The organism is Sciscionella marina DSM 45152 (assembly GCF_000379465.1).
GTDB classification, from domain to species: Bacteria; Actinomycetota; Actinomycetes; order Mycobacteriales; family Pseudonocardiaceae; genus Sciscionella; species Sciscionella marina.
In genome coordinates, this window is the sequence record NZ_KB905392.1 from 283,744 (window position 1) to 338,171 (window position 54,428).

Genomic DNA, 54,428 nt, shown 5'->3' on the forward strand with positions numbered 1-54,428 from the left:
GCGGGTACCGGCTCGGGAACCGCATCCCCCTGGAGTTCAACAAACTGATCCAGTACGCCGTCGAACTCGCCGGGGTCGAGGGACGCGCGCCGAAACTGTGCCACATCGGCACTGCGATGGGCGATCAGGACGCCTTCCACGCCCGGTTCGACGCCGCGGGCAGGCACGCGGGATTCGGCACGAGCCACCTGAACCTGTTCCCGATGCCCCCGGTCACCGATATTCGCGGCTTCCTGCTCGATCAGGACGTGATCTGGGTCAACGGCGGCTCGGTCGCGAACCTGCTCGCGGTGTGGCGGGTGCACGGACTCGGCGAGATCCTGCACGAGGTGTGGCAGTCCGGGATCGTGCTCGCCGGGGTCTCGGCCGGATCGATCTGCTGGCACACGGGCGGTGCCACGGATTCCTTCGGGCCCGAGCTCCGGGTGGTCACCGATGGGCTCGGTTTCCTGCCCTACGGCAACGGGGTGCACTACGACACCGAGGAATTGCGCCGTCCCACCGTGCAGCGCGCGGTGGGATCCGGGCAGCTGCCGCTGACCTACTGCACCGACGACGGGGCCGGGCTGCTCTACCGGGGCACCGAACTGGCCGAGGCGGTCTCCGAGCGAGCCGGCGGCGGTGCGTACGTGGTGCGCACGGACGGTTCGGGCGCCGTCACCGAGGACGCCCTCACGGTGCGACGGTTATAGGTCCTTCGCGAAACAGCGTGCGCTCTCGTCCTCGACCCATTTGCCGTAGCGCGGTATCGGACGGAATCCGGCTTTCGCGTAGAACCGCATCGACTCCGGCTGAGGTTCCCCGGTACGCAGCCGCAGCGTCCCGATCCCCCGCCGGATCGCGAAACCCTCCGCCACGGCGAGCAGTTCCGCGGCGAGCCCGGTCCCCCGCCGCCCGGGCACGACGTACATGACATCGAGCTCACCGACCGAATCCGTCGGCGGGGCCAAGGCGATGCTGCCGAGCGGACCGTCCTGCCCGAGGGCGAGCCAGAAGCCGTCGAACCTGGTGGACGGCATCGGATTCGGCGCGCGGAACCCGTACCGGAGCTGGATTTCCTCCCACAGCGCATCCATCATCGACACGGCCTCCGGGGTTTCCTGCCCGACCGCGCGGATATCCATCAGCCCAGGCTTCCGAAGAAGGCGAGCATCTCCTCGGTCAGCAGGGCGGGCTGCTCGAGCGCCGCGAAATGCCCACCGTGGCCGAATTCCGACCAGCGCGTGATGGTCGGCAGCTGTCGCTGGGCGACCGAACGGATCGGCAGCACGATGTCGTGCGCGAACACGGCGACCCCGAGCGGGACGGACAGCTCCCTTGGCGGCCGCATCCCGCCGTCGGTCTCGTAGTACAGCCGCGCCGAGGAGCCTGCGCTACCGGTCAGCCAGTACAGTGTGATGTTGGTGAGCATGCGATCGCGGTCGACCGCTTCCTCTGGGCGTGCCACGCAATCGGTCCAGTCGTGGAATTTCTCCGCGATCCACGCCAGTTGCCCGACCGGGGAATCGTGCAATCCGTATCCGAGCGTACGTGGCCTGGTGCGCTGGATATCGCGGTAACCGGAGAGTTCGCGGAAGTAGCGCTTGTTCTTCGCCAGTCGTTCCTTTTCCTCGGCGGTGGGCTCCTCCGGTGCCACGGTGCCGAGCATGTTCACGTGCACCCCGAGCACGTGTTCCGGATCGATACGGCCGAGTTCGAGCGAGATGCCGGCTCCCCAGTCCCCGCCCTGTGCCCCGTAGCACGAGTACCCCAGACGGGCCATGAGCTCGGCGAAGGCCTTGGCGACCCGGCTCAGATCCCAGCCGCTCCCGGAAAGCGGGGTGGAGAACCCGTAACCCGGCATCGAGGGAATGACCAGATGAAATTTCCGCGACAGCGGCTCGATCACATCGAGGAATTCCACCACCGAGCCGGGCCAGCCGTGGGTCAGGATCAGCGCGATGGCATCCGGATCGGCCGAGCGCACGTGCAGGAAATGGATCCGCTGCCCCTCGATCTCGCATGTGAACTGCGGATGAGAGTTCAGCGACGCCTCGTGCTGGCGCCAGTCGTACTCGGTGCGCCAGTACTCGGCCAGCTCACGCAGATAGCCGCTGGGGATTCCGGCGGACCAGTCGTCGCCGGGCAGGTCGTCCTCCGGCCAGCGGGTGTTCGCCAGCCGGGCGCGCAGATCCTGGAGCTGCCCGTCGGGGATCTCGACGCGGAACGGTTCGATCGATTCCGGAGTGCTCATCCAGGCATCCCTCTCGTGATCCGGTGATCGCGGGAAACACCGATACTACAAGGGATCGCTTGCCCGGCGGCGGTTCTTCACGGAGCGCAGAACCGCACGGCCGCACGAGCAGCTCGGGTCCGTTTCCGGCAGGCGGGAATAACGAGCGGGACCCACGCCTTGAGATAGATGCAAACGCATGGATATACGACCGATATGAACGGGAGCCAGCATGCAGTTCGGAATCTTCTCGGTCAGCGACATCACACGTGACCCGGTCTCGGGCGAGACACCGAGCGAGGCGGAGCGCATCGACGCGATCATCAAGATCGCGCAGAAGACCGACGAGGTCGGGATGGACGTGTTCGCGATCGGTGAGCACCACAACCCGCCCTTCTTCTCCTCCTCACCCAGCACGCTGCTGGCCGCGATCGCCGCGACGACCCGGCGGCTGCTCGTGACGACGGCCACAACACTGATCACCACCAACGATCCCGTCCGCATCGCGGAGGAATACGCGATGCTGCAGCACGTTTCGCAGGGGCGGATGGACCTGATGATCGGCCGCGGGAACACCGCGCCGGTGTATCCGTGGTTCGGTGCCGACATCCGGCAGGGACTGCCGCTGGCGCTGGAGAATTACAACCTGCTGCACCGGCTGTGGCGCGAGGACGTGGTCGATTGGGAAGGCCAGTTCCGGACCGCGCTGCAGGGGTTCACCTCCACCCCGCGCCCGCTCGACGACGTTCCGCCGTTCGTCTGGCACGGCTCGATCAGGACCCCGGAGATCGCCGAGCAGGCCGCGTTCTACGGCAACGGATTCTTCGCCAACCACATCTTCTGGCCGACCGCGCACTCACTGCGGCTGATCGAGTTCTACCGGCAGCGATTCGAGCACTACGGCCACGGCACCAGGAAACAGGCCATCGTCGGCCTCGGTGGCCAGGCCTACATCGCCAAGCGCTCGCAGGACGCGATCAGGGAGTTCCGGCCGTACTTCGACGAGGCACCGGTCTACGGACACGGCCCCTCGCTGGAGGACTTCAGCCAGATGACCCCGCTCACCGTGGGCAGCCCCCAGGAGGTGATCGACAAGACGCTGACCTTCCACGATACCTTCGGTGACTATCAGCGTCAGCTGTTCCTGATGGACCACGCCGGACTGCCGCTCAAGACCGTGCTGAACCAGCTCGACCTGCTCGGCGAGGAAGTGGTTCCGGTACTGCGCAAGGAACTGGAATCCCGCAGGGACCCGGAATCGGCACCGGCACCGACCCACGAGGGACTGGTCCGGTCCAAGTACGGTGACCAGCCGGCCCGGCAGCCTCGGCCGAACGCCAACCGGGGCGACAACGTCACGGGCGGTTCGCCGTACCAGGACAGCGAAAACGCCACGGCCTCCTACCCCGACCTGGTCTGAGCCGCGAGGAGAGGGAGACGACTATGGGCAGGTCCACGAGCCGGTTGGCGAACGACGCCTGGGAGGCACTGCTCACCGCACATGCGGTGCTGATCAAGCAGATGGCGGCCACCGAGGTCTGGAACGAGCTGTCGATGCGGGAGTACGACGTGCTGTACACCCTGTCCAAGTGTCCGGAACCGGTCCGGGCCCGGGAGCTCACCCGGCACGTGCTGCTCAGCCAGCCTGCCCTGTCCCGGATGGTCGACCGGCTGATCGGCCGCGGATTCATCGCACGCGATCCGGACCCGGCCGACGGGCGCGGAGTCCTGCTCAGCCTCACCGAGCCGGGCCGGGCCATCCAACGCCGCGTCGGTGGCCGGCACGCGGTCGACATCGCCTGTCTGGTCCGCGACCGGCTCGACCCCGCCGAACTGCGCACCCTCGAAGAGCTCTGCCACAAACTGGCCACCGACGACAACGAGGAGACCTCATGACCAACCCCATCGACGGCACCGAAACGCCCGCGACCGGTTTCCGGCTGGTCGTGGTCAGCGGGGGCACCAGCGATCCCTCGTCCACCCGGCTGCTGGCCGACCGGATCGCCGAGCGCACCGCCAGGCTCGCAGGCGAGCGCGCGGAGCAGGTGCACGTCAGCACCATCGACCTGCGCGACCTGGCCGCCGAGATCTCCAGCGCCCTGGTTTCCCAACTGCTCGGCCCCAAGCTCACCCGTGCGGTGGCGACACTGCGCGAGGCGGACGGGATCATCGCCAGCGCGCCGGTCTACAAGGCAGCGCCGAGCGGTCTGTTCAGCTCGTTCTTCCACGTCCTCGACAACGACCTGCTCATCGGCAAACCGGTGATCCTCGCCGCGACCGCGGGCACCGCACGACATGCGCTGGTGGTGGACAACGAGATGCGTGCACTGTTCGCCTACCTGCGAACCCTGACGGCTCCCACCGCGGTGTTCGCGGCGAGCGAGGATTGGAACTCCGGGGAACTCGGCGCCCGGATCGGCCGAGCCGCGTTCGAGATGCTGGTGCTGCTCGAAAGCGGCTTCTCCCACAAGATCGAGAACGAATCCTGGCAGCGGTACCAGCACGAGTACGGCAGCGCCGGCGGTACCGAACTCGGCATCGACCTCGGCACCGACCTGATGCGGCTCGCCACCGGAGGCTCGGCCCGCCCCACCGGCTCGTCCTGACCAGCGGGTCGCAGCGCCCCCAACCGGTTCGGTGCCACGTTTCAGCAGCCGATCAGGCGCGCGGCGAGGTAGCCCTCCAGCTGGTCGAGGCTCACCCGCTCCTGATCCATGCTGTCCCGCTCGCGCACGGTGACCGCCTGGTCGTTGAGCGAGTCGAAGTCCACGGTGACGCAGAACGGGGTGCCGATCTCGTCCTGACGGCGGTACCGGCGCCCGATCGCACCCGAATCGTCGAAGTCGATGTTCCAGTGCGCGCGCAGCCGGGCGGCCACATCCCGTGCGACGGGGGAAAGATCGGAGTTGCGGGACAGCGGGAGCACCGCGGCCTTGATCGGGGCGAGGCGCCGGTCCAGTTTGAGCACGATCCGCTTGTCCACCCCGCCCTTGGCGTTGCGCGCCTCGTCCTCGGTGTAGGCGTCCAGCAGGAAGGCCATCATCGGGCGCCCGACACCGGCCGCGGGTTCGATCACGAACGGACGGTAGCGGCTGTCGCTGGCCTGGTCGTAGTAGGACAGGTCGACACCGGAGTGGTTCGCATGCGTGGTCAGGTCGAAATCGGTGCGGTTCGCGATGCCCTCGAGCTCGCCCCACTCCTGACCGGCGGAGAACCCGAACCGGTACTCGATGTCCACGGTGCGCTTGGCGTAGTGCGAGAGCTTCTCCGCCGGGTGCTCGTACTGGCGCAGATTGTCCTTGGCGATACCGAGGTCGGTGTACCAGCGGGTGCGCTCCTCGAGCCAGTACTGGTGCCACTCGTCGTCGGTGCCCGGCTCGACGAAGAACTCCATCTCCATCTGCTCGAACTCCCGGGTGCGGAAGATGAAGTTGCCCGGGGTGACCTCGTTGCGGAAGGACTTGCCGATCTGGCCGATGCCGAACGGCGGCTTCTTGCGCGCGGTGGTGAGCACGTTCAGGAAGTTCACGAAGATGCCCTGCGCGGTCTCCGGGCGCAGGTAGGCCAGGCCCTCCTCGGACTCGACCGGGCCGAGGAAGGTCTTGAGCATCATGTTGAACTCGCGCGGCGCGGTGAACTGACCGCGGTTACCGCAGTTCGGGCAGGGCACATCGCCGAGGTTGTGCTCATCCGCCGCCTTGCCGGTGCGCTCGGTGTACTCCTCGGCGAGGTGATCGGCGCGGAACCGGCGGTGGCAGGCGGTGCACTCCACGAGCGGATCGTTGAACGCGCCGACGTGCCCGGAGGCGACCCAGACGTCCTTGGGCAGGATCACCGAGGAGTCGAGCCCGACCACGTCGTCCCGGCCGGTGACCATCGAACGCCACCACTGGCGCTTGATGTTGTCCTTGAGCTCCACTCCGAGCGGTCCGTAGTCCCATGCCGAACGCGTGCCACCGTAGATCTCCCCGCTGGGGTAGACGAAGCCACGGCGCTTGCACAAGCTGACAACGGTCTCGATACGGTCGGCCGGCAATGGAACTCCAGGGAAATCGCGCTCGGTTGATTGGTGAACAGCGTAGCGAGCCGAGTGCGCGCACCACTGCTGGGTATGCACGTAAAATGAAAACCATGACCACCGAGGCGACCGGGCAGGCGAGCGCACACGCTCCGAGGACGAACGACGCGGCGACACCCGGGCCGGGTCTCCCGTCCCCCGTCGAGGAGGTGCACGACGACCGGGGCGTTCCCCCGACCCCGACGCACTCCACCGAGGTACTCACCGCCGCAGGTGATCTGCTGCGCTCGCTCGCGGCCCCGGTGCGCATCGCGATCGTGCTCCAGCTGCGGGATTCGGCCCGCTGCGTGCACGAGCTCGTCGAGGCGCTCGGCGTGGCGCAGCCGCTGATCAGCCAGCACCTGCGAGTGCTCAAGGCCACCGGGGTCGTGTACGGGGAACGGCACGGCCGCGAGGTGATGTACCGCCTGGTGGACGACCACCTCGCGCACATCGTGGTGGACGCGGTGAGCCACGCCCAGGAGCATCTATGAGCGAGCTCGCGAGCGAACCGTCGATACGGCGAGCTCGCGAGCGAAGGAGGGAGGGGCGATGAGTAGCCCCAAGGTCGGCCAGCGTTCGACGAAGCAGCGCGCCGCGATCACCGCGCTGCTCGAACAGGTCGAGGAGTTCCGCTCGGCCCAGGAGCTGCACGAGAAGCTGCGCACCACCGGCGCGGGCATCGGGCTGACCACCGTCTACCGCACGCTGCAGTCGCTCGCCGACGCCGGGGAGATCGACGTGCTGCACACCGCGAGCGGGGAGGCGACCTACCGGCGCTGCTCGGCCCATCACCATCACCACCTGGTGTGCCGCTCCTGCGGGCGCACCGTGGAGATCGAGGGCCCGGTCGTGGAGTCCTGGGCGCAGCGGGTCGCTGCCGAGCACGGCTTCTCCGACATCGCGCACACCGTCGAGATCTTCGGCACCTGCTCGGACTGCCCGAGAGGTTGACATGCGTACCGGCGCGGTGCTGCTCACGGCGATCCTGCTCGCCGGGTGCGACACCGCGAGCGAACCGTCGCCGGTACCGGGAACGGACTCCGCGCTGCGGGTCACCGAACTCGCCGGTGGCCTCGAACACGGCTGGGACATCGGCTTTCTGCCCAGCGGGGCACAGCTGATCACCGAGCGCCCCGGGAAGCTGGTCACGGTGACCGATGGTCAGGTGCGCCCGGTGCGCGCGGAGCTCGGCGATGTGTATGCCGTGGGTGAGGGCGGACTGCTCGGACTGGCACTCGACCCGGGCTTCGGCCGCAATCGCACCTTCTACACCTGCCAGGCGCACGCCGAAGGCGGTTCCCCGGTCGATGTGCGGCTGGTGCGCTGGCGGCTGTCGCCCGACGAACGGTCCGCGCAACGGCTCGGCGACCTGCTCACCGGGCTTCCGCTCAACCCGGGCGGGCGGCACTCCGGCTGCCGGCCCACCTTCGCGCCGGACGGCATGCTGCTGGTCGGCACCGGGGACGCGGCACGCGCGGACGCCGCCCAGGATCGCCGCGGGCTGGGCGGCAAGGTACTGCGCATCGACCCGCGCACCGGGAAGGCGCCCGCGGACAATCCGTTCCCCGGCAGCCCGGTGCTCTCCTACGGTCACCGTAATGTGCAGGGTGTCGCGGTGCGCCCGGGCACCGGCCAGGTCTACCTCGCCGAGCACGGTCCGTCCTTCGACGACGAGATCAACCGGAATGTTCCGGGCGGCAACTTCGGCTGGGATCCCGCCAAGGACGGCACCGAAGGCGGTTACGACGAGAGTGTCCCGATGACCGACACCGCGCGGTTCCCGGACGCGGTGCGCCCGCTGTGGACATCCGGGCGGATCACCGAGGCGATCTCCGGCGCGACCTTCCTGTCCGGCCCCTCGTGGGGCGAGCTGAACGGCGCGCTGGCCGTGGTGGCGCTCAAGGGCCAGAAACTGCTGCTGTACCAGCTGTCCGGGGAGGGCGCGGTCGTCCGGGTGCGGCTGCCCGGGGTGCTGAACGAGTCGTACGGGAGACTGCGCGCCGCCCGCACCGGTCCCGACGGCGCGCTCTATGTCACCACCTCGAACGGCGCGGACGACAAGCTGCTGCGCCTATCCCCCGTCTGATTCCTCCACCAGGTCGCTGCGCAACTGGGACGCGGTGGACACCACCAGCATCAGCACCGTGCCGAGCGCGGGGGCCGCCAGTCCCTCGGCGGGGAAGGTGTACCGCAGGGTGATGTCGCTGCCCTTCTCGGTGCGCACCAGGCCGAGGGTGCCGAACATACCGTCCCCGGCGCGTTCGGCGAGCAACTCCGCCCGCTGCGGGTCATCGGGAAGGTCCCAGCCGACGACGCAGGTCAGCGAGAGCACCGCCAGCCCTTCGGCGAGCTGCATGGCCTGCAGGGCGCACGGCACCCCGGCGTGCTGGAAACTCAGCGCCCCGTCGTCGTCGGTGTGCACCTCGTGGTAGAGCTCGAGGGCTTCGCGGGCCGTCGCGAGCAAGGTCGCGGTGGTAGCCGCTTCGGTCATCGCTCCTCCGTTCCGTCCGTACGGTCGGCCACCGTCTCACCGGTTCCGGTGACGGCATCGGTGGCACCGCCGAACCTGCGGTCACGCCGTGCGTACGTCTCGCAAGCCTCCCACAGCCGCCTGCGGTCGTAATCGGGCCACAGCACGTCCTGGTAGACCATCTCCGCGTACGCCGACTGCCAGACGAGGAAATTCGAGGTCCGCCGCTCGCCTGAGGGCCGGACCAGCAGGTCCACATCGGGCATGTCCCGCTGGTACAGGTATTTGGCAACGGTGCGCTCGTCCACCCGGTTCGGGTTGAGCTCCCCCGCGGCGGCGCGCTTGGCGATCTCCCGTGCCGCGTCCCCGATCTCGGCGCGCCCGCCGTAGTTCACGCACATCGTCAGGTTCAGCACGGTGTTCGACTCGGTGCGCTCCTGCGCGGCCTGCAGGGTGCGCACCACGCTGCCCCACAGTTTCGGCTTGCGGCCCGCCCAGCGGATGCGTACCCCCATCTCGTCCAGTTCGTCCACCCGGCGCGCGATCACATCCCGGTTGAAGCCCATCAGGAAGCGCACCTCCTCCGGGCTGCGCCGCCAGTTCTCGGTGGAGAAGGCATACAGCGACAGCCAGCGGACACCGAGCTCCATGCAGCCCTTGGCGACGTCGAGCACGACCGCCTCGCCGCGCTTGTGCCCCTCGATGCGGGTCATTCCGCGCTGGTTGGCCCAGCGACCGTTGCCGTCCATGACGATGCCGATGTGGTCCGGGACGAACTCGGCGGGGATCGCGGGCGGGCGCGCACCCGAGGGATGCGGATCCGGTGGGCGCGCCGGTGCGCCGGTGCTCGTCGTCGGTGCCTTCGCCATGGTCCTCCCTATGGTCGCTGCTACTCGCTCGTCGCCCGGGCGCGCGGTGCCCGGCGTTCGACGAGCGGCAACGAGCGTAGTTGGCGCTCCAGATGCCACTGCAACAGCGCGGCGACAAGGCCGGAGGATTCCCGGCGCGCGGCCTCGCTCGCCGCGTTCGCCACATCCCAGTCCCCGTGCAGCAGCGCGCCGAGCAGCGCAAGGGTGCCCGCGTCCGGGGTGACCGCCCCCGCGGGGCGGCAGCGCGAGCACACCGAACCGCCCGCGTTCACCGAGAACGCCGCGTGCGGGCCCTCGGCACCGCACCGGGCGCACTCCCGCACCGCCGTGGCCCAGCCCGCGAAGGCCATGGCGCGCAGCAGGAAAGCGTCCAGCACCAGGCCCGGTTCCCGGTCGGAGAAAGCCAGCGCCCGCAGCGCACCCACGAGCAGCAGGTACAGCCGCATCGCCGGGGCGTCCTCCTCGACGACCAGCTTCTCCGCGGTCTCGATGATCGCGCAGGCCGAGGTGTAGCGGCCGTAGTCGCCGACGATGGGCGCGGCGAACGCGTCCACGGTCTGCACCTGGGTGACGATGTCCAGAGTGCGCCCGGTGTGACACTGCAGGTCCACGTGGCAGAACGGTTCAAGCCGCGCGCCGAACCGCGAACTGGTCCGCCGCACTCCCTTCGCCACCGCCCTGATCTTGCCGTTCCGCCTGGTCAGCAGGGTGATGATGCGGTCGGCCTCGCCGAGCTTGTGCACCCGGAGAACCACACCGGTATCGCGGTACAAGCTCACGGTGTCTCCACACCGGCGCTCGTCCCCCGCCGCCTGTTCGCCCGCTCAGTCACCCGTCAATCATCGCACCACCCACCGACGGTCCGGGTCACCACTGCCGCGGATGGCCACCCTGTTGCGGATATCCCTGCTGCTGGTGCGGGTGACCGGGCTGCGGGTATCCCTGCTGGCCGTAGCCGGGCTGGCCATAGCCCTGTTGGCCGTGACGCTGTTGCGGGTGGCCCTGTTGCGGATAGCCCTGCGGAACCGCCTGCTGCACCGGCTGGCCGTACACGACGAGCGTGTTCATCCACTTGTCACCGAAGGTGCGCACCTGCGGGTCGCTGTTGGCCATGATGAAACCGATCGCGAAGATGCCGTCGATGACATGGCAGAACTCACGCGCGATCGTGGTGCCGAGTCCCGGGGGCCTGCCGGTTCCGGCGTCCACGAGGATGAGTCCCTTCGACTTCTTGCCGATGCTGGCCCCGGTCGAGCCCTGCAGGAACCACCGATTCCAGTACAGCAGCCCGATCGAGGCGATGAAGAAGATGATCCCGATGACGAGCAGGGCGGCCGAGCTGAAGAGCCCGGTGATCAGGAAAACGAATCCGAGCACCAGCGCCGCGTAGCTGATCAGCGCGTCGATGAGGTAGGCACCGGCCCGGTCGCCCCAGGTCGCGATGGTGCCGGGCGCTCCCTGCTGCCCGCCATAGACCGCCTGCTGCTGGTAACCCTGCTGATAGCCGTGCTGCGGATAGCCCTGCTGGCCGTACCCCTGCTGTGGATACCCGGGCTGCTGGTACTGCTGCGGTTGCCCGCCGTATCCCGGTGGCATCTGCTGTCCGTACTGCTGCGGCCCCTGGCCGTACGGATTGGTCATCGGTGTACTCCCCTTCGATCGCCGCGCCCCCGACATCACGGCGCGAGTTCACGCGGCAGGGTACCCCGGCCGATCCGGACATGACGTACGCGACCGCCCGAATCGGTGACACCGCCTAGAAACCGAGTTTGCGCAGCTGTTTCGGATCGCGCTGCCATTCCTTGGTCACCCGCACGTGTAAGTCGAGGTAGACCTTGGAGCCGAGCAGCGTCTCGATCTGACGGCGCGCCTTCTGGCCGACCTCGCGCATCCGCGAACCGCCCTTGCCGAGCACGATCGCCTTCTGCGACTGGCGTTCCACGTGCACCGAGGCGTAGATGTCGAGCATGTCGTCGCGTCCCTCGCGGGGCAGCATCTCCTCGACGGTCACCGCGATCGAGTGCGGCAGCTCGTCGCGCACCCCGTCCAGCGCGGCCTCGCGCACCAGTTCGGCGATCAGGGTCTGCTCGGGCTCGTCGGTGAGTTCCCCGTCCGGGTACAGCTGCGGCCCCTCGGGCAGCTGTCCGACCAGCAGATCGGCGAGCACCCCGGTCTGGAATCCGTCCACCGCGCTGACCGGGACGAGTTCGGCGAACTCCATGAGTTCCTGCATCCGCAGCAGCTGCTCGGCGACCACCGGCTTGTCCACCAGGTCGGTCTTGGTCACCACACCGAGCACGGGGGTCCGCTTGGCCACCCCGCGCAGCTGCTCGGCGATGAACCGGTCGCCGGGGCCGAGCTTGGCGTCGGCCGCGACACAGAAACCGATCACATCCACTTCGGACCAGGTTTCCAGCACCACCTCGTTGAGCCGCTTACCGAGCAGCGTGCGCGGGCGGTGCAGCCCCGGGGTGTCCACGATGATCAGCTGCGCGTCCGGCCGGTGCACGATGCCCCGGATCGCGTGCCGTGTCGTCTGCGGTTTGTCGGATGTGATGGCGACCTTGCTGCCGACGAGCTCATTGGTGAGCGTGGACTTCCCCGCGTTGGGGCGTCCGACGAAGCAGGCGAAACCGGAACGGTGCATGCCGGGCATTATCTCCCGCCGGTAGCCACCGCCGTTTCCGGGAGCGCCGCGAGCACCGTGCGGTGGGTGATCCAGCCGACGAGTTCGTGCGCTTTCTCGTCCAGCACGGGAATCCCGCTCGCGTCCACTTCCACGAGGGCGTCCAGTGCCGCATCGAGTGAGGCGTCCGCGGTGACCGTCGGCGGATGCTGGGCGAGATCCGCGAGGCAGGAACGCTGAGCTTCCTGATCGAGGGCCTCGGCGACCGCGCGGGCGGTCACGCAGCCGTGGTACTGCTCGTCTTCGCCGATCACCGGTGCGGCACCGTTCGCGGACAACAGCAGCTCGCGCGCGGCTTCCTCGAGCGGGGTCTGGGCGGGCAGCGGTTCGGGAAGCGGTTCCATCACCGTGCCGACGGCCCGGCCGCCGAACCGGCGCGGATGGTCCAGCCGGACGCCGCGGCGGGTGAGCTTGAAGGTGTAGATCGTGTCCCCGGACAGTCTCCTGGAGACCACCGTGGCGAGCACGATCGCGAGCATGAGCGGCAGGATGATCGAGTACTCGCCGGTGAGCTCGAACAGCACGATGATCCCGGTGATCGCCGCGCGGGTGGCCCCGGCGAAGGCGGCGCCCATGCCGATCAGCCCGTACAGTCCCGGACTTCCCGCCCCGGGGACGAGCTGATCGGCGAGGATACCGAATGCCGTCCCGGACATCGCCCCGATGAACAGCGAGGGCGCGAACACCCCGCCCGAGCCGCCGATGCCGATGGTCAGCCCGGTGGCCAGGATCTTGCCCGTGGCCAGGGCGAGCAGCAGCCACAGGCCGAACCGCCCGTCCATGGCGTGCTGCATCACCGGATAGCCGACCCCGTACATCTGCGGCAGCACCAGGAGCAGCCCGCCGAGCAGCAGTCCGCCGATCGCGGGGCGCAGCCACTCGGGACCGCGCCAGAGCCAGTCGCACGCGTCCTCGATCAGGTACAGCAGCCGGGAGAACGCCACCCCGACCATCCCGACCACCAGACCGAGCAGGGCGAAGAGCAGGTACTGATAGGCGTGGTGGATGTGCAGCTTCGGCAGGTCCAGGAACGGATGGTCGCCGAGCATCGCCCGGCCGATGACGCTCGCCGTAACGCTGGAGAGCACCACCGCGCCGAAGGCCCGCGCCGCGAAGTCCCGCAGGATCAGCTCCATCGCGAAGAACGGCCCGGCCAGCGGAGCGTTGAAGGTCGCGGCGATCCCGCCCGCGGCACCGCAGGCGACGAGCACCCGCAGCCGGGCCTCGGGGATCCGGGTGAGTCTGCCGATCGTGGATCCCCATGCGGAGCCGATCTGCACGATCGGGCCTTCCCTGCCCACCGAACCGCCACCACCGATGCACAGCGCGGAGGCGAGCGCCTTGACCACGGTGACCTGCGGGGCGATCCGCCCACCACGCTCGGCGACCGCGTACATCACCTCGGGCACCCCGTGCCCGCGCGCCTCGGGGGCGAACTTGTTCACCAGCGGCCCGTAGATCAGCCCGGCCACGACCGGGGCGAACAGCACGAAATACGGGCCGAGCCAAGGCACCAGCCCGTTGGCGGCGTGCCCGGCATCGGAATAGTCGGCGTGCCCGGAGAGCACTCTGGTCACGGCGCTGATCAGCCAGCGGAACCCCACCGCACCGATCCCCGCGCCCGCACCGATCAGCACGGCCAGCACGACGAGCCCTCCGGTGCGTTCGGCGATCCATGCACGCAGCGGTACCCGCCCGGGAACCGCGAGCGACCAACGACGTCCGGCGGCTTCACTCACTATTGCATTATGAAACCATTGCACATGACATGTGTACGTGAGCTTCCCGACATGGGGTAAAACGGTGCCGTGACCAACCCCGTTGATGACGACACGGACATCGATGCCGTCACCGATGCGATGCTGACCGCCTCGCGGCTGCTGATCGCCATCTCGGCGCGCAGTATCGCCTCCGTCGCGGACTCGCTGACGCTTCCGCAGTTCCGGCTGTTGGTCGTGCTGGCGAATGGCGGGGCGACGAAACTGGTCACGCTCGCCGAGCAGCTGGGGGTGAATCCCTCGACGGCGACCCGCACGGTGGACCGGCTGATCTCCTCGGGAATGGTCACCCGCGAGGCGAATCCGGCCTCGCGAAGGGAGACCCTGTTGCGCCTTTCCCCAGAGGGCGAGCGGGTCGTGCGGCGGGTGACCTCGCAGCGGCGCACCGAGATCGCCGAGATCGTGGCCCGGATGCCCGCGGCCGAGCGCGCCGGATTCGTCGAGGCGCTGTGGTCGTTCGCCCGCGCGGGTGGCGAACCGCCCGCGGGCAACCGGGTGGGGCTATAGCCGTTCGCGCACCGAACCGCTCTCGTCCGCGCGAAACACCGGGGCGTCGCCGGTGAGATCGTGCACGGCGGACAGCGAGGGCTCGTCCACGGCCTCCGCGGCGGTGACGATCACCGCGGCTTCGAGCCCGTCCACCCCACTCGCCACGGCGGCGGCCACCGCGGCCTGTGCCGCGGTCAGCCGCAGCGAGGGCAGGGCGACCGTGCTCGCCGCGTAGGTCCGCCCCTCGGTGTCGCGTACCGCGGCGCCTTCCGCCGCACCGGTGCGCGCCCGCGCGGACCGCGCGAGGGTGAGGAGCTTGGCGTCCTCGGCCCCGAGTTCCCCGTGTGCGTCCTGTCCGGTCATTCCCGTGTCTCCTGTTCCTCGTTCTCGGCCGCGCGCTCGGTGCGGTGCGCGAGCACGGATGTGATCCGCATCCGCCCCCTGCGGTCCTTGCCGCCCTCGGCGCGCAGCCGAAGGCCGTCGATCTCGGCCTCGGTCCCCGGCAGCGGTACCCGTCCGATGCGTTGCGCGAGCAGTCCGCCGACGGTCTCCACATCCGGTTCGTCGAATTCCAGGCCGAACAGTTCGCCGAAGTCCTCGACGGGCAACCGCGAGGAAACCCGGAGCACCCCGTCCTCGAGGTGTTCGACGGGTATGTTCTCGGCCGCATCGGATTCGTCGGTGATCTCCCCGACGATCTCCTCGAGCACATCCTCGATGGTCAGCAGTCCGGCGGTGCCACCGTATTCGTCCACGACCACGGCCAGGTGCGTGTTGTCCCGCTGCATCTGCCGTAGCAGCCCGTCGAGGCGTTTGGTGTCCGGGATGAACGCGGCGGGCTGCATGAGGTCGGTGAGTTTCGCCTCGCCGGGTTGCTGGATCCCGGCGCGGGCGAGGTCTTTGAGGTTGAGCACGCCGACGATGTCGTCCACGCTCTCGGAGATCACCGGGATTCTGGTGAATCCGGTGCGCAGGGACAGGGCCAGGGCCTGGCGCACCGATTTGGTGTGCTCGATCCAGACGATCTCGGTGCGCGGGACCATGACCTCGCGCGCGATCGTGTCGCCGAGCTCGAAGACCGAGTGGATCATCTCGCGGGCGCCCGCGTCGACCAGTCCGCGTTCCCCGGCGAGGTCGACGAGTTCGCGCAGCTCCACCTCCGAGGAGAAGGGGCCGTCCCGGAATCCGCGGCCCGGGGTGATCGCGTTACCGATCAGGATCAGCAGCCGGGAGAGCCTGCCGAACAGCACTCCGAGCGCGCGCACCACGACCGCCGAGGTGAGCCCGACACGGTAGGAGTGCTGGCGGCCGATGGTGCGCGGGCCGACCCCGACCAGCACGTAGGAGACGATCACCATCGCGGCCGCGGCGACCAGGGCGGCGAACCAGATCGGATCGATGAGCTGCCAGCACACCATGGTCACCAGCACGGTCGCGGTGAGTTCGCAGACCAGTCGCAGCAGCAGGAGCAGGTTGATGTGTCTCGGCCGCTCCCGCACCACGGCGAGCAGTGCCTTGGCCCCCGGCCGTCCCTCGCGACGCAGATCCTCGACGCGGGCCAGGGAGGTGGCCCCGAGCGCGGCGTCCGCGCAGGCGAATCCGCCGGCTGCGATGACGAGCAGTACCGCGACGATCAGCAGGGTGGGGATCACGGCAGGCTACTCGTCGAGCCCCACCGTGCCGAGCAGCCTGCTGTCCGCGGCCCGCGCCGCCTCCTGCGCACGTGCCTCGCGGCGGGCGGTCGCCAGTTCGGCGAGGATGCGCTTCTGCAGGGTGAACATCTCGCGTTCCTCGGCGGGTTCCGCATGGTCGTAGCCGAGCAGGTGCAGCACCCCGTGCACGGTGAGCAAATGCAGCTCGTCCATGAGCGCATGTCCCGCCTTGCGTGCCTGGTCGCGGGCGAATTCGGGGCAGAGCACGATGTCGCCGAGCATGCTCGGCCCGGATTCGGTGGCGTCCGGGCGGCGCATGGTGTCCAGTTCGTCCATCGGGAAGGACATCACGTCGGTGGGTCCGGGCAGGTCCATCCACTGTTCGTGCATATCGGACATCACCGAGAGGTCCACGAGCAGCACGGACAGCTCGGCGAGCGGGGACACCTCGAGTTGCCCGAGCGCGAACCGGGCTGCTTCCACGATCGACTGCTCGTCGACCCCGACGCCGGATTCGTTGGCGATCTCGACGCTCACACTCGCCTCCCCTGTCGCTGTGGGGCGGGCGGCTGGGTGGCCTGCCAGCGGTCGTAGGCGTCCACGATGTCCCCGACCAGCTTGTGCCGCACCACGTCCTCGCTGGTCAGCTGCGGGAAGGCGACGTCCTCCACACCGTTGAGGATGTCCCGCACCACCTGCAATCCGCTGCGCTGCCCGCCCGGCAGATCGATCTGGGTGATGTCACCGGTGACCACGATCTGGGAGCCGAAGCCGAGCCGGGTGAGGAACATCTTCATCTGCTCGGGCGTGGTGTTCTGGGCCTCGTCGAGCAGGATGAACGCATCGTTGAGGGTGCGTCCGCGCATGTAGGCGAGCGGGGCGACCTCGATGGCGCCCGCCTGGGTGAGCCGGGGGATCGATTCCGGGTCGATCATGTCGTGCAGCGCGTCGTAGAGCGGGCGCAGATAGGGATCGATCTTCTCGTACAGGGTCCCTGGCAGGTAGCCGAGCCGCTCCCCCGCTTCCACGGCGGGGCGGGTGAGGATGATCCGGTTGACCTGTTTGGCCTGCAGCGCCTGCACGGCCTTGGCCATGGCCAGGTAGGTCTTGCCGGTGCCCGCGGGCCCGATGCCGAACACCACGGTGTTGGCGTCGATCGCGTCCACGTACCGCTTCTGGTTCAGCGTCTTGGGGCGGATCGTGCGGCCGCGCCGGGAGACGATGTTCATCGACAGCACGTCCGCGGGGGACTCGGAGTGCCCCGCGGAGAGCATGCCCACGGTGCGGCGCACCGCGTCCGGGCGGATCTGGTTGCCGGTGCCCGCGAGGCTGAGCAGTTCGCCGAACACGCGTTCGGCGAAGGCCACGTCCGCCGGTTCCCCGGACAGCGTGATCTCGTTGCCCCGCACGTGCACATCGGCACTGAGGGCATCCTCGACTACGCGCAGGTTCTCGTCGGCTTCGCCGAGTACGCGCAGTTGGGCCTCGTCCGGAATGGTCAGTCGCGAGCTCACCTCACCGACCGGGCTCGTTGGTTCGCTCGCTTGCTCGGCGGGCACCAGTCGCGCCGCCTCGTTGTTCGCTGTGCCTGCCACAGACGTTCTAGCCCACTTCCTGCGCCCTTCGTGCGCTCCGGCTGCATATCGCTACCGAAAGTCTAGAACCAAGCCCCCCTCAAGCGCACCACAGTTCCCCCCGGCCCACCGGAACCCTTCCACAACGCACTCGACCGCACACGAAACCACCCTCCGAAACCGCGCAGCCAAGCCGAACCAACCGCACCGTGGGGGCGTGGGGGCGTGGGGGCGTGGAGGCGTGGAGGCGTGGAGGCTCAGCCTCCACAGACGATTGACGACCGAGTACCGGCGAGCGCTCTCCGCGGGCAGGGGCCGGGAAACGAAGGAGGGCCGCGTCGCGGTGGAACCTGGGGGTCGTTCCACCGCGACGCGGCGCGCGCCGGACCGAGGGGGGAGGTGTCCGGCGAGTCGAAGGAGGCCGGTGAACACTCCGTGTCCACAAGGCCAGCCGTTCGTGTCCGTCACTGAAAGAATAGCCCCTCCGCGCGGCGTTCGCCAGCGTCGTTGGAAACTAAAATATCTCCGCGACCATGTTGTTGCTGATGCACATACCCCCGCTGAGCTGGACGAGTGTCTCAAGCGGGGATCCGCGATTTCGATGAATCCCGGGCCAGCGGTCAACTGCCGACCCCGGCGGAGCCTGACCAGCGCGGGGTGAGCGCGCCGAGCGCACCGAGGGCGACGGCGGCGGCCGTCGAGGCGCGCAGCACCTGCGGGCCGAGCCGGGTCTCGGCCGCGCCCGCGGCGCCCAACCGGTCCCGTTCGCCGTCGTCGATGCCGCCTTCCGGGCCGATGATCAGCAGCACCTCGCCTACGTCCGCGAGATCGAGCTCGGTCAGCGGACGGCTCGCCGATTCGTGCAGCACGACGGCCAGATCCGCCTCGGCGGCGAGGTTCGCGAGCCCGAGCGTGCTCACCGGTTCGGCGACCTCGGGAACCCAAGAGCGCCGCGCCTGCTTGGCCGCCGATGTCACGGTCGACCGCCATCTGGCCAGGGCCTTCGCCCCGCGCGGGCCCTCGTCCCAGCGCGCCACGCAGCGGTTCGCCCGCCAGGGAACGATCGCGTCGGCGCCCGCCTCGGTGGCCAGTTCCACGGCGAGCTCGCCCCGGTCCCCTTTCACCAGCGCCTGCACCACGGTGACCCGGGGCCAGGCGGGCGCGCTGCGGACGCGTTCGGTGATGCGCAGCTCGAGCCGGTCGCGTTCCACGTTCTCGATCACGCAACTGGCACTGGTGCCCGCGCCGTCGGTGAGCACGAGCGATTCGCCGGTCCGCAGTCGGCGCACGGTGGCCGCGTGGTGTCCCTCCGGCCCGTCGAGCACCGCGAATTCACCGTCCGGGAGCCGTTCGGTGAGGAAAACCGGCGCGGTGCTCACCGGTGCTTGGCGCGCAGCCGGGAGAACAGGCCGTGTCCGCCGCGGCCGTTCACGGCCAGTTCCGGCTGCTCCTCGCCGCGCAGTTCGGCGAGCTGGCGGAGCAGTTCGCTCTGTTTGGCGTCCAGTTTGGTCGGAACCAGGACCTCGAGGTGCACGTGCAGGTCGCCGTAGCCGTCGACCCGCCCCGAGGAGCGCAGCCGCGGCATGCCCTTGCCGTTCAGCACCAGCTCGGTGCCCGGCTGGGTGCCCGGTTCGATGTCGAGCTCCTCGACCCCGTCCAGGGTCTCGAGCGGAACTGTCGTGCCGACGGCGGCCGCGGTCATCGGCACCCGCACCACGCAGTGCAGGTCGGCTCCATCGCGCTCGAACACCTCGTGCGGCTTCTCCGCCACCTCGACGTACAGGTCACCGGCCGACCCGCCACCCGGCCCGACCTCGCCCTGATCGGCCATCCGCACCCGCATGCCGTCGCCGACTCCGGGCGGCATCTTCACGGTGATCGCGCGCCGCGAGCGGACCCGTCCGTCGCCCGCGCACTGCCCGCAGGGATGCTCGATGACCTCGCCGAAACCGTGGCAGACCGGGCACGGCCGGGCGGTGACCACCTGGCCGAGGAAGGAACGCTGGACGTTCTGCACCTCGCCGCGGCCCGCGCAGGTGTCACAGGTCCGGGTGCCGCTGCCCTCACTGGTCCCGGCGCCCCGGCACTTGTCGCACAGCACGGCGGTGTCCACGGTGAGTTCGCGCTCCACCCCGCTCGCACACTCCTCGAGGGAGAGCTCCATACGGATGAGCGCGTCCGAACCGGGCTGGGTCCTGCTGCGCGGTCCGCGGCCGCGTGCGGCTCCGCCACCCGAGGCCGCGCCGAAGAAGGCGTCCATGATGTCGCCGAGCCCGCCGAATCCGGCGAACGGGTCACCACCCCCGCCGCCACGCATACCGCCCATGGCACCGTCCAGCGGATCCCCGCCGAGGTCGACCACCTGGCGCTTCTGCGGGTCGGAGAGCACCTCGTACGCCTCGGTGACCTCGCGGAACCGTTCCTGTGCCGCATCGTCCGGGTTCACATCCGGGTGCAGCTCACGGGCCAACTTGCGGTACGCGCGCTTGATCTCGTCGGCGCTCGCGTCCTTGCGCACGCCGAGCGTGCCGTAGTAGTCCCTGGCCACGTTCTCCCAGTCCTCCTGATTGCCTGCGTTCCCCCATCCAGTGTGCCTGCACTGGATGGACTTGCCGAACCCGGCTCATTCACTCACCGGCCGGCGAGGATCCGCCCCACGTAGTTGGCGACCGCGCGAACCGCGGCCATGGTGCCCGGGTAGTCCATTCTCGTCGGACCGACCACGCCCATCCCACCGAGCAGCGAGCCGTCGGCACCGTAGCCGATGGAGACCACCGCGGTGTTGCGCATCTCGGCGGGCTCGATCTCCCCGCCGATCCGCACCGAGATGATATCCGGATCCTGTGCCGCGGCGAGCAGTTTGAGCAGTACGACCTGCTCCTCGAGCGCTTCCAGCACCCCGCGCAGCGAGCCGGGGAAATCGGCGACGTTGCGGGTCAGGTTCGCGGTCCCGCCGAGCACGATGCGCTCCTCCGGGTGCTCGATGAGTGCCTCGACGAGCACGGTCGAGATCCGGACCATGACATCGCGCAGCTCCGGGGGCACCTGCTCGGGCAGCTCGGCGAGCTTGGTCGCGGCATCGGTGAGCCGTTCCCCGGCGAGCGCGGAGTTCAGCTGCGCGCGAACCCGGGACACATCGTCCTCGGACAGCACGTCACCGAGGTCGACGAGCCGCTGATCCACCCGCCCGGTGTCGGTGATCGAGACGAGCATCAGCCGCGCCGAGGTGATCGAGACGACCTCGATGTGCCGCACGCTCGAGCGGGTGAGCATGGGGTACTGCACCACGGCGACCTGCCTGGTCAGCTGCGCGAGCAGGCGCACGCTGCGGCGCAGCACGTCCTCGAGGTCGATCGCGCCGCCGAGCACGGTGTCGATGGCCCTGCGCTCGGGTTCGGAGAGCGGCTTGAGCTCGGCGAGCCGGTCCACGAACTGCCGGTAGCCCTTGTCGGTCGGGATACGCCCGGCACTCGTGTGCGGCTGGGCGATGTAGCCCTCCTCCTCCAGCGCGGCCATGTCGTTGCGGACGGTCGCGCTGGATACGCCGAGGTTGTGCCGGTCCACGATCGCCTTCGACCCGACCGGTTCCTGATCGGAGACGTAGTCGGTGACGATCGCGCGTAGCACCTCGAACCTGCGCTCGTCGGTATTCACGGTCCCCATTCTACGGACAGCAGCGGCCCCCACCGGGATTTCCGGCGGGGGCCACGCTATTCGTGCCAGGCGATCACGCGGCCGTGGCGTACTCCCGGACCTCGAGCTGGTGCACGACCCGTTCGGTGCGCGCTTCGTGCACCACCAGGTCGACGACGCCGATCGCGAGGATCGCGAGGGCGTCCGCGAACACCAGCCAGGTCATCGCGGTCCCGCTGAACACGAGAGCCGCGATGAGCGACCACGCAGCGACGACACCGAGGGTGGCGCCACCGATCCGCGCGTCGAGACGGCCCGAAGCGAGTGCGCCCACGGCGGCTGCGACGAGCACCGCGGTCGAGACGCCGAAGCCCAGCCAGCCGGTGGCTCCCGCACCGAACGCCATCGTGGCGACGATGAGGAATGCGCCACCGAGCACGGCGAGCATGTCTACGACGAAACGAGCACTGATCTTCATTTCCGCACACCTCCACAGAGTTCGTAGACGGTGTGAGTCGGAGGTCGGGGAATCGCTTTCGCGGTCCCGGGGCCGGCGGCTCAACGCCGATTAATTAGCACACCTAAGTAATAGCTCCCTGAGAGTTCGCCCGCAAGAGATCAAGACTGTCTGCTCGGTCACCCGGCATCGGCGAGCCGGGTGGCCAGGCCGTCCGCGAGCAGCCTGCCCTGTGGGGTGAGCACGGCCACTCCGTCCCCGATCCGCAGCAGTCCTTCGGCCACCGCCGCCTGCGCCTCCCGCACTCCCCGCTCGTCCAGCACATCGAGGGCAAGCCCGTCCGCACAGCGCAATTCCAGCAGCACCCGCTCGAAACGGCGCTGCGTCCCGGTCAGTACCTCGCGCCCGGCAGCCGGGGAGCGCCCCTCGCCGAGCAGCGCGGCGTAGCGGGCGGGGTGCTTGACGTTCCAGAACCGGGTGCCGCCGATGTGCGAGTGCGCCCCGGGCCCGGCGCCCCACCAGTCCCCGCTGCGCCAGTAGATCAGGTTGTGCGCGCACCGCGCGGATTCCGTGCCCGCCCAGTTCGACACCTCGTACCAGTGCAGACCGGCGGCCGCGAGCTGCGCGTCGATGAGCTCATAGCGGTCGGCGAGCACATCCTCGTCCGGGGCGGGCAACTGACCACGCGCCACTTTGCGCGCCATCGCGGTGCCGTCCTCCACGATCAGCGAATAGGCCGAGACATGGTCCACCCCGGCCTCGAGCACCGCGTCGAGCGAGGCGCGCAGATCCGTGTCCCGCTCCCCCGGGGTGCCATAGATCAGGTCCAGGTTCACGTGTTCGATCCCGGCCGCCAGCGCCTCCTTGGCCGCGGCGACCGGACGCCCCGGGGTGTGCGCGCGCTCCAGTACCGCGAGCACGTGCCGGGCCGTGGACTGCATACCGAGCGAGACCCGCGTGTATCCGGCCTCGGCGAGCCCGGCGAAAAATTCCGGGGAGGTCGACTCCGGGTTCGATTCGGTGGTCACCTCGGCGTGCTCGGCGAGCCCGAAGCTGCCGCGTACCGCATCGAGCACCTGGCCGAGCCCGTCCGCTCCGAGCAGCGAGGGGGTGCCCCCGCCGACGAACACCGTCTCGGCGCGCGGCGGAGCACCGAGCACCCGCGCGGCGAGCGCGAGTTCGGCCCGCAAACCCTCCAGCCAGGTCTGCGGGGAGGCGGCGCCGTCCAGCTCGGTCGGGGTGTAGGTGTTGAAATCACAGTAACCACAGCGACTCGCGCAGAACGGCACATGTACGTACACCCCGAACGGCCGTGTCCCGAGACCGGCGAGCGCGGACTCCGGCAGTCGCCCGTCGCGCGGCGCTGGTTCGCCCTCGGGCAGCACGGATGGCAAATCGGTCTCCTCTGGTCGCTTGCGGTGCGGATATGCCCGGCGCAACCCTCTGCCGCACCGTGATCCCACGATGCGGATAAGGCTCGCTCACCGAACAGACGCGTGGCACGCTTTCCCCATGATCTCGCTGTCCGTCTGGCTCGTCGTGCGCAGGCACGTCGATTATCAGCGAGTGTCCAGCGCGCTCTGCCCGCGCGTCTGCCTTCCCGGCGCCTGAGCTCCCGGTCGAATTCCGCGATCCCGGTTCAGCTCCGGTCCAGCTGCCCGGAAGTTTCCGCCCGCCGCCGCACCCTGCCGCAGTGAACCGCGAGGAATCCCATGGCCCCCACCACGACAGCCCCAGAGCAGACCGCGAACAAGCCCGCGGCCAAGCCAGCGAAGCCCAAGCAACGCCGAGGCGAAGGCCAATGGGCACTCGGCTACCGCGAGCCGCTGAACCCGAATGAGCGCTCCAAGAAGGACGACAACCCGCTGCACGTCCGCGAGCGCATCGAGACCATCTACGCGCACCGCGGGTTCGACGCCATCGATCCCGGTGACCTGCGCGGTCGGTTCCGCTGGTTCGGCCTCTACACGCAGCGCAGGCAGGGCATCGACGGCGGCCGCACCGCCACCCTCGAGCCCGAGGAACTCGACGACTCGTACTTCATGCTGCGGGTGCGCATCGACGGCGGAGCCCTGACCACCGAGCAGCTGCGGGTGATCGGGGAGATCTCCGAGACCTATGCCAGGGACACCGCGGACATCACCGACCGGCAGAACGTGCAGCTGCACTGGATCCGCATCGAGGATGTCCCGGCGATCTGGCAGAAGCTCGAAGCCGTCGGCCTGTCCACCACCGAGGCCTGCGGGGACTGCCCGCGCGTGATCCTCGGCTCCCCCGTCGCCGGGATCGCCGCGGACGAGATCATCGACGCCACCCCGGCCGTCGAGGAGATCACCCGCCGCTACATCGGCGACGAGAGCCTGTCCAACCTGCCGCGGAAGTTCAAGACCGCGATCTCCGGGTCACCGCGCCAGGACGTGGTGCACGAGATCAACGACGTGTCGTTCATCGGCTCGGTGCATCCCGAGCACGGCCCCGGTTTCGACGTGTGGGTAGGCGGTGGCCTGTCCACGAACCCGAAGATCGCCCAGCGCCTCGGAGTGTGGGTCTCCCTCGAGGACGTGCCCGAGGTGTGGCACGGCGTGGTCCAGATCTTCCGGGATTACGGCTACCGCAGGCTGCGTCATCGCGCCCGGATCAAGTTCCTGATCGCCGACTGGGGTGTGGAACGCTTCCGCGAGGTTCTGGAAACCGAGTACCTGAACCGGAAACTCGCGGACAACGCGGCACCGGAGATCTACACCGGGGCGCGCGACCACCTCGGCGTGCATCCGCAGACCGACGGGCGCAACTACCTCGGCGTCTCCACCATCGCCGGGCGGGTCTCCGGTTCGATCCTGCAGAACGTGGCCAAGGCTGCGGAACGGGCCGGTTCCCAGCGGATCCGGACCACGGTGGAACAGAACCTGCTCGTGCTGGACGTGGAATCGGCCGAACTGGACGGGTTGAGCGCGGAGCTCGATTCGCTCGGCCTGCAGGCGAGTCCCTCTCCGTGGCGCCGCGGTGTCATGGCGTGCACCGGTATCGAGTTCTGCAAGCTCGCGATCGTGGAGACCAAGCGGCGAGCCGCGGACGCCGTGCTCGATCTGGAGCACAGGCTCGCCGATGTCAACGCCGAGCTCGAACACCCGATCACCCTCAATCTCAACGGCTGCCCCAATGCGTGCGCGCGTACCCAGGTCGCCGATATCGGGCTGAAGGGCCAGATCGTCACCGATGCCGAGGGCAGGCAGGTCGAGGGTTTCCAGGTGCACCTCGGTGGAACACTCGGCGTGGACGCGGGTTTCGGCCGCAAGGTGCGCGGTCTCAAGGTGACCAGTGCCGAGGCGGTGGACTACGTGGAGCGCGTCGTGCGGCGCTATGTCGCCGCCCGTGAACCAGATGAGCGATTCGCCACCTGGGTCGCCCGTGCTTCGGATGATGAACTGAAATGATTGTCCGGACAATGCACCGAGGCAATGTCCGGACAATTCTTCGCGATGAGGAATCCCTATAATGGAACGCGCGGCACCGTTTTATTGTCCGTACTGCGGTGAAGAGGATTTGATGCCGAGGGAAGATCCGCGTGGCGCCTGGCGTTGTGAGTCGTGCAGGCGCGTTTTTTCGGTGAAACTTGTCGGCCTGAGCGTGACCGAGGTGAACTCATGACCACGATGGAAACCGCACGGTTGCGGGAGATCGCCGAGGAGGGCGCGGCACTCGGCGAAATCGGCGCCGACGCTGCTATGCGTTGGGTGGCCGAAACTTTCGGTGACGATTTCATCATCGCTTCGAATATGCAGGACGCGGTGCTCATCGATGTGGCTGCGCGCACCAAACCGGATTTCGACGTGCTTTTCCTCGAAACCGGATATCACTTCGCCGAAACCATCGGGGTACGGGACGCGGTCGATCTGATCTACCCGGGCGTGCGCATCGTCAACGCGGCCGCCGAACAATCGGTCGCCGAGCAGGAGGCACAGTACGGCAAGCTCAACCAGACCGCCCCGGACCGCTGCTGCCAGCTGCGCAAGGTGGTTCCGTTGCAGCGCACGCTTTCCCGCTATTCGGCCTGGGTGACCGGGGTACGCAGGGTGGACGCGCCGACCAGGGCGCAGACTCCGATCGTGGGCTTCGACGAGCGCAACGGGCTGGTCAAGGTGAACCCGATCGCGGCGTGGACCGACGAGGAGTTCCGGGAGTACATCGAGGCGAACGGCGTCCTGGAGAACCCGCTCGTCGCGGAGGGGTACCTGTCCATCGGCTGCGCGCCGTGCACCGCGAAGGTCGCGCCGGGCGCCGATCCGCGCAGCGGCCGCTGGGCGGGCCAGACGAAGACGGAATGCGGGTTGCACGGATGACCACCGAGACGATCGAAGAAGGCAAGATCATCGACGAGGACGCGCCCGTCGTCGCGGACAACATCGAGGCGCTCGAGTCCGAGGCGATCCACATCTTCCGTGAGGTGGCCGGGGAGTTCGACCGGCCGGTGATCCTGTTCTCCGGCGGCAAGGACTCCACGGTGCTGCTGCACCTGGCGATCAAGGCGTTCTGGCCCGCCCCGGTCCCGTTCCCGCTGCTGCACGTGGACACCGGGCACAACTTCCCCGAGGTGCTCGAGTTCCGGGACCGGATGGTGGACCGGCACGGGCTGCGGCTGGTCGTCGCGAAGGTGCAGGACTACATCGACGACGGGCGGCTGAGCGAGCGGCCGGACGGCACCCGTAACCCGCTGCAGACAGTCCCGCTGCTGGACGCGATCAACGAGAACCGCTTCGACGCGGTGTTCGGCGGCGGCCGCCGGGACGAGGAGCGCGCCCGGGCGAAGGAGCGGATCTTCAGCCTGCGCAACGCGTTCGGCCAATGGGAACCGCGCAGACAGCGGCCCGAGCTGTGGAACCTGTACAACGGAAGGCACTCCGCCGGTGAGCACGTGCGAGTGTTCCCACTGTCCAACTGGACCGAGGCCGATGTCTGGCGCTACATCGAGCGCGAGGACATCGAACTGCCCTCGATCTACTTCGCACACACCCGCGAGGTGTTCGCCCGCGACGGCATGTGGCTGACCGCCGGTCCCTGGGGAGGCCCGCGCGAGGGCGAGACCGTGCACCGCAAACAGGTCCGGTACCGGACCGTCGGGGACGGCTCCTGCACCGGGGCGGTCGAGTCCGGCGCCGATGACGTGGCCTCGGTCATCGCCGAGGTCAGCGCGTCCCGGCTCACCGAACGCGGCGCGACGAGGGCGGACGACCGGATCTCGGAGTCCGCGATGGAGGACCGCAAACGGGAAGGGTACTTCTGATCATGAGCGAGCTCTGCAGCGAATCATCGATACAGCGCCCGCGCGAAGCGCCGAGCTCCCCCGGGGAGCGAGTGCGATGAGCGACCTTTTGCGGCTTGCCACCGCGGGCAGCGTCGACGACGGGAAGTCCACCCTCGTCGGCAGGCTGCTCTACGACACGAAATCCGTACTCGCGGACCAGCTCGACGCGGTCACCCGGGCCAGCGTCGACAAGGGGCTGTCCACTCCGGACCTCTCGCTGCTCGTGGACGGACTGCGCTCGGAACGCGAACAGGGCATCACGATCGATGTGGCCTACCGGTACTTCGGCACCCCGAAGCGGTCCTTCGTGCTCGCCGACACCCCGGGCCACGTGCAGTACACCCGCAACACCGTGACCGGGGCGTCCACCGCGCAGCTGGGCGTGCTGCTGGTGGACGCGCGCAACGGGGTGGTCGAGCAGACCCGGCGGCACGCGACCGTGCTCGCCCTGCTCGGGGTGCCCCGGCTCGTGCTCGCGGTGAACAAGATCGACCTCGTCGGCTACGATCAGTCCGCGTTCGAGTTGATCGCCAAGGAATTCGCGGCCTACGCCGCCGCGCTCGGCTACACCGACGAGGCGGTCACCACGATCCCGGTCTCCGCGCTCGTCGGCGACAACGTGGCCGAGTCCTCGGCGAACACCCCCTGGTACACCGGGCCGACCCTGTTGCGGCACCTGGAATCGGTGCCCATCGCCACCGATCCGCACGATGCTCCGTTCCGGTTCCCCGTACAGTACGTGATCCGCCCGCGCACTCCGGAATTCCCGGACTACCGTGGTTACGCCGGACAGGTGGCCTCGGGGACCGCGACGGTCGGCGACCGGGTGACGGTCGCCTCGAACGGGGCCACCAGCACGATCACCGCCATCGACACCTACGACGGCCCGCTGCACTCCGCCGCGACCGGCCGCTCGGTGACCGTCCGGCTCGCCGACGAGATCGACATCTCCCGCGGCGACCTCATCGCGGCCGAGCCGGATGCCCCGCAGCCGAGCACCGAGATCGAGGCGACCCTGTGCTGGCTCGCGGAAAAGGAGCTGCGTCCAGGCGCCCGGCTACTCGTCAAGCACGGCACCAAAACCACCCAGGCCATGCTCGGCGAGCTCACCGCCCGCTTCGACGAGCAGTCACTGTCCTGTGTGGACGCACCGGAAAACTTGTCGCTCAACGAGATCGGCCAGGTGCGCCTGCGCGTGGCGGAGCCGCTCCCGGTCGACGACTACCGCACCGATCCGCGCAACGGCTCCTTCATCCTGATCGACGCCGGCGACGGCTCCACACTCGCCGCCGGGCTGGTCGGCTCCCCACTGCGGGCGCTCACCTCGGCCACCGGCGCGGACACCGACGTCTCCCCCGGACCGTGAGGACCGAACCGTGAACCGGCGCCGAGCCCGTCCGTCCGCGCTACTGGCCGCGGCCCTCCTGTTGCTGATCGCCGCCGGGTGCACCCGCATCCAGCGCACCGATGAGGCCGAGCGGGTACCCGACCAGGGCCCCGCCGCGGAGCTGCGGCTCGGCTATTTCCCGAACGTCACCCACGCCGCCGCGCTGATCGGCACCGGCAAGGACCTGTTCACGAACCGGCTCGGCAAGACCAAGCTCACCCCGGTCCAGTTCAACGCCGGACCAGACGAGGTCGGCGCGCTGCTCGGTGGTTCGCTGGACGCCGGGTTCATCGGTTCCGGGCCGGCCATCAACGCGTTCAGCAAGTCCGAGGGCAGCGCGGTGCGGATGATCGCGGGCGCCACGAGCCGGGGAGCGCAGCTGGTGGTGCGCCCCGAGATCCGCACCCCGGATCAGTTGCGCGGCAAGACGATCGCCACCCCGCAGGTCGGCAACACCCAGGACGTCTCGGCGAAGAAATGGCTCGCGACCAAGGGACTGACCGGCAAGGTCAACATCACCAGCATGCAGAACTCCCAGACGCTCAACGCCTTCCGCTCCGGCGAGGTACAGGCGGCCTGGTTACCGGAGCCGTGGAGCTCGCGTCTGGTGCTCGACGCCGGGGCGAAAGTGCTGCTCGACGAGAGCTCGCTGTGGCCCGGTGGACAGTTCCCCACCACGGTGCTCGTAGTGCGCACCGAATTCCTGCACGCGCATCCGGAAACCGTGCGCGCCCTGCTGCGCGGCGAACTCGACGCGATCGACTATGCCGAACGGGATCCGGCGGGCGCCAAGGCCGAGGTCAACGCGCAACTGAAGAAGCTGACCGGGAAATCCTTGTCCGGCAAGGTGATCGACCGAGCATGGGCGGACATCACAGTGTCCGCCGATCCGCTCTGTTCCCGGTTCCCCGCACTGGCCCGCGACCAGCAGACCGCGGGAATCACCGCGCGTTCCCCCGAGGTCTCCGGAATGGCCGATCTGCGGGCGCTCAACGAGGTCCGCGCGCAGGTACACCAACCGACCATCAGCTCAGCTGGGCTCGACAAGAAGTGAGGGCGAGACGATGACCGCGATCATGGACGAGCTGACCGATCCGATCCGGACGAACGCCGTGCGCATCGAGCGGGTCTCGAAGTCGTTCAGCGCCGAGGTGCACGCGCTCGACCAGGTTGACCTCGATGTTGCTCCGGGCGAATTCGTGTGCCTGCTCGGTGCTTCCGGCTGTGGGAAGACCACCCTGCTCAACCTCGTCGCCGGGCTGGACCGGCCGAGTGACGGGCGCATCGAGCTCGCCACCGGGCGGCCCGCGGTGATGTTCCAGGAATCCGCACTGCTGCCCTGGCTCACCGCGGCGCGCAATGTGGAACTGCCGCTCAAACTCGCCGGAATCCCGCGCGGGCAACGCAAACAGCGCGTCGAGCAGCTGCTCGAACTGGTGCGCCTCGGCGGGCTCGGCCGCAAGCGCCCGCACGAACTCTCCGGCGGGATGCGCCAGCGGGTCGCGCTCGCCCGCGCCCTGGCCTCCACCGTGGACAGCGCGGAGTCCGGAACCGCCAAGGATGTCCTGTTGCTCATGGACGAACCGTTCTCCGCGCTGGACGCGATCACCCGGGATGTGCTGCAGTCCGAGCTGATCCGGGTCTGGGCGCAGACCGGTGCCTCGGTGCTGTTCGTGACCCACGATGTCCGCGAGGCGGTGCGGCTCGGCCAGCGGGTGGTGTTGCTGTCCTCCCGGCCGGGCAAGGTCGTCCGGGACTGGCACACCGCGGACACGGACCCGGACAGTGAACCGGAACTCGTCGACGAGATCAACGGCGCATTGCGCGAGGTGATCAGTGCCCACGCAACCTCCTGACACGGTCGGTGAATTCGAGGCGGGCCTCGACGCACTGGACACTCCGGTGCGACAGCAGGCGAACGCGGCCGCGCGGACCCGGAAGTTCCTGCGCGTCGTCGTGCCCCCACTCGTGGCGCTCGTCGGGATCATCGCGATCTGGCAGCTGCTGTGGGCGCTGGCCTTCTGGCCGGAGTACCAGCTGCCCGCCCCGCTCACGGTGTGGGACGAGCTGTGGGCGCGGCTGCACACCGGCGAGGTGTTCGCGATCCTGTGGACCTCGTTGCACCGCGCGGTGCTCGGTTTCCTGATCGGCGTGGTCATCGCGACCCCGCTCGGCCTGCTCGTGGCGAAGGTGAACGTGGTGCGCCGGGCGATCGGCCCACTGCTGACCGGACTGCAGAGCCTGCCCTCGGTCGCCTGGGTGCCCGCGGCCATCTTGTGGTTCGGCGTCACCCCGACCGCCATCTACGTCGTCGTGCTGCTCGGTTCGGTGCCCTCGATCGCCAACGGGCTCGTCTCCGGGATCGACCAGATACCACCGATCCTGCCCAGGGTCGGCAAGGCACTCGGCGCGGGCCGAATGGCCGCGGCGCGCCACATCCTGTTGCCCGCCGCCCTTCCCGGCTATCTCGCCGGGCTCAAACAGGGCTGGGCCTTTTCCTGGCGTTCCCTGATGGCCGCCGAGATCATCGCCCGCTCCCCGCAGCTGGGCAAGGGGCTCGGCGCCTACCTCGACGACGGCCGCTCGTTCTCCGATATGCCGACCGTGATCGCGGCGATCGCGCTGATCCTCATCGTGGGCATCGGTATCGAACTGCTCGCCTTCCGGCCCGCGGAGCGCTCGGTGCTGCGCGCACGGGGCCTGTCCGGAGCACCGCAATGAACGCGCCGCTGATCGCCGTCGCGCACGGCAGCCGCGATCCTCGCTCGGCCGCCACGATCACCACACTCGTGGACACCGTGCGGGCCCGGGCACCGTGGCTGGATGTGCGGGTGGCCTTCCTCGAACTGTCCGAGCCACGCTTGCCCGAGGTGCTCGAGCAGCTGCACGCCGAGGGACACCGGCGCGCCGTGGTGGTGCCGCTGCTGCTCGGTGAGGCCTACCACGCCACCGTCGACGTTCCCCGGATCGCCGCCGAGGCACCGCTCGAAGTCAGCACCGCACCTGTGCTCGGACCCGACCGGCGGCTGGAAACCGTTGCCTGGCAACGGCTCGAGCGTACCGGTGCCGGGGAAACCGACGGGATCGTGCTCGCCGCGGCCGGTTCCTCCTTCGAACAGGCCAACGATCTGGTCCGGGCGACCGCGCGGCGCTGGTCGGACCGGCTGCCCACGGTCGCCGCGTTCGCCTCGGCGGGCGCCCCGAAACTGCCCGAGGCCGTGGAAACCCTGCGTGCGGCGGGTACCCGGCGCATCGTGGTGGCCTCCTGGTTCCTTGCCCCCGGCCTGCTGCCGGACCGCATCGCCGGGCAAGCGCGTTCCTGCGGGGCACCGGTCGCCGATCCACTCGGGGTGCATCCCTCGGTCGCCGCCGTCGTGCTCGACCGCTACCTTGCCGCGACGGCGCGCGATACGCTCGCGGCATGACGGAGCTTGTGCACTACACGGTCTCGGACGGCATCGCGACGATCACGCTGGACTCGCAGCACAACCGCAACGCCCTGTCCAGGCAGCTGCGCGGGGAACTGCGCGCAGCGCTGAGCGGCGCACAGCAGGACGAGGCCGTGCGGGTGATCGTGCTCACCCACGAGGGACCGGTCTTCTGTTCCGGCATGGACCTCAAAGAGGCGGGCGGGGCAGGCGCCGAGGACCAGGGCGTCAACGAATTCCCGGCCATCCTCGACCAGCTGTGGACCTCCGAGACCCCGGTCGTGGTGCGGCTGGCCGGCCCGGCGCGGGCGGGCGGGGTCGGCATGATCGCCGCCGCGGACATCGTCGTCGCCGCCGATGAGGTCAACTTCGCCTTCAGCGAGGTGCGCATCGGCGTCGTGCCGGCGCTCATCTCCGCCACCGTGCTTCCCCGGCTCCTCCCCCGGCCCGCGCACGAACTGCTGCTCACCGGCGCGCCGTTCAGCGCGGCACGGGCCGCCGAGATCGGGCTGATCAACTCCGCCGTCGCAGCGGGCGAACTCGACGCCGAGGTGAGCAGGTTCACCGAATCCCTGACCCTCGCCGCACCGAACGCACTCGCCGCGACGAAGCGCCTGCTGCGCGGTGAACGGGCCACCAACCCGGCCGACGACTTCCCCCGGCTGCTCGAGCTCTCCGCCAAGCACTTCGCCAGCGAGGAGGGCCAGGAAGGGATCCACGCGTTCGCCGAGAAGCGCAAGCCCTCCTGGGTGCCCGGCCAGTAGTCGGCGCCTTCCGATGTGAACGACGCTCCTGATGCACGGGGAGATCCGGCTCTGCTCGCCGCATTTCCCCGTCACCTGGCGCCGATCACCGCACCGATCTTCGCCGAACTCCCGGAGACCTGCCTCGCTCCTATCGAGCCGATCGCGAGGACCGGCTCACGGTGGTCCGACCCTGCGCGCCCGGTATGGCCCGATCCATCGGTGGAGGGCGAGAAACCGCGGATCCCGTATCGGATCTACAACCCGGAGCCATCGGAAACGTTCCTGGCCGATCTCGACGTGCTCGAACGGCTGCTGCTCGCGTGTCTGTACACGAGAAACCATGATGGATTCGTCCGGCAACGCAACCTCGCGCCATCTGAATTCGGATGAGCCTTGGATGATCCCGTTCATTGTTCAGCTACTCGGCGAAATTTCGATTCGTTCTTCGGGCAGAATCCGGAATTCATCGCCCTGACCGAATTCCGCGCCACCAGTTATCGGAACCGCTACTACCGGGCGCGATACTCGCGCGCAACGGACCCCCGGGCTGGCCGCTCTCCACGGCTCGCGTGTGAGCAGGTCATGACTCACCTCACATTCTCTTGGCGCCGTCGCTAATCCACGAGCACCACGCGCAACAGCGGGCGCTGCGTGAGCGCGTCCACGAGGGTGTCCCGGATCGCCGCGTAGGCACCGGGATCGGCCTCGGCGAGCGCGCGGGTGCCGGTCCACACGAGCACGTGCTGCCCCTCGGGCAGCCAGGACAGGTCGATGAGGCAGTCGAAGAGCGCGTCGAGGTTGCCCCCGAACCAGGACGGGAAGGCGAGCGCTTCGGCAATCCCGGCGAGGGCCTGCTGCTTGGAGCCCGGCGCGCGCAGCTGGTGCGCGATCTCACCGGGACGCACCGCTTCGCGTTCGGAGTCCGCGTGACTCAGTTCATTTGCCAAGGCCGACCCACCAACCGAGTACGACGATCACCGCGAGCGCGATGAGGGCGAAGGCGACCCGCCCGCGTGAGGAATTCACGAGTCCCTCCGATGAATAAGCCTGCCGAGCCAGCCCGCGACCCGGTCGGCGGCGAACGCGACGACGGCGCACACGGGTACCAGCACGATCATCACGAGGGCGAACTGCATCCAGAACTGCAGCCCGGTCAGCCACAGCGCGAACTGGTTCCACCACTCGAACACGCTTCGCATCGTACGCGGGTGGTGCCCAAGCCCGCCCAGGTATGTAAGAGTGACCCCTATGTTCGCCGTATATGCAGCCAAACCGAACAAAGAAGACCCGCTCGCCGCACTGGAGATCGGTGAGCGACCGAAACCGGTGGCCCCGGAGGGCTGGGTCAAGGTCGACGTGAAGGCCGCGAGCCTCAACATGCACGACCTCTGGACCCTGCGTGGGGTGGGGATCAAAGAGGACCAGTTCCCGATGATCCTGGGCTGTGACGGGGCGGGCGTCCTGGAGGACGGCACCGAGGTGGTGCTGCACTCGGTGGTGCCCTCCCCCGGCTGGGTCGCCGACGAGACCCTCGATCCGAAGCGCACCCTGCTCACCGAGAAGCACCAGGGTACTTTCGCCGATTCGGTCATCGTTCCGGAGCGCAATGTGCTGCCCAAGCCCGCCGAACTCAGCTTCGCGGAGGCCGCCTGCATGGGCACCGCCTGGCTGACCGCCTACCGGATGCTGTTCGTGAAGTCGGGTCTGCGCCCCGGCCAGACGATGCTCGTCCAGGGCGCCTCCGGCGGGGTGTCCACCGCGCTGATCGCCCTCGGCAAGGCCGCGGGCCTGCGGGTCTGGGTCACCGGCCGCAGCGCGGACAAGCGCGCGATCGCCGAAGGCCTCGGCGCGGACGCCACCTTCGAGTCGGGAGCACGGCTGCCCGAGCGGGTCGACGGCGTCTTCGAGACCGTGGGCAAGGCGACCTGGTCGCATTCGCTGAAGTCCCTCAAACCGGGCGGCGCGCTGGTGATCTCCGGTGCGACGAGCGGGGACGCCACCGCGGCCGAGCTGCAGCGCATCTTCTTCCTCCAGCTGCGCGTGATCGGTTCCACCATGGGCACCAGGGACGAGCTCGGCTCGCTGCTCTCGTTCTGCGCGCTGACCGGGATCCGCCCGGCGATCGGCACCGAGACGCCGATGAGCGAGGCGCGCACGGCCATGCAGTCGATGCTGGACGGGGAGACCGCGGGCAAGATCGTTCTCACCCGCTAGTCCTTGTCTCATCGGACAACAGATATCGCGGATCGTCGTCCCCTGGAACAGTGTCCATCTGGAACACCCTGCCGTACTGTCTTGCGAACCGTAGTCACCAGTCAGTGCAAGGAGTAACAGCGTGGTCACTCGTTCCGGGGTCGTGAGCAGTTCCGGCATATTCCGGCGTAAGCCGATCGGCGCCATCGAACCGGAGGCCGGGCCCGGGCTCAAGCGCACGCTCGGGCTCTGGCAGCTGACCGCGATCGGGATCGGCGGGATCATCGGCGCGGGAGTGTTCACCCTCGCCGGGACCGTGGCCAACGAGAAGGCCGGGCCCGCGGTACTCATCTCGTTTCTGATCGCCGGAATCGCCTCGGCCGCCGCGGCCTTCTCCTACGCCGAGTTCGCCGGGCTGATCCCCAAAGCAGGCTCGGCCTACACCTACGGTTACGCGGTACTCGGCGAGGTCGTCGGCTGGCTGATCGGCTGGGACCTGCTGCTGGAATACACCGCCGTGGTCTCGGTCGTCGCGATCTCCATCTCCGGGTATTTCAACGACCTACTCAGCTTCCTGGACATCCACCTACCACTGTGGATGACCGGAGCACCCGGCACCGAACCCGCCGGGGTGGAACCCGGCTCCTACAAGGTCAACCTCATCGCCGTCCTGCTGTGCCTGCTGATCGCCTTCGTACTCAACCAGGGCATGAAAAACGCCGCCCGGTTCGAGACCACCCTGGTATTCCTCAAAGTCGGCATCGTCCTCGTGGTCATCATCGCCGGCATCGGGCACATCAAGGCCGGCAACTACACCCCGTTCTTCCCATTCGGAGTCACCGGCGCCTTCTCCGGAGCCGCACTGACCTTCTTCGCCGTCTTCGGCTACGACTCCATGTCCACCGCGGCCGAGGAATCCAAGGACTCACAGAAACACCTACCCAAAGCGATCGTGCTGTCCCTGGCCATCTCCATGGTCCTCTACGTCCTCATCTGCCTGGTCCTGACCGGCATGATCACCTACACCAAAATCGACCCCGACTCCGCACTGTCCTCGGCCTTCGCCTCCGTAGGACTGCCCCTCCTCGGCGCGGTGATCGCGATCGGCGCCATCATCGGCGTACTCACCGTGCTGTTCACCTTCATGCTCGGCGCCACCCGAATCGGCTACTCGATGAGCCGTGACGGACTGCTCCCCTCCTGGTTCGGCAAAACCTCCAAACGCGGCGTCCCCAGCCGGTTCACCTGGATCATCGGAGGCGTCGCCGCCATACTGGCCGGAGTACTGCCCATCGGCGAAGCCGCAGAACTCACCAATATCGGCATCCTGCTCGCCTTCGTCGTGGTCTGCCTCGCGGTCATCGTCCTGCGCTACAAACGCCCCGAACTCGAACGCGGCTTCCGCTGCCCCGGAATGCCCATCGTCCCGCTGATCGGCGTCATCTTCTCCCTCTGGCTGGTCACCTTCCTCCAACCGGCCACCTGGCTGCGCTTCGCCATCTGGTTCGTCATCGGCATGATCGTCTACGGCCTCTACGGCTACCGGCACTCCAAAATGAGCAAGGGGCAGGACACCGAGTCGGTCACCCCGAACGCCTGATCAAGCGGTCCGGGGCGACCGGGGTGCTGCCCTTACTGCTCGGGAGTCAGATAGCGCAGCACCTCGGCGGCCGGTTCCTCCTTGCCGAGCCGATAGCCCTGGCCCGCCCACAGATGCAGGCGCTCCGGATCGTCTGCCTCCGCGGCGGCCGTGCGCAGCGGCTTGGTGAGGTGGTGCACCTGCGGATAGGCGGTCGGGGCGTACCGGTCGTGTTTGGCGATGAACGTGTTGCTCAGCGCCCGCGCCGCCCTCCCGGTGAACGCCTTGGTCACCGTGGTCTCCCGGTTGCCTTTGGCCAGTGCGTTCCGGTGGGTCTGCTTGGTGCCCGCCTCGGGGCAGCGCAGGAACGCGGTGCCGCACTGCGCCGCGACCGCGCCCGCCGTGCGCACCGCGGACACATCGGCCGGGCGCATGATCCCGCCCGCGGCGATCACCGGCAGCTCCAGGGCCGTCGTGATCGCACCGATCAGCGCGAGCAAGCCCGTTCCCGTGGTCTGCCCCGGATCGAATCCGCCCCGGTGCCCGCCTGCCTCGATCCCTTGCGCGACAAGGACATCCACGCCGATCTTGGCTGCCGCGGCCGCCTCCCCCTGCGTGGTCACCGTGGCCACGACGGTACTGCCCGCCGCATGCAGCCTGCGCACATCGCCATCGGTGGGCAACCCGAAGGTGAACGACACGACCGGCGCGCGCTGGGCGATGAGCAGCTCGAGCTTCGCCGCGTACTCGTCGTCCTCGAAGCGCGCCTCGCCGAGCGCGATGCCGTACTCCAATGCGTCCGGAACGAGCCGCTCCGCGTACTCCCGCACTCCCTGGGCTCTCTGCGCTCCCGGGACGAACAGGTTCGCACCGAACGGTGCATCGGTCAGTTCATGCGTGCGCGCCCATTGCGTGGCGAACTCCGTCGCGCTGAGATAACCGGAAGGCAGAAAGGCGAACCCACCTGCCTCGCTCACCGCGGCGACGAGCTCCGGGGTGCTCACTCCTCCGGCCATGGGGCCAAGGATCACGGGAGATTGGGTGAACATGGCGCCGAGCATAGGTGCACGTGAACGGCACGGCAGCGCACGGAAGCGTGAACTACGTCCCACCGCCGCGAGGCAACCCGTTCGTGCGAACGCGCGTCGCTAGCAGTGAAACCGGGAAGGGGAATCGAATGCGTGGTGAGGCCGAACTCGGCGCCGCCGAGGAGATGTTCAGCCAGCCCGGTGTGTTCGCCGCCACCGTGCTCGGCTCACTGGTGATCGGCGTGCTCGCCTGGTTCCTCGCGGGCCGGCTCGGCTGGTCCAGGATCGCGGCCGCGCTTTCCGCGTGCGGGCTCGCGCTCGCCCTCGCGGTCACCCTCGCCCGGCCCGGGGTGTTCTCCACCCCGGAGACCAGCGGCAATCCGTTCGCCTCCTGCGTCGACAGTCAGTTCTCCCTGTCCAGCACGGAGAACAAGCTCAACTTCGCGATGCTCATGCCGTTCGCCTTCTTCGGCACCATCGCCGCCCGGCGCCCCATCGTGGTGATGCTCTGCTGCGCGGTGCTCTCCGGCGGCATCGAACTCTTCCAGGCGGCCTCCGGGATCGGGGTTTGCGAGAGCAACGACTTCTACACGAACACCATCGGCGGGATCCTCGCCGCGTGCGCGGGCTGGGTGTGCTATTCACTGTTCGGCACCGAGCGCTACCGCACCCGGCAGTCCTGACCCGGCCCTAGAACCACCAGTAGAGCGCGAGCACGACCACGAAGATCACCAGCACCGCCCAGGAACAGAGCACCCGCACCCGCCCCGGATAACGGTCGGCGAACCGCTGCAGCACCACAGTCACCAGCGCGGCGAGCACGTGCACGACCACGGTCCCGGCGAGCGGGCCCGGCCGGTCGTCCAGGGCGGTGACCACGACGGCACCCAGCAGCACGAGCGCGAGCAGCACCAGTGCCGCGGCCGCGGCACCCGAGAACCACGCGAGAATCCGGCCCGCGATGCCCGGCGGATTCGCCCGCGCGGGCCGCACCGGGTACTCCTCGGTCACCTGGCTCCCTTCGGCACTGATCGATCGAGTGGTACTCATCAGCCGAGCAGCGCCCACGGTTCGAGTTCGGCCGAGGCCTGCTGGCCCTCCGGGCAGCTGCGCCGGAAATCGCACCAGGCACAGCGCCTTCCCGGCCGTGCCTCGAACAGGATCTCCGGATCACCGCCCGCATCGAGAGTATCCTTCGCCAGCTGCAGATCAGCCGCGGTCTCCTCGGCGCGCCGCACATGCCGTTCGAGCGTGGCCTCACTGTGCTCCCACTGCCAGACCTCGCCGGTCGGCAGATGGTGCAGTTCCACCGTGTGACATTCCCGGCGCAGGGTGCGCCGCGCCGCGGTCGCGTACATCGCCAGAGCCTGGGAGGAGCGCACCTCATCGGTGCTGAGCCCGTGCCTTCCGGTCTTGTAGTCCACGATCACGAGTTCGCCGTCGCGTTCGTCGATCCGGTCCACCCGACCCTCAGCGATGATCGTGCCCACCGGGGCGGCCACCCAGCGCTCCAGCCCCACCGGTTCCAGTCCGGGATCGAGCCCCTCCACGTAGTCGGCGACCCAGCCCTGTGCCCGTTCGCGGTACTCGGCCGACTGCTCGGGACCGGCGAAGCCCTCGGATTTCCAGCAACCACGCACCAGGGCGGTCGCCTCCTCCGGGGTGCGCCGCTCGGGGGGAAGGTCGAAGAACGCGCGCAAGGCATTGTGCACGCTCGCGCCGAGGGTGCTGTGCGCCCAGGCACCGCCCCGTGGCGGCGTCGGCCGGTCCAGATAGGTCATCCGGTAGCGACGCGGGCAGTCGGTCCAGGTGGCCAGCCGCGCCGGGGTCACCTTGATCAACCGGGTCGGCATGCTCTCGAAACCAAGCTGCTGTTGCGCCACATCCCCAACGCTACCCACCGGCGATGAACCCGCGAACCGCGGTCGCGATCAGGTTCACCGCGATCGCCGCGACCAGCAGACCGGCGATCTTGGCCAGCAGCACGATCCCGCCCTCGCGCAGCACCCGGATCAGCGCGCCGGAGAACCGCAGCACGAGGTAGAGCGCGAGGTGCGCCACGATGATGGCCGCCCCGATCGCCACATAGCTGCCGAAGTTGCCCTCCGCCTGCCTGGCGAACACGATCGTCGTCGCGATGGCCCCCGGACCGGCAAGCAACGGGATACCGAGCGGGACCAGCGCGATGTTCACATCCTCGACCTGCTTGGGCTGCGCGGATTCCCGGTCCATGAGCAGATCCAGCGCCACGATGAGCAGCAGCAGGCCACCCGCGCCCTGCAGCGCGGCGATGCCGATGCCGAGGTAGTCGAGGATCCAGCCGCCCGCGATGGCGAACCCGGCGATCACCCCGAACGAGACCAGTACGCCCTGCCGCGCCGCCCGGTTGCGCACCTCCCGCGGTTTGCGCCCGACGAGCGCGAGGAACACCGGGATGTTGCCCGGCGCGTCCATGATCACCAGCAGCGTGATCAGCGAATGGGCGAACAGCGTCGCGTCGAAGAACGTCATCGCTCGATCACCTTCGCACCGGTGCCCATGGCCAGCACCCGCTGGAAAATCTCGGGGCTCGTGGTCTCCTGGCCGAGCCGGTTGACCTTGTTCTCCCCGTGGTAGTCGCTCGAGCCGGTCATCAACAGTCCGTGTTCACCGGCGAGCGCACGCAACTCCGCGCGTTCCGGCTCGGCGTGGTCCGGATGGTCCACCTCGACGCCGTCCAGCCCGGCCTCGGCGAGCGCGGCGACGACCTCGCGGGTGACCGTCGGCCCCCTCGTGACCGCGAACGGGTGCGCCAGCACGCACACCCCGCCGGCCGCGTGCACCATCGCGATCGCCTCGCGCACCGGGGTGTCCCGCTTGGCGACGTGGTAGCGCCCCCTGCTGTGCAGGAACAACCGGAAGGCCTCGTCCACGGTGGCGACCACGCCTACCCCGATCAGCGCCCTCGCCAGATGCGGTCGTCCGGCGGGCGCGTCCGGCGGCAGTTCGGCCATCAGCGCGTCCGGATCGACCGGGTACCCGTCCGCACGCATCAGCCGGGCCATCCGGTCCACCCGCGCACGCCGCTGCGCCCGCAGCCGCCCCTGCTCGGCCACGATGGCGGGGGCTTCGGCATCGAAAAGGTAGCCGAGCAGGTGCACGGTGCAGGTGCCGCCCCTGCCGGTCTCGGACTCGCAGGAGAACTCCGCGCCCGGAACCACGCGCAGCCCGGCCGGTACCGCGGCGGTCGCTTCCGGCCAGCCTGCGGTGGTGTCGTGATCGGTGAGCGCAAGCACGTCCAGACCTGCGGCGACGGCGTTCTCGAGCAGTTCCGTGGGGCTGTCGGTGCCGTCCGAGCGATGGGAGTGAGTATGCAGGTCGATGCGCACGACGAGGGAGCTTATCGCGAAGCCGGCCGCGACGTTGATCGAGAAGCTCCTGGGGTGGTGGTCCGCACGGTCAGCGCTTGTTGCCGTCCAGCAGCCGCCGTTTGCGTGCCATCTGCTCGGCCTTGCGCATCGAGAAGCGCTCCTCCTGCTCCTTCTTGTCGCCGAAGACCAGCTCGGAGATGGCGTCGTAGACCTCTTCCGGGCGGGGAAGGAACTCGATCCGGTTCAGCGCCTGGATCTGTCCCGCGGACTCCACGACGAGCGTGCCGTAGCCGAAGGCACGCCCGTTCGCGCTCCGTTCGTAGGTGAGGTCGGTGACCTTGCCGATGGGCATCATCGCCACTTGGGTGGTGAACACCCCGGTCGTGAGCATGACCCGTTTATCGGTGACGATGATCTGTTCCACCCACCAGTCGACGACCTGGTAGGCGAATCGGAGAATGACCAGCAGCGCACCGTACCAGAGGATGTTCTGCACGATCGTCCATTCCGGATCGACAATGTACGAGAGCATCACCGCGACGGCGACCAGCGCCGCCGTCTCGAACACCTCCCATGCCAGGCACGCCCAGTGCCGACGTACCCGGATCACCCGTCGCTCGCTCGCGAGCAGGTAATCGTCTGCGTCCCGTGGTGTCAACGCGGACACGGTGCGCTGCGACCTCCCTCTACGCGACGAGGTTCTTGGCGAAGCTGACGACGGCTTCCGCGCCGTCGCCGAGACCACCGAGAATGTTCTTGACCACGTTGGCCGACGAGGTCGGCTGGGTGATCAGAAAGAAGGCAACCAACGCGATCGCCGCGATGATCACTATCTTCTTGACGTTCATGGCACCTGCCCTGTCTGCTCTGCGAATTCGCGGCAATCATACTGGCCCACCACATAGAGTGGAAAGCCAACACGAACCAAACACCGTTGTACCGTGCCCGGCCCTCCGGCGACAGCCACCGGACGGGTGGGACCGACCTCAGGGGAGTTACCGTGCGTGACCCGATCCGGTGTGTCGGGGCCGTCATCCATGATGAACTGGGCAGGCTTCTGCTCATTCGGCGAGGTCACGAGCCCGAACGCGGACGGTGGTCGTTGCCCGGTGGCCGGGTGGAGGCCGGCGAGACCGATTCAGCCGCGGTGCGCAGGGAAATCGCCGAGGAGACCGGTCTCGAGGTCGAGGTCGGTCCCCTGTGCGGCACGGTGACCAGGGGGCGGTACGCGATCTTCGACTACACCGCGGCCGTCACCGGTGGCCGACCGCGCGCCGGGGACGACGCGGCCGAGCTCGGTTTCGTGACCTGCGCCGAGTTCGACGCGCTCGACGAGGCGGGCGAACTCACCACCGGCCTGGCCGAGGCGCTGCGACAGTGGCGGGTCACACCAGCCAGGTGAGCGAGTCGCCGTGCGAGGTGGCGGTCGCGAGCACTTCCACATCCACTCGGCCGTTCGGGTTACCCGGGTACCGGGCCAGGCCGACCGCACAGTTCTCCGGCCTTCTGTGATCCAGCCGCGCGCGCTCCCCGAACACCGCGTCGAGGCCCGCGTCGTTCGCTTCCTTACTCACCCACCAGAGCTGCCGCCGGGTACCGAGCTCGGCGATCCGCGCGGAGAAGGCGGCCCGGCGCTCATCGTCCAGGTAGGCGAGCACGTGCGAACTGAGCACCACCAGGGGCAGATGCTCGGGAACCCGCTCCGCGGCCTCCTCGAGCCCCTCGACCGCGTCCCCGGTCACCAGCTCCGGCGGTTTGGCCCGCACCAGCGAGGCGGCCAGCCCGAACCGGCGCAGCCGCTCCGGCTGATCGGCCCAGATGCAGGCCTCGAGCCAAGCGAGCTCGTCCTCATCGGCCACATCCACCGGATGCCGGTCCAGCCCTACCTTGGCGGACAGGTGCAGCTTCTTGGGCACCTTCGGTTTGCCCGCGCCGGTACCGAGGGCCAGGTCCGCGGTGAGCACCAGGGGCGAGCGGACCGGTCCACCAGTGAGCTGATCCGACTGCCCGAGCGTGTAGCGGTACCCGTAGGCGTCCATCCCCAGCAGCACGCCCGCGCTGCAGCCGACCTCGAGCAGGCCGATCGGCCCACCCGCTTCGCGCGCGGCAAGGGCAACCGCGGGATAGACGGCCGCCGCCCTGCGCACCTCGTTGGTCTGTACCACCCGGGTGCCGATCAGCTCGCGCATCCGATCGGCGCGATCGAGCACGAACGAGCGGAACGTTCCCCAGACCTGATCGTCCACCCCGTGGGTGCCGCCCACCGAGGGGTAGTACTCGGCGAGGTCACTGATCGGTTCGGCGATCACCAGCCGGTGCGCGGCCGCGAGCAACAGCGTCGGGACCGCGTCCTCCGGTTCGGTCGCCGTGAGCAGCCCGGCGATCTCGGTGTCCTCGGCGGCTTGCGCCGCGAGATGGGCGTACAGCGGCGAGGCGGCCACCTCGCCGCTGTCGGCGAACTCCCGCAGTTTGCCCTGCAGTGCGGCGAGTTCGGTCATTTGCCGTCCAGCTTCGGCTCCGGGCGACCCGGCTGCTCGCCACCGCGCGCCTCTCCATAGGAACGCTTGGGCACCATCACCTTGCGGCGGAACACGCACACCACGGTGCCGTCCTGGTTGTAACCGCGCGTCTCGACCGCCACGACTCCCCGGTCGTCCTTGGACTTCGAGGGAGTCTTGTCCAGCACCTCGGTCTCGCCGTAGATGGTGTCCCCGTGGAAGGTCGGCTTGATGTGCCGCAGCGATTCGACCTCGAGGTTCGCGATCGCCTTCCCGGAGACGTCCGGCACCGACATGCCGAGCAGCAGCGAGTAGATGTAGTTGCCGACCACAACGTTGCGGCCGAAGTCGGTGGTCTGCTCGGCGTAGTTCGCGTCCATGTGCAGCGGATGGTGGTTCATGGTGATCAGGCAGAACAGGTGGTCGTCATACTCGGTGACTGTCTTGCCCGGCCAGTGCTTGTAGACGGCACCGACTTCGAATTCCTCATAAAAGCGTCCGAACTGCACGACCTCTCCTGACTATGTCGGCGCACTCGTGGGAATGCTCAACCTACCTGTGTTGCCCGGCTCCTCGCGCCGCACGCTCCCCGCTCGCCCGCACGGAACCAGCACCGGGTACCCAGTGTGGCCGGAGCAAGAGTATTCTCGACAACTGTCTGTGTGAGAGGACACCCGAAGGAGGTGAGGACGCGGATGAGTCCAAGCGATAGTGCGAGCGGTCCCAGTACCACCCGCGTCCCCATCGAGCTCGGTCTTCGCTGACGAACCGAGCGCAGTCGGTCGGGGTCGCGGCACGCCAGTTCGCCAAGCCCAGCCCCGCGAAGTCCGGAGGTGTCCCATGCCCGCCATCCGTCCACTCGGTGGTCTCCGTGGCCGTGCCACCCGCAAGGCAGGCCTCACCGAGGTCACCGCACCACCACCGACCTCGGCCTATGTCGTCGACTGTGCCGTGTACGTCGACGGGAAGCGGCTGCCCGGGCACTACACGCACACCGAGGCCGTGGAAGAGGTCGCGCGCCGCGGCGAGGGCTTCACCTGGATCGGCCTGCACGAGCCGGACGACGAACAGATCCAGGGTGTCGCCGAGACCTTCGGTCTGCACGAGCTGGCCGTCGAGGACGCGGTGCACGCGCACCAGCGCCCGAAGCTCGAGCGCTATGACGACATGCTGTTCATGGTGTTCAAGACGCTGCGGTTCGTGGAGCACGAGTCGCCGCACACCGCCAACGAGATCGTGGACACCGGCGAGATCATGGCCTTCCTCGGCAAGGAGTTCATCGTCACCGTCCGGCACGGCAACCACTCCAGCCTGGCCAAGATCCGCCGGGCGCTGGAGAACGACCCGGAGCAGCTGGCCTACGGCCCCTCCGCGGTGCTGCACGCGATCGCCGACCACGTCGTGGACTCCTACCTCGCCGTGGCCGAAGCGGTCGAGGACGACATCGACGAACTCGAGACCCGGGTTTTCGCGCCGCGCACCGTGATGGGTTCGGAATCCATCTACCTGATGAAGCGCGAGGTGCTCGAGATGCGCCGCGCGGTGCTGCCGCTCGCCGCCCCGCTTCGCCGGCTCGCCGAGGGATATTCGCGTGTCGTGCACGACGAGGTCCGTTCGTATTTCCGGGACGTCGACGACCACCTGACCAAAGTCGCCGAGCAAGTGACCGGATTCAACGAATTGCTTTCCTCACTGCTCGATACGACGACGGCGAAAATCTCGTTGCAGCAGAACACCGATATGCGCAAGATCACCGCGTGGGCCGCGATCATCGCCATTCCGACGATGTTCGCCGGTATCTACGGGATGAACTTCGACGTCATGCCGGAACTGCACTGGAAATTCGGCTACCCGCTGACATTGCTCATCATCCTCGTCGTCTGCTTCTTCCTTTACCGGATTCTGCGACGAAATCGATGGTTGTAGGGGCGTGCCGGATTCCGGCGCGTCCCTGATCGAGGCGATTATCTTCCCGCACCATCGAAAGGACGTTGTCATGCTGCGCGCACTTGCGAACTTCCGTTTCTGGGCACTCGCCGCGGCCCTCGGCTGGGTCACCGGGGTATTCCTGCTCATTTCACAGAGCTGAGCCACCAGGGTTCGTGTTCGGGCCGCGCAACTGCAGTTTGGCGAGCAATTCCCGCCCCTTCTCGGCATTGCGCGGCTCGCACAGCACGTCGTACCGCCCGGCGACCAACTGCGAGGTCGAGGCGAAATCACGGTTGCCCCGGCTCGAGCCGTAGGCCACCGCGGCGAACCCGATGCCGAACACCAGCCCGAATCCGAGGCCGAGCAGGATCGGCCACAGCGGATTGCCCCGTGAGATGAAAAACGACAGCAGCAGCCCGACGAACAGGCCGAACCAGGCCCCGGAAAGCGCCCCATTGGCCAGGATCTTGCCCCAGGTCAGCCTCGCCACCACGCGTTCCACGCTCATCAGGTCGACCCCGACGATCGTCACATCCTGCACGGCGAACTCGGAGTCCGCGAGATAATCGACGGCTCGCTGCGCCTCCTCGTAGGTCTCGTACGACCCGATCGGCCAGCCGGTCGGTGGAGTCGGCAGGCGCGGCATGTTGCGCGGCTGCTGCCCCTGACCTTGGAATGGACCCGTCACCACGATCACCTCCGGTTCTGCTCCCATCTTGCCAAGGCGGCCGGGAACTCCGCGAATCGGGCGGCTCCTGCGGGTGACCCTTTACGGATCATCCCGGATGCTGGCAAGGTTGGACGAGCCATGAGCACAACCGAACTACTGCTGATCTCCGGAAGCCTCCGCGAGCGGTCCACCAATACCGCCGCCCTGCGCACCGCCGCCGCGAATGCCGGACCGGGAATCACCACCCACCACTACACCGGTGCCGCATTCCCCCAGTTCGATCCGGACGAGGACACGGATCCGCTCCCCGAATCGGTCGCCGAACTGCGCGCCCGCATCCACGCCGTGGACGCGGTACTGCTCGCCGTTCCCGAATACGCCGGCGGACTTCCCGGTTCCTTCAAGAACCTCATCGACTGGACCATCGCGGACGACTCCCCCGGCTCGCTGAACGGCAAACCACTCGCCTGGATCAACGCCGCAGAACGCGGTGCCGAGAAGGCACATGCCGCCCTGCGCGAGGTGCTCGGCTACGCCGGATCCGTGATCGTCGAACAGGCCTGCGCACAGGTGCCGATCGCGCACGAGTCGGTCGGCGCGGACGGATTGCTCACCGATCCGGCGGCGAGCGAGCGCGTCACGGCCGTGCTGCACGCGCTCGTCGCCGCCGTACGGGGCTAGATCCGCGACTCAGATCTTGTAGTCGCGCAGCAGACCGCGGCTGATGATGGTCTTCTGGATCTCGCTCGTTCCTTCGCCGATGAGCAGGAACGGCGCCTCGCGCATGAGGCGCTCGATCTCGTATTCCTTGGAGTAGCCGTAGCCGCCGTGGATACGGAACGATTCCTGGGTGACCTCGGCGCAGTACTCGGAGGCCACCAGTTTCGCCATTCCCGCGGCCACGTCGTTGCGCTCCCCGGAATCCTTGAGCTTCGCGGCGTTGGTCATCATCAGGTGCGCCGATTCCACCTTGGTGGCCATCTCCGCGAGCTTGAACGAGATCGCCTGATGATCGGCGATCTTCTTGCCGAAGGTGGTGCGCTGTTGCGCGTACTCCACCGCGAGCTCGAACGCGCGGATCGCGATCCCGCACGCCCGCGCGGCCACGTTCACCCGGCCGACCTCGATGCCGTCCATCATGTACGCGAACCCCTTGCCCGGAGCCTCGCCGAGCACCTTGTCCGCGCCGACCTTGAAGCCCTCGAACACCGCCTCGGTGGTGTCCACGCCCTTGTAGCCCATCTTGTCGATCTTGCCCGGGATCCGCAGCCCCGCAGCCACCTCGCCGAAGCCTTCGGGCTTGTCGATCAGGAACGCCGTCAGGTTCTGGTGCGCCTTCTGCGCGCCCTCATCGGTCTTGGCCAACAACGCGATCAGGTTCGAGCTGCCACCGTTGGTCAGCCACATCTTCGAACCGTCGATCACATACTCGTCGCCCTCCCGCTTCGCGCGGGTCTTGATCGCGGCCACATCCGAACCGAGATCCGGCTCCGACATCGAGAACGATCCACGGATCTCCCCCTCGGCCATCTTCGGCAGATAATGCTGCTTCTGCGCATCCGTGCCGTGTTGACGCAGCATGTAGGCCACGATGAAATGCGTGTTGATCACCCCCGACACGCTCATCCAGCCACGCGCGATCTCCTCCACCACCAGCGCATAGGTCAGCAGCGACTCACCAAGACCCCCGTACTCCTCCGGGATCATCAGGCCGAAAAGGCCCATCTCCTTCATCCCGGCCACGATGTCCGCCGGATACGTGTCCCCATGCTCCAGCGCCTGCGCATGCGGAATGATCTCCTTGTTCACGAAATCCCGCACCGTGCTCAGAATCTCCTGCTGAACATCGGTCAATCCCGTGGTCTGGGCAAGGCGAGCCATGCTGCGTCCTCCACATTCACCTCGTTTGTTACCGAGCAGTATTCCACCCGGTATCAAGCTCACCCCCGTCACCCGGAGTGGGAGGCTGATCGACACCGAGCAGCCACGCGGCCGGAACGCGGCTGATCAGCTCGATTCGGCGAGCGAACGAGATGACATCACGAGGCGCCGAGCGTCCTGCCTCGTATGAGGCATATGTCACCTTGGGGACGCCAGCGCGTGGTCAGCTGCTGTTACCCAGGTCTCACCGACAAGCGTAGTGACGCCATTCAGTCCGGTACCCCTCAGCTCCGTGCCTTTCGAAGACATCCGAGATATCCCGAGCGATAGCTTCTTCCAGTGTTCGTTTCGGTTGCCGTGCCTTGCGGAACGGGGTCAGGTGGGGGGTTGATGTTTGATCCTTGAAGTACGGGCGGTCATCGAGGCAGAACATGCGAAGACGGGTCTGGTCACCGCTGTGCTGGAAGACCCACTCGTATTGCGTCAGCTCACCCGTCCACGAACAACGCGCTTTCTTGGCGCTCTCGAGCAGTCGCCGAACCGCGCCGAGCACGCCCCAAAGCATCCGAGACGTACAGCACGAGCACGGTCAATTGATGTAAAGGATCGCGCTACACGGGGCATTGCGATCAGAACCGGGGAGGAAACCGTTCGATCGAGTCCGCGCTGTACCGATAGTCGAGGCTGTCGATGAACCGCGCACGACCGCGCCCTGTGACATCGTCGGTGACGCCCTGGACTCGGGCGTCCCTATCGCGCGCCTGCAAATAGACGGCGTATGGACCGCCCGTCGGGAGCGCGATAAGAATTTCCGGCACGCTCGTGCGCAGCTTCGTCCCGGTACTCAGACCACGCGGTGGGCTATTTGGAGGATGTTGCCGAACGGATCACGGATCATCGCGCGGCGGTCCCCGTAGAACATGTCCGCGGGTTCCTCCAGGGATTCAGCGCCCGCATCGAGTGCGCGATGAAATGCCGCGTCCGCGTTCTCGACGTATATGTAGAGAAAGGCCGGAAACTCGCCGCGTTCTTCGATCCCCGAAACCATGATGACCGAGTCACCGATCACCACGTCGGCAGGGCGGCCATCATGAAATTCTCCCTGAGCGCCGAAAATGTCCCGAAGAAACGTGACGAATCCTGCCGGTTCGCGAACGAAAACACGCGGGATTACCGACTGAGAGTGCGGATTTCCAGTGGTCATGCGATATCTTCCCACAGCCGAGGGACTGAAAACGGGTGTGCCCGGCCACTCTCTCGGAAGTGGCCGGGCACACCCGCACCTTGGTGCTGACACACCAAGCGGATCAGGCGCCTGCGGTCTGCTTGATCCAGTCGCGGCTGGCGGCGACGCTGCCGTAGTTGTTGGTGCCCTGCTTGTTGGTGCCGTCCTGGTTGGTCACCGTGGAGGCCACTCCGACCTGGACACCGTTGTCGAGTTCCGGGCCGCCGGAATCGCCCTTCCAGGCGGCGCCGTTGACGCCGACGCTCTGGATCGCCTGGCCGCCGTCGTTGTCCGCGCCGGATCCGCTGACCTTGACTTCGGCGGTCTTGAGTTTGGCGGCGGGCGGACCGGTCGGGGTTTCCCGTCCCCAGCCGTAGAGCTGGTTCGTGCTGCCCTCGGCCGGGTCTTTGTCACCGAGTTTGATGTATTCGGTGTTCACACTCGTCGTCAGGTGCAGGAGGGCGATATCACCGTTCGGCGATACTTCTTTCTTGTCCACTTTTGCCTCGGTCCCCTGGCCGAGGTCGTTGCTGCCCACTTTGACATGCATTCCACTGCCGTCCTCGTCGAGGCAGTGATGCGCGGTGAGCACCCAATCCGCGGCGATGATCGAACCCGAGCAGTTGAACCCGTTGAACGGCCGGTCGGGCGTGTTGACATACACCTGCGCACCCCAGGAAACCGATGGCGCGGTGGTTCCGCCCACGATCCGTGGTTCATCGGTGTTCGAGGTGGCGGCATGTGCGAGCGAGCCGAAGGCGGTCAACGTCAGCGCGGCAACCGAGGCCATGGTGAACTGCCTGAATCTTTTCACGAAATTGTCCTTCCATGCATCATCAGAACGGCATTGCGATCAACTGGTTCTGCACAGTAATCGCCCGTTTTTCCCACGGTAACTGTCGAATGGAGGGTGCCGGACAGACGAAAGAAGGGTCCGTTGAGCGGCGCGAAAATGTCAATTGTTAATTGCTCAAGAATAGCGCCGAACCGTTCGATACAAGAATCAGAGACGCGGGATCTCCGGTGCGGCGCTCACATCTCGGCGATGGCGATCAAAGTGTCCCGCGATCCGATCCGGGTGATCCGCTCGTACAGCGCGTCGGAGTAGAGCCAGTCCCGAAATGCTTCGGGCCACAGCGGATCCGGTCGCGCACGCTCGGTGAACTCCTCGGCGAGATACCGCGCGAGCGCACAGAGCACGGTGTCCGCGGCGACAGACAGCGTGTCGAGGTGAGCGAGACAGGACAGGAGCTCGAGTACCTCGGCCGGGTTGGCGCCGCCGAGCACGGCGCGATCGAATACGCCATGCAGGAATCGGTCGACTACAGCACGCTCTTCCGCGGGCCAACCGGAGAACTCGGCGTAATCCAGGCCGATCAGGAACATCCCGTCCGGGTTCCTCTCGAACCTGCGCAGTATCCGGGGCATCAAGGCCGGTACGGCAAGCTGAACTGCTGCTGGTCACCGGCACACACGGTGCCGCCGGAAGAGATCGACCACACCAGCTCGTCCGGGATCAGCGCGGGATCACCGGACAACAGCGCGACCTCGGCCGCCGAAAAGCAGCCGAACACACAGGCTTCGAACGTCCCTGCCCTGGGAACATCGGCGAAAACCTGGTCGGTTTCGTCCATACCGAAAACGCTATCCGGGAAGGGAAAGCAATTTACCCGCGCCGATATCGAGAGAACCGAGGGCACGTACACCTACGGTTCGGGTTCGTACACGCGGCAGGATCGGACCGCGACCGGAACGTCGCGTGACCGGAGAATTACAGCGCCGGCGCCGCAGTGAGGCTGCGGGCGTCGTTGCAGTGCCGGCATCCGTCGGCGAGGACGTAAACCTCGTTGCCACACCGGGTACAGAAGCGGAAGCTGCGTTCGTAGAGGTCGTCGGCCTGCTTACGGCGGAGGTTCCAGAACCCGCTGCGCTCCTGGTTGCGGTGCCGCGCGGGCGCGGTCTGCACCGGCGCCGTCTGCATCGGCGCGGGAGCCGGCGCAGGAGCCGGGACCTGAACCGGTTCGGGAGCGAGCTTGTCCTCAAGACGATGCTTGGCCATGAATTCCACTCTCACGGAGCCGAGCGGGTGACGCAAGCCTCTTCCGTGACCTGTGCGTTATTTCACGGCAACCGAAACTTTGCCGATCAGTCGCGCTGAGTCATTCACTGTGAACACGGCCGCCCGGCGCGCGACACGCGCCGCTCACCGCACTACCCGGTCCGTTCCGACGTGATCACGGGCCGCCGCACGTTGCTGCGCCGATCGCCGAGCGAGCTCCGCTAGCCTCTGGGAATGACCGCCGTGGACAAGGTGTTCGCCGCACAACTGGTCGGCCTTCCCGTCTTCGGTCCGGACGGGGAACAGCTCGGCAAACTACGCGAGCTCGTCGCGGGATTGCGTTACGGGGGCGGTGAACCCCGAGTGCTCGGCCTTGTCGTGGAGATGGCGACGCGGCGCCGCATCTTCGTGCCGATGCTGCGGGTGACCGCGATCGAACCCAACGCGGTCACCCTCGCGACCGGTTCGGTGAATCTGCGCCGGTTCCACAAGCGGCCCAACGAGGTACTGGTCGTGGGGCAGCTGCTCGACGCCCGGGTGGAACTCCCCGACGGGACCGCGGCGACCGTGGTGGACGCGGGCATGGAACGCACCCGCACCCGGGACTGGTTGATCACCCGGCTCGCGGTGCGCGGCAGGCGCGGGCACTTCGGCAGGAGAGGCCCGACCCATGTGGTGCGGGTCGGCGAGGTAGGCGGGCTGGGCATGCTGGAGCTGAATCAGCGTGAACAGGGCGCGCGCGAACTGCTCGCATTGTTCGAGACCATGCGGGCCGCCGATGTGGCCAGTACGTTGCGCGAATTGCCCGGCAAGCGGCGCTACGAGGTGGCCGATGCGCTGCACGACGAACGTCTCGCCGATGTCATCGAGGAACTCCCGGACGAGGACCAGAAGGATCTGCTGGACCACCTCGAAGAGGAACGCGCCGCGGATGTACTCGAGGCGATGGACCCGGACGACGCTGCGGACCTGCTCGGTGAACTGAGCGAGACGCAGAAGGAGCGGTTCCTCGAACTCATGGAACCAACCGAATCCGCTCCGGTGAAGCGGCTGCTCGCGTACTCATCGGACACCGCGGGCGGGCTGATGACCTCGAGCCCTATCGTGCTCGCCCCGGACTCCACGATCGCCGAGGCACTCGCCAGGGTGCGCAATGCCGACCTGACCCCGGCCCTGGCCAGCATCGTGTTCGTCTGCCGTCCGCCGACGGCCACCCCGACCGGGCGTTATCTCGGCTGCGTGCACTTCCAGAAGCTGCTGCGCGAACCACCCTCGGATCTGGTCGGCGGCACCCTGGACACCGACCTGGCCCGGCTGTCCCCGCACGTCTCGCTCGCCGAGGTCACCCGGTACTTCGCGGCATACAACCTGGTGTGCGGTCCGGTGGTGGACTCTCAGGAGCACCTGCTCGGCGCGGTCACGGTCGACGACGTGCTCGATCACATGCTCCCCGAGGGCTGGCGCGAGAGCGCGCCCACCGAACAGCGAACGGAGGCGGGCGAAGATGCCTGAACTGCGCGGACGCAAGATCGATCAGCCACGCACCCCGCGCAGGCTGACGGTCTCGGTCGATCCCGAGGCGTTCGGCCGGGTGTCCGAGACACTCGCCCGGTTCCTCGGCACCGGGACATTCCTGTTCTGGCAGACGCTGATCGTGGTCACCTGGATCGTCCTCAACCTCGCGGCGGTCAGCCTGAGCTGGGACCCCTATCCGTTCATCCTGCTCAATCTCGCCTTCTCCACCCAGGCGGCGTATGCGGCCCCGCTGATCCTGCTCGCGCAGAACCGCCAGGACGACCGGGACCGCGTCTCGCTCGAGGAGGACCGGGCGCGCGCGGCACAGACCAAGGCGGACACCGAGTATCTCGCCAGGGAGCTCGCCGCGCTGCGTATCGCGGTCGGCGAGGTCGCCACCCGCGACTACATTCGGGGCGAACTGGAGAAACTGCGCGCCGAGCTGGACTCCGCGGAGAAGGCGAGGAGCGAGTGAGGCAGCGAGGGACACCGGGACAATTGCTTGGAAATTCGTCCTAAGAAGATCGAACCTAGTCCATACGGATGAATTTTCAGATGACCAAGGCCGATTCGCTAAAAGAGCTGCGCCCGCTCCGGGGAACGCGATATGTTCGCCGGGCTCGGTGGGGATGGGCAGGCGGGAACGCATCCAGCCGGCCCGCTCGCGGGTACACCGCGCGCGGGCCGGTCGTCTGCGCCCTGCTGCTTCTGCTCGCCGGTTGCGCCGGTCCGGGCGCCTCGGCGAATCTCGCCGCGGGGAACTCCGCGCTCCAGGTCTACCTGTACCAGGAACCCACCGGGGTGTTCAGTCCGCTCGCACCCGCCTCCGGGCCGGACACCCAGGTGCTCTCGTTCATCGAGGAGGGTCTCCTCGCGGTCGGCCCGGACTACCGCATGCGACCGCGGATCGCGCACGACTACCGGGTTTCCCCGGACGCGCGCACCTTCACCTTCCACCTCCGGCCGGACGCGCGGTGGAGCGACGGCCGCGCACTGACCTCTGCGGACCTGGTGTTCACCTACCGGCTGCTCGGTGACAAGCGAAGCACCTCGGCGAACGCGAGCAACTACGCGGACATCAGCGCGCTCTCCGCCCCGGACGCGCACACCTTCGTGATCCGGACCGGGAAACCGGACGCCGGGCTGCTCGCGCGGATCGGCACCTCCCCCATCCTTCCCGCGCACGTACTCGGCGGGATCTCGGTCGAGAAAGTCGCGAAGGCACCGTATTTTCGATCCCCGACGGTGACGAACGGCCCATTCCGGTTCGTCGATTACCGATCCAACCAATTCGTACACGTGACCGAGAACCGATATTATTACCGGAAAGTCGGGATACGCGATATCTACCTCAAGATGATGAAATCCGATGTCGCGGCCGCCCAGTTGCGCAGCGGCGGGCTGGACATCGCCTCGCTCTCCCCCACCGATCTGGACGTGGCCAGCGGTTTCCCTTCGGTACGGATCGCCTCCGGCCTCGGCGCCGGATTCGTGCGGATCGCGTTGAACCAGTCCAAGCCCTATTTCCGGGATGTGCGGGTACGCAGGGCTTTTCTCTACGCGGTCGACCGGCGCAAGATCGTGCGCAATGTACTGCTCGGCAACGCGGAGGTGCAGAACTCCGATTTCTTCAACCGTTCGGCCCCGCGGGATCTCGATCCCTATACCTATGACCCGGCCGAAGCGCGTGCCCTGCTCGCCGAAGCGGGCTGGGATCCGAACCGCACACTCACCCTGCAGCTGGTTCCCGGGCAGCGC

The 54,428-nt window shown here is 68.0% G+C and carries 64 protein-coding genes (2 of these 64 only partly in view); 28 read left to right on the plus strand and 36 right to left on the minus strand.

What is annotated here, in order from left to right; genetic code table 11:
• Positions 1 to 692 carry the 3' portion of a Type 1 glutamine amidotransferase-like domain-containing protein gene (locus A37U_RS0118195; protein WP_020498095.1) on the plus strand. Its footprint begins 37 nt before the window's first position, so 692 of the gene's 729 nt are visible here — the last part of the coding sequence; its start codon lies off the left edge, out of view; it ends in the stop codon at positions 690 to 692.
• On the opposite strand, the gene A37U_RS0118200 is transcribed toward A37U_RS0118195, so the two are convergent.
• Both A37U_RS0118200 and A37U_RS0118205 read right to left on the minus strand, forming a co-directional pair.
• Positions 687 to 1,124, minus strand: coding sequence for a GNAT family N-acetyltransferase (locus A37U_RS0118200; protein ID WP_020498096.1), 438 nt, complete (start codon positions 1,122 to 1,124; stop codon positions 687 to 689). The two genes, A37U_RS0118195 and A37U_RS0118200, sit on opposite strands and share 6 nt — an antisense overlap.
• Positions 1,124 to 2,233 carry an epoxide hydrolase family protein gene (locus A37U_RS0118205; RefSeq protein ID WP_020498097.1) on the minus strand — a complete coding sequence of 370 codons (1,110 nt, stop codon included), beginning with the start codon at positions 2,231 to 2,233 and terminating at the stop codon, positions 1,124 to 1,126. Before A37U_RS0118205 ends, A37U_RS0118200 begins: the two co-directional genes overlap by 1 nt.
• 211 nt (positions 2,234 to 2,444) lie before the next feature.
• On the opposite strand from A37U_RS0118205, the gene A37U_RS0118210 reads away from it, so the two are divergent.
• The 3 genes from A37U_RS0118210 to A37U_RS0118220 are packed head-to-tail and all read left to right on the plus strand — an operon-like array spanning position 2,445 to position 4,818.
• Entirely contained in the window at positions 2,445 to 3,632 is a 1,188-nt protein-coding gene (locus A37U_RS0118210; protein WP_020498098.1) for a CE1758 family FMN-dependent luciferase-like monooxygenase, read from the plus strand.
• 23 nt (positions 3,633 to 3,655) lie between these two features.
• Positions 3,656 to 4,108: a MarR family winged helix-turn-helix transcriptional regulator gene (locus tag A37U_RS0118215; RefSeq protein WP_026197343.1), complete on the plus strand. Its 453-nt coding sequence runs from the start codon at positions 3,656 to 3,658 to the stop codon at positions 4,106 to 4,108.
• Positions 4,105 to 4,818 carry a CE1759 family FMN reductase gene (locus A37U_RS0118220; protein ID WP_020498100.1) on the plus strand — a complete coding sequence of 238 codons (714 nt, stop codon included), beginning with the start codon at positions 4,105 to 4,107 and terminating at the stop codon, positions 4,816 to 4,818. The genes A37U_RS0118215 and A37U_RS0118220 overlap by 4 nt, the downstream gene beginning before the upstream one ends.
• A gap of 41 nt (positions 4,819 to 4,859) precedes the next feature.
• Here the strand turns inward: A37U_RS0118220 and A37U_RS0118225 are convergent, their stop codons facing one another.
• Positions 4,860 to 6,248 carry a glycine--tRNA ligase gene (locus A37U_RS0118225; RefSeq protein WP_020498101.1) on the minus strand — a complete coding sequence of 463 codons (1,389 nt, stop codon included), beginning with the start codon at positions 6,246 to 6,248 and terminating at the stop codon, positions 4,860 to 4,862.
• Between the two features lie 95 nt (positions 6,249 to 6,343).
• Between A37U_RS0118225 and A37U_RS44210 the strand changes: the two genes are divergently transcribed.
• The 3 genes from A37U_RS44210 to A37U_RS0118240 are packed head-to-tail and all read left to right on the plus strand — an operon-like array spanning position 6,344 to position 8,358.
• Positions 6,344 to 6,763: an ArsR/SmtB family transcription factor gene (locus tag A37U_RS44210; RefSeq protein ID WP_020498102.1), complete on the plus strand. Its 420-nt coding sequence runs from the start codon at positions 6,344 to 6,346 to the stop codon at positions 6,761 to 6,763.
• Between the two features lie 58 nt (positions 6,764 to 6,821).
• Complete coding sequence (locus A37U_RS0118235; protein ID WP_020498103.1) at positions 6,822 to 7,223, plus strand: Fur family transcriptional regulator; 402 nt, start codon at positions 6,822 to 6,824, stop codon at positions 7,221 to 7,223.
• A 1-nt stretch (position 7,224) separates the two neighbouring features.
• Positions 7,225 to 8,358 (plus strand): PQQ-dependent sugar dehydrogenase, encoded by a 1,134-nt coding sequence (locus A37U_RS0118240; protein WP_020498104.1) that lies wholly within the window; start codon positions 7,225 to 7,227, stop codon positions 8,356 to 8,358.
• On the opposite strand, the gene A37U_RS0118245 is transcribed toward A37U_RS0118240, so the two are convergent.
• The 6 genes from A37U_RS0118245 to A37U_RS0118275 all read right to left on the minus strand — a co-directional run bounded on the left by A37U_RS0118245 (position 8,344) and on the right by A37U_RS0118275 (position 14,036).
• Entirely contained in the window at positions 8,344 to 8,763 is a 420-nt protein-coding gene (locus A37U_RS0118245) for a YbjN domain-containing protein (protein ID WP_020498105.1), read from the minus strand. The two genes, A37U_RS0118240 and A37U_RS0118245, sit on opposite strands and share 15 nt — an antisense overlap.
• Positions 8,760 to 9,611: an isoprenyl transferase gene (locus A37U_RS0118250; protein WP_020498106.1), complete on the minus strand. Its 852-nt coding sequence runs from the start codon at positions 9,609 to 9,611 to the stop codon at positions 8,760 to 8,762. Before A37U_RS0118250 ends, A37U_RS0118245 begins: the two co-directional genes overlap by 4 nt.
• Positions 9,612 to 9,631: 20 nt before the next feature.
• Positions 9,632 to 10,390, minus strand: coding sequence for a DNA repair protein RecO (recO, locus tag A37U_RS0118255; RefSeq protein WP_020498107.1), 759 nt, complete (start codon positions 10,388 to 10,390; stop codon positions 9,632 to 9,634).
• Between the two features lie 88 nt (positions 10,391 to 10,478).
• Positions 10,479 to 11,252: an RDD family protein gene (locus tag A37U_RS44215; RefSeq protein WP_020498108.1), complete on the minus strand. Its 774-nt coding sequence runs from the start codon at positions 11,250 to 11,252 to the stop codon at positions 10,479 to 10,481.
• A 115-nt stretch (positions 11,253 to 11,367) separates the two neighbouring features.
• Positions 11,368 to 12,267 carry a GTPase Era gene (gene era / locus A37U_RS0118270; RefSeq protein WP_020498110.1) on the minus strand — a complete coding sequence of 300 codons (900 nt, stop codon included), beginning with the start codon at positions 12,265 to 12,267 and terminating at the stop codon, positions 11,368 to 11,370.
• Positions 12,267 to 14,036, minus strand: a complete 1,770-nt coding sequence (locus A37U_RS0118275) for a chloride channel protein (protein ID WP_020498111.1) — start codon at positions 14,034 to 14,036, stop codon at positions 12,267 to 12,269. The genes era and A37U_RS0118275 overlap by 1 nt, the downstream gene beginning before the upstream one ends.
• Positions 14,037 to 14,105: 69 nt before the next feature.
• Between A37U_RS0118275 and A37U_RS0118280 the strand changes: the two genes are divergently transcribed.
• On the plus strand, positions 14,106 to 14,582 hold the full coding sequence (locus A37U_RS0118280) for a MarR family winged helix-turn-helix transcriptional regulator (RefSeq protein ID WP_020498112.1): 477 nt from the start codon (positions 14,106 to 14,108) through the stop codon (positions 14,580 to 14,582).
• On the opposite strand, the gene A37U_RS0118285 is transcribed toward A37U_RS0118280, so the two are convergent.
• The 9 genes from A37U_RS0118285 to hemW all read right to left on the minus strand — a co-directional run bounded on the left by A37U_RS0118285 (position 14,577) and on the right by hemW (position 23,274).
• Positions 14,577 to 14,927 carry a hypothetical protein gene (locus A37U_RS0118285; protein ID WP_020498113.1) on the minus strand — a complete coding sequence of 117 codons (351 nt, stop codon included), beginning with the start codon at positions 14,925 to 14,927 and terminating at the stop codon, positions 14,577 to 14,579. The two genes, A37U_RS0118280 and A37U_RS0118285, sit on opposite strands and share 6 nt — an antisense overlap.
• Entirely contained in the window at positions 14,924 to 16,216 is a 1,293-nt protein-coding gene (locus tag A37U_RS0118290; RefSeq protein WP_020498114.1) for a hemolysin family protein, read from the minus strand. The genes A37U_RS0118285 and A37U_RS0118290 overlap by 4 nt, the downstream gene beginning before the upstream one ends.
• A gap of 6 nt (positions 16,217 to 16,222) precedes the next feature.
• Entirely contained in the window at positions 16,223 to 16,753 is a 531-nt protein-coding gene (gene ybeY, locus A37U_RS0118295) for an rRNA maturation RNase YbeY (protein WP_020498115.1), read from the minus strand.
• Positions 16,750 to 17,811 (minus strand): PhoH family protein, encoded by a 1,062-nt coding sequence (locus A37U_RS0118300; RefSeq protein ID WP_020498116.1) that lies wholly within the window; start codon positions 17,809 to 17,811, stop codon positions 16,750 to 16,752. The genes ybeY and A37U_RS0118300 overlap by 4 nt, the downstream gene beginning before the upstream one ends.
• A gap of 599 nt (positions 17,812 to 18,410) precedes the next feature.
• A complete protein-coding gene (locus A37U_RS0118305; RefSeq protein ID WP_020498117.1) occupies positions 18,411 to 19,169 on the minus strand; it encodes a 16S rRNA (uracil(1498)-N(3))-methyltransferase in 759 nt (252 codons plus the stop codon).
• Positions 19,166 to 20,338: a molecular chaperone DnaJ gene (gene dnaJ, locus A37U_RS0118310; RefSeq protein WP_020498118.1), complete on the minus strand. Its 1,173-nt coding sequence runs from the start codon at positions 20,336 to 20,338 to the stop codon at positions 19,166 to 19,168. The genes A37U_RS0118305 and dnaJ overlap by 4 nt, the downstream gene beginning before the upstream one ends.
• An 83-nt stretch (positions 20,339 to 20,421) precedes the next feature.
• Entirely contained in the window at positions 20,422 to 21,453 is a 1,032-nt protein-coding gene (hrcA, locus tag A37U_RS0118315; protein WP_020498119.1) for a heat-inducible transcriptional repressor HrcA, read from the minus strand.
• Between the two features lie 64 nt (positions 21,454 to 21,517).
• Positions 21,518 to 21,901: a hypothetical protein gene (locus A37U_RS0118320; protein ID WP_020498120.1), complete on the minus strand. Its 384-nt coding sequence runs from the start codon at positions 21,899 to 21,901 to the stop codon at positions 21,518 to 21,520.
• A 158-nt stretch (positions 21,902 to 22,059) separates the two neighbouring features.
• Positions 22,060 to 23,274 carry a radical SAM family heme chaperone HemW gene (hemW, locus tag A37U_RS0118325; protein ID WP_026197345.1) on the minus strand — a complete coding sequence of 405 codons (1,215 nt, stop codon included), beginning with the start codon at positions 23,272 to 23,274 and terminating at the stop codon, positions 22,060 to 22,062.
• 118 nt (positions 23,275 to 23,392) lie between these two features.
• Here hemW and A37U_RS54645 point away from each other — a divergent pair, with 118 nt between their 5' ends.
• From A37U_RS54645 to A37U_RS0118375, 11 genes are all read left to right on the plus strand, one after another.
• Positions 23,393 to 23,491 (plus strand): putative leader peptide, encoded by a 99-nt coding sequence (locus tag A37U_RS54645; RefSeq protein ID WP_338055019.1) that lies wholly within the window; start codon positions 23,393 to 23,395, stop codon positions 23,489 to 23,491.
• A gap of 101 nt (positions 23,492 to 23,592) precedes the next feature.
• A complete protein-coding gene (locus A37U_RS0118330; protein ID WP_020498122.1) occupies positions 23,593 to 25,314 on the plus strand; it encodes a nitrite/sulfite reductase in 1,722 nt (573 codons plus the stop codon).
• Between the two features lie 210 nt (positions 25,315 to 25,524).
• Complete coding sequence (locus tag A37U_RS0118335) at positions 25,525 to 26,220, plus strand: phosphoadenylyl-sulfate reductase (protein ID WP_020498123.1); 696 nt, start codon at positions 25,525 to 25,527, stop codon at positions 26,218 to 26,220.
• Positions 26,217 to 27,161, plus strand: a complete 945-nt coding sequence (gene cysD, locus A37U_RS0118340) for a sulfate adenylyltransferase subunit CysD (RefSeq protein WP_020498124.1) — start codon at positions 26,217 to 26,219, stop codon at positions 27,159 to 27,161. Before A37U_RS0118335 ends, cysD begins: the two co-directional genes overlap by 4 nt.
• A gap of 76 nt (positions 27,162 to 27,237) precedes the next feature.
• Positions 27,238 to 28,548: a sulfate adenylyltransferase subunit 1 gene (locus tag A37U_RS0118345; protein ID WP_020498125.1), complete on the plus strand. Its 1,311-nt coding sequence runs from the start codon at positions 27,238 to 27,240 to the stop codon at positions 28,546 to 28,548.
• A 10-nt stretch (positions 28,549 to 28,558) separates the two neighbouring features.
• The gene (locus tag A37U_RS0118350; protein WP_020498126.1) at positions 28,559 to 29,623 is read left to right on the plus strand and encodes an ABC transporter substrate-binding protein; all 1,065 of its coding nucleotides are present in this window, start codon (positions 28,559 to 28,561) and stop codon (positions 29,621 to 29,623) included.
• Between the two features lie 10 nt (positions 29,624 to 29,633).
• Positions 29,634 to 30,425: an ABC transporter ATP-binding protein gene (locus tag A37U_RS0118355; RefSeq protein ID WP_020498127.1), complete on the plus strand. Its 792-nt coding sequence runs from the start codon at positions 29,634 to 29,636 to the stop codon at positions 30,423 to 30,425.
• Complete coding sequence (locus A37U_RS0118360) at positions 30,406 to 31,290, plus strand: ABC transporter permease (RefSeq protein ID WP_020498128.1); 885 nt, start codon at positions 30,406 to 30,408, stop codon at positions 31,288 to 31,290. The genes A37U_RS0118355 and A37U_RS0118360 overlap by 20 nt, the downstream gene beginning before the upstream one ends.
• Entirely contained in the window at positions 31,287 to 31,994 is a 708-nt protein-coding gene (locus A37U_RS0118365; protein WP_020498129.1) for a sirohydrochlorin chelatase, read from the plus strand. The genes A37U_RS0118360 and A37U_RS0118365 overlap by 4 nt, the downstream gene beginning before the upstream one ends.
• Complete coding sequence (locus tag A37U_RS0118370; protein ID WP_020498130.1) at positions 31,991 to 32,761, plus strand: enoyl-CoA hydratase-related protein; 771 nt, start codon at positions 31,991 to 31,993, stop codon at positions 32,759 to 32,761. The genes A37U_RS0118365 and A37U_RS0118370 overlap by 4 nt, the downstream gene beginning before the upstream one ends.
• 15 nt (positions 32,762 to 32,776) lie before the next feature.
• Positions 32,777 to 33,133, plus strand: coding sequence for a hypothetical protein (locus tag A37U_RS0118375; protein WP_020498131.1), 357 nt, complete (start codon positions 32,777 to 32,779; stop codon positions 33,131 to 33,133).
• 224 nt (positions 33,134 to 33,357) lie between these two features.
• Here A37U_RS0118375 and A37U_RS44220 read toward each other — a convergent pair whose 3' ends face one another.
• Together A37U_RS44220 and A37U_RS51620 are read right to left on the minus strand one after the other, a co-directional pair.
• Positions 33,358 to 33,633, minus strand: coding sequence for a barstar family protein (locus A37U_RS44220; RefSeq protein ID WP_240437626.1), 276 nt, complete (start codon positions 33,631 to 33,633; stop codon positions 33,358 to 33,360).
• Between the two features lie 132 nt (positions 33,634 to 33,765).
• A complete protein-coding gene (locus tag A37U_RS51620) occupies positions 33,766 to 33,933 on the minus strand; it encodes a hypothetical protein (RefSeq protein ID WP_020498134.1) in 168 nt (55 codons plus the stop codon).
• A 58-nt stretch (positions 33,934 to 33,991) separates the two neighbouring features.
• Here A37U_RS51620 and A37U_RS0118395 point away from each other — a divergent pair, with 58 nt between their 5' ends.
• Positions 33,992 to 34,957 carry a zinc-binding dehydrogenase gene (locus A37U_RS0118395; RefSeq protein WP_020498135.1) on the plus strand — a complete coding sequence of 322 codons (966 nt, stop codon included), beginning with the start codon at positions 33,992 to 33,994 and terminating at the stop codon, positions 34,955 to 34,957.
• A 121-nt stretch (positions 34,958 to 35,078) separates the two neighbouring features.
• Positions 35,079 to 36,536 carry an amino acid permease gene (locus tag A37U_RS0118400; RefSeq protein WP_240437609.1) on the plus strand — a complete coding sequence of 486 codons (1,458 nt, stop codon included), beginning with the start codon at positions 35,079 to 35,081 and terminating at the stop codon, positions 36,534 to 36,536.
• 32 nt (positions 36,537 to 36,568) lie between these two features.
• Here A37U_RS0118400 and A37U_RS0118405 read toward each other — a convergent pair whose 3' ends face one another.
• Complete coding sequence (locus tag A37U_RS0118405; protein ID WP_020498137.1) at positions 36,569 to 37,576, minus strand: nitronate monooxygenase; 1,008 nt, start codon at positions 37,574 to 37,576, stop codon at positions 36,569 to 36,571.
• A gap of 116 nt (positions 37,577 to 37,692) precedes the next feature.
• Here A37U_RS0118405 and A37U_RS0118410 point away from each other — a divergent pair, with 116 nt between their 5' ends.
• Entirely contained in the window at positions 37,693 to 38,226 is a 534-nt protein-coding gene (locus A37U_RS0118410; protein ID WP_020498138.1) for a VanZ family protein, read from the plus strand.
• A 7-nt stretch (positions 38,227 to 38,233) separates the two neighbouring features.
• Here A37U_RS0118410 and A37U_RS0118415 read toward each other — a convergent pair whose 3' ends face one another.
• From A37U_RS0118415 to A37U_RS52610, 6 genes are all read right to left on the minus strand, one after another.
• On the minus strand, positions 38,234 to 38,593 hold the full coding sequence (locus tag A37U_RS0118415) for a hypothetical protein (protein ID WP_020498139.1): 360 nt from the start codon (positions 38,591 to 38,593) through the stop codon (positions 38,234 to 38,236).
• A complete protein-coding gene (locus A37U_RS0118420) occupies positions 38,593 to 39,426 on the minus strand; it encodes a RecB family exonuclease (RefSeq protein ID WP_020498140.1) in 834 nt (277 codons plus the stop codon). The genes A37U_RS0118415 and A37U_RS0118420 overlap by 1 nt, the downstream gene beginning before the upstream one ends.
• Positions 39,427 to 39,436: 10 nt before the next feature.
• Positions 39,437 to 40,054 (minus strand): MarC family protein, encoded by a 618-nt coding sequence (locus A37U_RS0118425; protein ID WP_020498141.1) that lies wholly within the window; start codon positions 40,052 to 40,054, stop codon positions 39,437 to 39,439.
• Positions 40,051 to 40,911 (minus strand): PHP domain-containing protein, encoded by an 861-nt coding sequence (locus tag A37U_RS0118430; RefSeq protein ID WP_020498142.1) that lies wholly within the window; start codon positions 40,909 to 40,911, stop codon positions 40,051 to 40,053. Before A37U_RS0118430 ends, A37U_RS0118425 begins: the two co-directional genes overlap by 4 nt.
• A gap of 70 nt (positions 40,912 to 40,981) precedes the next feature.
• Positions 40,982 to 41,560, minus strand: a complete 579-nt coding sequence (locus A37U_RS0118435) for a PH domain-containing protein (RefSeq protein WP_020498143.1) — start codon at positions 41,558 to 41,560, stop codon at positions 40,982 to 40,984.
• Positions 41,561 to 41,579: 19 nt separating this feature from the next.
• Positions 41,580 to 41,741, minus strand: coding sequence for a hypothetical protein (locus tag A37U_RS52610; RefSeq protein WP_020498144.1), 162 nt, complete (start codon positions 41,739 to 41,741; stop codon positions 41,580 to 41,582).
• Between the two features lie 152 nt (positions 41,742 to 41,893).
• Here A37U_RS52610 and A37U_RS0118445 point away from each other — a divergent pair, with 152 nt between their 5' ends.
• Positions 41,894 to 42,295: an NUDIX hydrolase gene (locus A37U_RS0118445; protein WP_040587982.1), complete on the plus strand. Its 402-nt coding sequence runs from the start codon at positions 41,894 to 41,896 to the stop codon at positions 42,293 to 42,295.
• Here the strand turns inward: A37U_RS0118445 and A37U_RS0118450 are convergent.
• Entirely contained in the window at positions 42,279 to 43,391 is a 1,113-nt protein-coding gene (locus A37U_RS0118450; protein ID WP_020498146.1) for a DUF2332 domain-containing protein, read from the minus strand. The two genes, A37U_RS0118445 and A37U_RS0118450, sit on opposite strands and share 17 nt — an antisense overlap.
• Entirely contained in the window at positions 43,388 to 43,900 is a 513-nt protein-coding gene (locus tag A37U_RS0118455) for a MaoC family dehydratase (RefSeq protein WP_020498147.1), read from the minus strand. Before A37U_RS0118455 ends, A37U_RS0118450 begins: the two co-directional genes overlap by 4 nt.
• Positions 43,901 to 44,231: 331 nt before the next feature.
• On the opposite strand from A37U_RS0118455, the gene corA reads away from it, so the two are divergent.
• Entirely contained in the window at positions 44,232 to 45,317 is a 1,086-nt protein-coding gene (corA, locus tag A37U_RS0118460; RefSeq protein ID WP_020498148.1) for a magnesium/cobalt transporter CorA, read from the plus strand.
• 151 nt (positions 45,318 to 45,468) lie between these two features.
• On the opposite strand, the gene A37U_RS0118470 is transcribed toward corA, so the two are convergent.
• Entirely contained in the window at positions 45,469 to 46,035 is a 567-nt protein-coding gene (locus tag A37U_RS0118470) for a YflT domain-containing protein (protein WP_020498150.1), read from the minus strand.
• Positions 46,036 to 46,128: 93 nt separating this feature from the next.
• Here A37U_RS0118470 and A37U_RS0118475 point away from each other — a divergent pair, with 93 nt between their 5' ends.
• On the plus strand, positions 46,129 to 46,671 hold the full coding sequence (locus A37U_RS0118475; RefSeq protein ID WP_020498151.1) for an NADPH-dependent FMN reductase: 543 nt from the start codon (positions 46,129 to 46,131) through the stop codon (positions 46,669 to 46,671).
• Between the two features lie 9 nt (positions 46,672 to 46,680).
• Here A37U_RS0118475 and A37U_RS0118480 read toward each other — a convergent pair whose 3' ends face one another.
• The 6 genes from A37U_RS0118480 to A37U_RS0118510 form a co-directional block, all read right to left on the minus strand.
• Positions 46,681 to 47,871: an acyl-CoA dehydrogenase family protein gene (locus tag A37U_RS0118480; RefSeq protein WP_020498152.1), complete on the minus strand. Its 1,191-nt coding sequence runs from the start codon at positions 47,869 to 47,871 to the stop codon at positions 46,681 to 46,683.
• 844 nt (positions 47,872 to 48,715) lie between these two features.
• The gene (locus A37U_RS51625) at positions 48,716 to 49,075 is read right to left on the minus strand and encodes a VOC family protein (RefSeq protein WP_040587985.1); all 360 of its coding nucleotides are present in this window, start codon (positions 49,073 to 49,075) and stop codon (positions 48,716 to 48,718) included.
• 103 nt (positions 49,076 to 49,178) lie between these two features.
• The gene (locus tag A37U_RS0118495; protein WP_420806240.1) at positions 49,179 to 49,910 is read right to left on the minus strand and encodes a S1 family peptidase; all 732 of its coding nucleotides are present in this window, start codon (positions 49,908 to 49,910) and stop codon (positions 49,179 to 49,181) included.
• 218 nt (positions 49,911 to 50,128) lie between these two features.
• Positions 50,129 to 50,524, minus strand: coding sequence for a hypothetical protein (locus tag A37U_RS0118500; protein WP_020498156.1), 396 nt, complete (start codon positions 50,522 to 50,524; stop codon positions 50,129 to 50,131).
• Positions 50,524 to 50,730: a hypothetical protein gene (locus A37U_RS0118505; RefSeq protein ID WP_020498157.1), complete on the minus strand. Its 207-nt coding sequence runs from the start codon at positions 50,728 to 50,730 to the stop codon at positions 50,524 to 50,526. Before A37U_RS0118505 ends, A37U_RS0118500 begins: the two co-directional genes overlap by 1 nt.
• Before the next feature lie 137 nt (positions 50,731 to 50,867).
• Entirely contained in the window at positions 50,868 to 51,155 is a 288-nt protein-coding gene (locus tag A37U_RS0118510) for a hypothetical protein (RefSeq protein ID WP_157182886.1), read from the minus strand.
• A 234-nt stretch (positions 51,156 to 51,389) separates the two neighbouring features.
• Between A37U_RS0118510 and A37U_RS44230 the strand changes: the two genes are divergently transcribed.
• From A37U_RS44230 to A37U_RS0118525, 3 genes are all read left to right on the plus strand, one after another.
• Complete coding sequence (locus tag A37U_RS44230; protein WP_020498159.1) at positions 51,390 to 52,667, plus strand: magnesium transporter MgtE N-terminal domain-containing protein; 1,278 nt, start codon at positions 51,390 to 51,392, stop codon at positions 52,665 to 52,667.
• Positions 52,660 to 53,145 carry a DUF1003 domain-containing protein gene (locus A37U_RS0118520; RefSeq protein ID WP_020498160.1) on the plus strand — a complete coding sequence of 162 codons (486 nt, stop codon included), beginning with the start codon at positions 52,660 to 52,662 and terminating at the stop codon, positions 53,143 to 53,145. The genes A37U_RS44230 and A37U_RS0118520 overlap by 8 nt, the downstream gene beginning before the upstream one ends.
• A 68-nt stretch (positions 53,146 to 53,213) precedes the next feature.
• A protein-coding gene (locus A37U_RS0118525) for an ABC transporter substrate-binding protein (RefSeq protein ID WP_083933626.1) crosses the window boundary here: on the plus strand, positions 53,214 to 54,428 show its 5' portion. The gene runs 462 nt beyond the window's last position; the window shows 1,215 of its 1,677 coding nt (coding positions 1-1,215); its start codon is at positions 53,214 to 53,216; its stop codon lies beyond the right edge, outside the window.

Excerpts from the sequence above, each read along its gene's own strand:
- A37U_RS0118200 (WP_020498096.1), bottom strand. The coding sequence starts at position 1,124 with ATGGATATCCGCGCGGTCGGGCAGGAAACCCCGGAGGCCGTGTCGATG.
- A37U_RS0118205 (WP_020498097.1), bottom strand. The coding sequence starts at position 2,233 with ATGAGCACTCCGGAATCGATCGAACCGTTCCGCGTCGAGATCCCCGAC.
- A37U_RS0118210 (WP_020498098.1), top strand. The coding sequence starts at position 2,445 with ATGCAGTTCGGAATCTTCTCGGTCAGCGACATCACACGTGACCCGGTC.
- A37U_RS0118215 (WP_026197343.1), top strand. The coding sequence starts at position 3,656 with ATGGGCAGGTCCACGAGCCGGTTGGCGAACGACGCCTGGGAGGCACTG.
- A37U_RS0118220 (WP_020498100.1), top strand. The coding sequence starts at position 4,105 with ATGACCAACCCCATCGACGGCACCGAAACGCCCGCGACCGGTTTCCGG.
- A37U_RS44210 (WP_020498102.1), top strand. The coding sequence starts at position 6,344 with ATGACCACCGAGGCGACCGGGCAGGCGAGCGCACACGCTCCGAGGACG.
- A37U_RS0118235 (WP_020498103.1), top strand. The coding sequence starts at position 6,822 with ATGAGTAGCCCCAAGGTCGGCCAGCGTTCGACGAAGCAGCGCGCCGCG.
- A37U_RS0118240 (WP_020498104.1), top strand. The coding sequence starts at position 7,225 with ATGCGTACCGGCGCGGTGCTGCTCACGGCGATCCTGCTCGCCGGGTGC.
- A37U_RS0118245 (WP_020498105.1), bottom strand. The coding sequence starts at position 8,763 with ATGACCGAAGCGGCTACCACCGCGACCTTGCTCGCGACGGCCCGCGAA.
- A37U_RS0118250 (WP_020498106.1), bottom strand. The coding sequence starts at position 9,611 with ATGGCGAAGGCACCGACGACGAGCACCGGCGCACCGGCGCGCCCACCG.
- A37U_RS44215 (WP_020498108.1), bottom strand. The coding sequence starts at position 11,252 with ATGACCAATCCGTACGGCCAGGGGCCGCAGCAGTACGGACAGCAGATG.
- era (WP_020498110.1), bottom strand. The coding sequence starts at position 12,267 with ATGCCCGGCATGCACCGTTCCGGTTTCGCCTGCTTCGTCGGACGCCCC.
- A37U_RS0118285 (WP_020498113.1), bottom strand. The coding sequence starts at position 14,927 with ATGACCGGACAGGACGCACACGGGGAACTCGGGGCCGAGGACGCCAAG.
- hrcA (WP_020498119.1), bottom strand. The coding sequence starts at position 21,453 with ATGGGGACCGTGAATACCGACGAGCGCAGGTTCGAGGTGCTACGCGCG.
- A37U_RS0118320 (WP_020498120.1), bottom strand. The coding sequence starts at position 21,901 with ATGAAGATCAGTGCTCGTTTCGTCGTAGACATGCTCGCCGTGCTCGGT.
- A37U_RS54645 (WP_338055019.1), top strand. The coding sequence starts at position 23,393 with ATGATCTCGCTGTCCGTCTGGCTCGTCGTGCGCAGGCACGTCGATTAT.
- A37U_RS0118330 (WP_020498122.1), top strand. The coding sequence starts at position 23,593 with ATGGCCCCCACCACGACAGCCCCAGAGCAGACCGCGAACAAGCCCGCG.
- A37U_RS0118335 (WP_020498123.1), top strand. The coding sequence starts at position 25,525 with ATGACCACGATGGAAACCGCACGGTTGCGGGAGATCGCCGAGGAGGGC.
- cysD (WP_020498124.1), top strand. The coding sequence starts at position 26,217 with ATGACCACCGAGACGATCGAAGAAGGCAAGATCATCGACGAGGACGCG.
- A37U_RS0118345 (WP_020498125.1), top strand. The coding sequence starts at position 27,238 with ATGAGCGACCTTTTGCGGCTTGCCACCGCGGGCAGCGTCGACGACGGG.
- A37U_RS0118355 (WP_020498127.1), top strand. The coding sequence starts at position 29,634 with ATGACCGCGATCATGGACGAGCTGACCGATCCGATCCGGACGAACGCC.
- A37U_RS0118365 (WP_020498129.1), top strand. The coding sequence starts at position 31,287 with ATGAACGCGCCGCTGATCGCCGTCGCGCACGGCAGCCGCGATCCTCGC.
- A37U_RS0118370 (WP_020498130.1), top strand. The coding sequence starts at position 31,991 with ATGACGGAGCTTGTGCACTACACGGTCTCGGACGGCATCGCGACGATC.
- A37U_RS0118395 (WP_020498135.1), top strand. The coding sequence starts at position 33,992 with ATGTTCGCCGTATATGCAGCCAAACCGAACAAAGAAGACCCGCTCGCC.
- A37U_RS0118405 (WP_020498137.1), bottom strand. The coding sequence starts at position 37,576 with ATGCTCGGCGCCATGTTCACCCAATCTCCCGTGATCCTTGGCCCCATG.
- A37U_RS0118410 (WP_020498138.1), top strand. The coding sequence starts at position 37,693 with ATGCGTGGTGAGGCCGAACTCGGCGCCGCCGAGGAGATGTTCAGCCAG.
- A37U_RS0118415 (WP_020498139.1), bottom strand. The coding sequence starts at position 38,593 with ATGAGTACCACTCGATCGATCAGTGCCGAAGGGAGCCAGGTGACCGAG.
- A37U_RS0118425 (WP_020498141.1), bottom strand. The coding sequence starts at position 40,054 with ATGACGTTCTTCGACGCGACGCTGTTCGCCCATTCGCTGATCACGCTG.
- A37U_RS52610 (WP_020498144.1), bottom strand. The coding sequence starts at position 41,741 with ATGAACGTCAAGAAGATAGTGATCATCGCGGCGATCGCGTTGGTTGCC.
- A37U_RS0118450 (WP_020498146.1), bottom strand. The coding sequence starts at position 43,391 with ATGACCGAACTCGCCGCACTGCAGGGCAAACTGCGGGAGTTCGCCGAC.
- corA (WP_020498148.1), top strand. The coding sequence starts at position 44,232 with ATGCCCGCCATCCGTCCACTCGGTGGTCTCCGTGGCCGTGCCACCCGC.
- A37U_RS0118470 (WP_020498150.1), bottom strand. The coding sequence starts at position 46,035 with ATGGGAGCAGAACCGGAGGTGATCGTGGTGACGGGTCCATTCCAAGGT.
- A37U_RS0118475 (WP_020498151.1), top strand. The coding sequence starts at position 46,129 with ATGAGCACAACCGAACTACTGCTGATCTCCGGAAGCCTCCGCGAGCGG.
- A37U_RS0118480 (WP_020498152.1), bottom strand. The coding sequence starts at position 47,871 with ATGGCTCGCCTTGCCCAGACCACGGGATTGACCGATGTTCAGCAGGAG.
- A37U_RS51625 (WP_040587985.1), bottom strand. The coding sequence starts at position 49,075 with ATGACCACTGGAAATCCGCACTCTCAGTCGGTAATCCCGCGTGTTTTC.
- A37U_RS0118500 (WP_020498156.1), bottom strand. The coding sequence starts at position 50,524 with ATGCCCCGGATACTGCGCAGGTTCGAGAGGAACCCGGACGGGATGTTC.
- A37U_RS0118505 (WP_020498157.1), bottom strand. The coding sequence starts at position 50,730 with ATGGACGAAACCGACCAGGTTTTCGCCGATGTTCCCAGGGCAGGGACG.
- A37U_RS0118510 (WP_157182886.1), bottom strand. The coding sequence starts at position 51,155 with ATGGCCAAGCATCGTCTTGAGGACAAGCTCGCTCCCGAACCGGTTCAG.
- A37U_RS44230 (WP_020498159.1), top strand. The coding sequence starts at position 51,390 with ATGACCGCCGTGGACAAGGTGTTCGCCGCACAACTGGTCGGCCTTCCC.
- A37U_RS0118520 (WP_020498160.1), top strand. The coding sequence starts at position 52,660 with ATGCCTGAACTGCGCGGACGCAAGATCGATCAGCCACGCACCCCGCGC.